Annotated in this window: 53 protein-coding genes, 1 tRNA gene and 1 pseudogene (2 of these 55 only partly in view); 29 read left to right on the forward strand and 26 right to left on the reverse strand. The window is 64.0% G+C overall.

All coding sequences use genetic code 11. From position 1 onward, the window contains the following. Positions 1–312: the final stretch of a nuclear transport factor 2 family protein gene (locus ACWPMZ_RS11140; RefSeq protein WP_455704077.1), read on the forward strand. 396 nt of this gene lie to the left of the window's left edge; only the last 312 of its 708 coding nucleotides appear in the window; its start codon lies off the left edge, out of view; the stop codon is at positions 310–312. Positions 313–461: 149 nt separating this feature from the next. On the opposite strand, the gene ACWPMZ_RS11145 is transcribed toward ACWPMZ_RS11140, so the two are convergent. From ACWPMZ_RS11145 to ACWPMZ_RS11160, 4 genes are all read right to left on the reverse strand, one after another. Then, complete coding sequence (locus tag ACWPMZ_RS11145; RefSeq protein WP_455704078.1) at positions 462–896, reverse strand: MucR family transcriptional regulator; 435 nt, start codon at positions 894–896, stop codon at positions 462–464. 125 nt (positions 897–1,021) lie between these two features. Further along, positions 1,022–1,375: a hypothetical protein gene (locus tag ACWPMZ_RS11150; protein WP_455704079.1), complete on the reverse strand. Its 354-nt coding sequence runs from the start codon at positions 1,373–1,375 to the stop codon at positions 1,022–1,024. Between the two features lie 1,116 nt (positions 1,376–2,491). Continuing rightward, positions 2,492–3,523 carry an IS110 family RNA-guided transposase gene (locus ACWPMZ_RS11155; RefSeq protein ID WP_455704080.1) on the reverse strand — a complete coding sequence of 344 codons (1,032 nt, stop codon included), beginning with the start codon at positions 3,521–3,523 and terminating at the stop codon, positions 2,492–2,494. 1,161 nt (positions 3,524–4,684) lie between these two features. Further along, positions 4,685–5,071, reverse strand: a complete 387-nt coding sequence (locus ACWPMZ_RS11160) for a hypothetical protein (RefSeq protein ID WP_455704081.1) — start codon at positions 5,069–5,071, stop codon at positions 4,685–4,687. Positions 5,072–5,153: 82 nt separating this feature from the next. Between ACWPMZ_RS11160 and ACWPMZ_RS11165 the strand changes: the two genes are divergently transcribed. Genes ACWPMZ_RS11165 through ACWPMZ_RS11180 form a run of 4 tightly spaced genes read left to right on the forward strand, consistent with a single transcriptional unit; the run spans position 5,154 to position 9,670 of the window. Beyond that, on the forward strand, positions 5,154–6,050 hold the full coding sequence (locus tag ACWPMZ_RS11165; protein WP_455704082.1) for a tyrosine-type recombinase/integrase: 897 nt from the start codon (positions 5,154–5,156) through the stop codon (positions 6,048–6,050). After that, positions 6,040–8,610 carry a DEAD/DEAH box helicase gene (locus tag ACWPMZ_RS11170; RefSeq protein WP_455704083.1) on the forward strand — a complete coding sequence of 857 codons (2,571 nt, stop codon included), beginning with the start codon at positions 6,040–6,042 and terminating at the stop codon, positions 8,608–8,610. Before ACWPMZ_RS11165 ends, ACWPMZ_RS11170 begins: the two co-directional genes overlap by 11 nt. Continuing rightward, positions 8,607–9,179, forward strand: coding sequence for a hypothetical protein (locus ACWPMZ_RS11175; RefSeq protein WP_455704084.1), 573 nt, complete (start codon positions 8,607–8,609; stop codon positions 9,177–9,179). Before ACWPMZ_RS11170 ends, ACWPMZ_RS11175 begins: the two co-directional genes overlap by 4 nt. Then, complete coding sequence (locus tag ACWPMZ_RS11180; RefSeq protein WP_455704085.1) at positions 9,176–9,670, forward strand: hypothetical protein; 495 nt, start codon at positions 9,176–9,178, stop codon at positions 9,668–9,670. Before ACWPMZ_RS11175 ends, ACWPMZ_RS11180 begins: the two co-directional genes overlap by 4 nt. A 13-nt stretch (positions 9,671–9,683) precedes the next feature. On the opposite strand, the gene ACWPMZ_RS11185 is transcribed toward ACWPMZ_RS11180, so the two are convergent. Both ACWPMZ_RS11185 and ACWPMZ_RS11190 read right to left on the reverse strand, forming a co-directional pair. Continuing rightward, positions 9,684–9,869, reverse strand: a complete 186-nt coding sequence (locus ACWPMZ_RS11185) for a sunset domain-containing protein (RefSeq protein WP_455704197.1) — start codon at positions 9,867–9,869, stop codon at positions 9,684–9,686. Positions 9,870–9,996: 127 nt separating this feature from the next. Further along, a complete protein-coding gene (locus ACWPMZ_RS11190) occupies positions 9,997–10,329 on the reverse strand; it encodes a thermonuclease family protein (RefSeq protein WP_455704086.1) in 333 nt (110 codons plus the stop codon). A gap of 133 nt (positions 10,330–10,462) precedes the next feature. On the opposite strand from ACWPMZ_RS11190, the gene ACWPMZ_RS11195 reads away from it, so the two are divergent. From ACWPMZ_RS11195 to ACWPMZ_RS11205, 3 genes are all read left to right on the forward strand, one after another. After that, a complete protein-coding gene (locus ACWPMZ_RS11195) occupies positions 10,463–10,897 on the forward strand; it encodes a MucR family transcriptional regulator (RefSeq protein ID WP_455704087.1) in 435 nt (144 codons plus the stop codon). Positions 10,898–10,999: 102 nt separating this feature from the next. Then, the gene (locus ACWPMZ_RS11200) at positions 11,000–11,308 is read left to right on the forward strand and encodes an excalibur calcium-binding domain-containing protein (protein WP_455704088.1); all 309 of its coding nucleotides are present in this window, start codon (positions 11,000–11,002) and stop codon (positions 11,306–11,308) included. 146 nt (positions 11,309–11,454) lie between these two features. Further along, positions 11,455–17,025 carry a DUF3320 domain-containing protein gene (locus ACWPMZ_RS11205; protein ID WP_455704198.1) on the forward strand — a complete coding sequence of 1,857 codons (5,571 nt, stop codon included), beginning with the start codon at positions 11,455–11,457 and terminating at the stop codon, positions 17,023–17,025. 6 nt (positions 17,026–17,031) lie between these two features. On the opposite strand, the gene ACWPMZ_RS11210 is transcribed toward ACWPMZ_RS11205, so the two are convergent. After that, on the reverse strand, positions 17,032–17,859 hold the full coding sequence (locus tag ACWPMZ_RS11210; protein WP_455704089.1) for an abortive infection family protein: 828 nt from the start codon (positions 17,857–17,859) through the stop codon (positions 17,032–17,034). Positions 17,860–18,329: 470 nt separating this feature from the next. Here ACWPMZ_RS11210 and ACWPMZ_RS11215 point away from each other — a divergent pair, with 470 nt between their 5' ends. Genes ACWPMZ_RS11215 through ACWPMZ_RS11235 form a run of 5 tightly spaced genes read left to right on the forward strand, consistent with a single transcriptional unit; the run spans position 18,330 to position 21,410 of the window. Continuing rightward, positions 18,330–18,818, forward strand: coding sequence for a hypothetical protein (locus tag ACWPMZ_RS11215; RefSeq protein ID WP_455704090.1), 489 nt, complete (start codon positions 18,330–18,332; stop codon positions 18,816–18,818). 1 nt (position 18,819) lies between these two features. After that, positions 18,820–19,305: a DUF7665 family protein gene (locus tag ACWPMZ_RS11220; RefSeq protein ID WP_455704091.1), complete on the forward strand. Its 486-nt coding sequence runs from the start codon at positions 18,820–18,822 to the stop codon at positions 19,303–19,305. Next, entirely contained in the window at positions 19,259–19,789 is a 531-nt protein-coding gene (locus tag ACWPMZ_RS11225) for a Mov34/MPN/PAD-1 family protein (RefSeq protein WP_455704092.1), read from the forward strand. Before ACWPMZ_RS11220 ends, ACWPMZ_RS11225 begins: the two co-directional genes overlap by 47 nt. Beyond that, entirely contained in the window at positions 19,786–21,165 is a 1,380-nt protein-coding gene (locus tag ACWPMZ_RS11230) for a hypothetical protein (RefSeq protein WP_455704093.1), read from the forward strand. The genes ACWPMZ_RS11225 and ACWPMZ_RS11230 overlap by 4 nt, the downstream gene beginning before the upstream one ends. A 50-nt stretch (positions 21,166–21,215) precedes the next feature. Beyond that, the gene (locus ACWPMZ_RS11235; protein WP_455704094.1) at positions 21,216–21,410 is read left to right on the forward strand and encodes a hypothetical protein; all 195 of its coding nucleotides are present in this window, start codon (positions 21,216–21,218) and stop codon (positions 21,408–21,410) included. Between the two features lie 4 nt (positions 21,411–21,414). Here the strand turns inward: ACWPMZ_RS11235 and ACWPMZ_RS11240 are convergent, their stop codons facing one another. From ACWPMZ_RS11240 to ACWPMZ_RS11250, 3 genes are read right to left on the reverse strand one after another with little or no spacing between them, the layout of a single operon-like run. Next, positions 21,415–24,750 carry a UvrD-helicase domain-containing protein gene (locus tag ACWPMZ_RS11240; RefSeq protein WP_455704095.1) on the reverse strand — a complete coding sequence of 1,112 codons (3,336 nt, stop codon included), beginning with the start codon at positions 24,748–24,750 and terminating at the stop codon, positions 21,415–21,417. After that, positions 24,750–25,358: a hypothetical protein gene (locus ACWPMZ_RS11245; protein ID WP_455704096.1), complete on the reverse strand. Its 609-nt coding sequence runs from the start codon at positions 25,356–25,358 to the stop codon at positions 24,750–24,752. Before ACWPMZ_RS11245 ends, ACWPMZ_RS11240 begins: the two co-directional genes overlap by 1 nt. Next, positions 25,358–26,029 carry a hypothetical protein gene (locus ACWPMZ_RS11250; protein WP_455704097.1) on the reverse strand — a complete coding sequence of 224 codons (672 nt, stop codon included), beginning with the start codon at positions 26,027–26,029 and terminating at the stop codon, positions 25,358–25,360. Before ACWPMZ_RS11250 ends, ACWPMZ_RS11245 begins: the two co-directional genes overlap by 1 nt. Positions 26,030–26,543: 514 nt before the next feature. Here ACWPMZ_RS11250 and ACWPMZ_RS11255 point away from each other — a divergent pair. Both ACWPMZ_RS11255 and ACWPMZ_RS11260 read left to right on the forward strand, forming a co-directional pair. Then, positions 26,544–27,152, forward strand: coding sequence for a DUF6088 family protein (locus ACWPMZ_RS11255; RefSeq protein WP_455704098.1), 609 nt, complete (start codon positions 26,544–26,546; stop codon positions 27,150–27,152). Then, positions 27,145–28,212 (forward strand): nucleotidyl transferase AbiEii/AbiGii toxin family protein, encoded by a 1,068-nt coding sequence (locus ACWPMZ_RS11260; RefSeq protein ID WP_455704099.1) that lies wholly within the window; start codon positions 27,145–27,147, stop codon positions 28,210–28,212. The genes ACWPMZ_RS11255 and ACWPMZ_RS11260 overlap by 8 nt, the downstream gene beginning before the upstream one ends. Positions 28,213–28,730: 518 nt before the next feature. On the opposite strand, the gene ACWPMZ_RS11265 is transcribed toward ACWPMZ_RS11260, so the two are convergent. From ACWPMZ_RS11265 to ACWPMZ_RS11285, 5 genes are all read right to left on the reverse strand, one after another. Continuing rightward, positions 28,731–29,654: a ketopantoate reductase family protein gene (locus ACWPMZ_RS11265; RefSeq protein WP_455704100.1), complete on the reverse strand. Its 924-nt coding sequence runs from the start codon at positions 29,652–29,654 to the stop codon at positions 28,731–28,733. 74 nt (positions 29,655–29,728) lie between these two features. Continuing rightward, on the reverse strand, positions 29,729–30,232 hold the full coding sequence (locus ACWPMZ_RS11270; protein ID WP_455704101.1) for an aromatic-ring-hydroxylating dioxygenase subunit beta: 504 nt from the start codon (positions 30,230–30,232) through the stop codon (positions 29,729–29,731). Continuing rightward, positions 30,229–31,575, reverse strand: coding sequence for an aromatic ring-hydroxylating oxygenase subunit alpha (locus ACWPMZ_RS11275; RefSeq protein WP_455704102.1), 1,347 nt, complete (start codon positions 31,573–31,575; stop codon positions 30,229–30,231). The genes ACWPMZ_RS11270 and ACWPMZ_RS11275 overlap by 4 nt, the downstream gene beginning before the upstream one ends. Positions 31,576–31,629: 54 nt before the next feature. Further along, positions 31,630–32,541, reverse strand: a complete 912-nt coding sequence (locus ACWPMZ_RS11280) for an SDR family oxidoreductase (RefSeq protein WP_455704103.1) — start codon at positions 32,539–32,541, stop codon at positions 31,630–31,632. Next, positions 32,538–33,950: an aldehyde dehydrogenase gene (locus ACWPMZ_RS11285; RefSeq protein WP_455704104.1), complete on the reverse strand. Its 1,413-nt coding sequence runs from the start codon at positions 33,948–33,950 to the stop codon at positions 32,538–32,540. The genes ACWPMZ_RS11280 and ACWPMZ_RS11285 overlap by 4 nt, the downstream gene beginning before the upstream one ends. 346 nt (positions 33,951–34,296) lie before the next feature. On the opposite strand from ACWPMZ_RS11285, the gene ACWPMZ_RS11290 reads away from it, so the two are divergent. The 7 genes from ACWPMZ_RS11290 (at position 34,297) to ACWPMZ_RS11320 (ending at position 42,370) form a co-directional block, all read left to right on the forward strand. Beyond that, positions 34,297–35,208 (forward strand): LysR family transcriptional regulator, encoded by a 912-nt coding sequence (locus ACWPMZ_RS11290; protein ID WP_455704105.1) that lies wholly within the window; start codon positions 34,297–34,299, stop codon positions 35,206–35,208. Positions 35,209–35,355: 147 nt separating this feature from the next. Continuing rightward, positions 35,356–35,856 carry a 2,4'-dihydroxyacetophenone dioxygenase family protein gene (locus ACWPMZ_RS11295; protein ID WP_455704106.1) on the forward strand — a complete coding sequence of 167 codons (501 nt, stop codon included), beginning with the start codon at positions 35,356–35,358 and terminating at the stop codon, positions 35,854–35,856. A gap of 2 nt (positions 35,857–35,858) precedes the next feature. After that, the gene (locus tag ACWPMZ_RS11300) at positions 35,859–36,587 is read left to right on the forward strand and encodes a nuclear transport factor 2 family protein (RefSeq protein WP_455704199.1); all 729 of its coding nucleotides are present in this window, start codon (positions 35,859–35,861) and stop codon (positions 36,585–36,587) included. 39 nt (positions 36,588–36,626) lie between these two features. Beyond that, positions 36,627–38,300, forward strand: coding sequence for a GMC family oxidoreductase (locus ACWPMZ_RS11305; RefSeq protein WP_455704107.1), 1,674 nt, complete (start codon positions 36,627–36,629; stop codon positions 38,298–38,300). Between the two features lie 91 nt (positions 38,301–38,391). Beyond that, positions 38,392–40,863, forward strand: coding sequence for a TonB-dependent receptor (locus ACWPMZ_RS11310; protein WP_455704108.1), 2,472 nt, complete (start codon positions 38,392–38,394; stop codon positions 40,861–40,863). Positions 40,864–40,940: 77 nt separating this feature from the next. Then, positions 40,941–41,333: a nuclear transport factor 2 family protein gene (locus tag ACWPMZ_RS11315; RefSeq protein WP_455704109.1), complete on the forward strand. Its 393-nt coding sequence runs from the start codon at positions 40,941–40,943 to the stop codon at positions 41,331–41,333. Between the two features lie 95 nt (positions 41,334–41,428). Beyond that, a complete protein-coding gene (locus ACWPMZ_RS11320; RefSeq protein ID WP_455704110.1) occupies positions 41,429–42,370 on the forward strand; it encodes an alpha/beta hydrolase in 942 nt (313 codons plus the stop codon). A 72-nt stretch (positions 42,371–42,442) separates the two neighbouring features. On the opposite strand, the gene ACWPMZ_RS11325 is transcribed toward ACWPMZ_RS11320, so the two are convergent. Next, entirely contained in the window at positions 42,443–43,339 is an 897-nt protein-coding gene (locus ACWPMZ_RS11325) for a LysR family transcriptional regulator (protein ID WP_455704111.1), read from the reverse strand. A gap of 76 nt (positions 43,340–43,415) precedes the next feature. Between ACWPMZ_RS11325 and ACWPMZ_RS11330 the strand changes: the two genes are divergently transcribed. Genes ACWPMZ_RS11330 through ACWPMZ_RS11350 form a run of 5 tightly spaced genes read left to right on the forward strand, consistent with a single transcriptional unit; the run spans position 43,416 to position 46,771 of the window. Beyond that, positions 43,416–44,279 carry an aldo/keto reductase gene (locus ACWPMZ_RS11330; protein ID WP_455704112.1) on the forward strand — a complete coding sequence of 288 codons (864 nt, stop codon included), beginning with the start codon at positions 43,416–43,418 and terminating at the stop codon, positions 44,277–44,279. Between the two features lie 14 nt (positions 44,280–44,293). Continuing rightward, positions 44,294–45,448, forward strand: coding sequence for an aldo/keto reductase (locus ACWPMZ_RS11335; RefSeq protein WP_455704113.1), 1,155 nt, complete (start codon positions 44,294–44,296; stop codon positions 45,446–45,448). Beyond that, positions 45,445–46,038, forward strand: coding sequence for a flavodoxin (locus ACWPMZ_RS11340; protein WP_455704114.1), 594 nt, complete (start codon positions 45,445–45,447; stop codon positions 46,036–46,038). The genes ACWPMZ_RS11335 and ACWPMZ_RS11340 overlap by 4 nt, the downstream gene beginning before the upstream one ends. A gap of 50 nt (positions 46,039–46,088) precedes the next feature. Then, positions 46,089–46,535 carry a carboxymuconolactone decarboxylase family protein gene (locus ACWPMZ_RS11345; protein WP_455704115.1) on the forward strand — a complete coding sequence of 149 codons (447 nt, stop codon included), beginning with the start codon at positions 46,089–46,091 and terminating at the stop codon, positions 46,533–46,535. A 59-nt stretch (positions 46,536–46,594) separates the two neighbouring features. Next, complete coding sequence (locus ACWPMZ_RS11350; protein ID WP_455704116.1) at positions 46,595–46,771, forward strand: hypothetical protein; 177 nt, start codon at positions 46,595–46,597, stop codon at positions 46,769–46,771. Positions 46,772–46,871: 100 nt separating this feature from the next. On the opposite strand, the gene ACWPMZ_RS11355 is transcribed toward ACWPMZ_RS11350, so the two are convergent. The 3 genes from ACWPMZ_RS11355 to ACWPMZ_RS11365 form a co-directional block, all read right to left on the reverse strand. Next, positions 46,872–47,045 (reverse strand): helix-turn-helix domain-containing protein, encoded by a 174-nt coding sequence (locus ACWPMZ_RS11355; protein ID WP_455704200.1) that lies wholly within the window; start codon positions 47,043–47,045, stop codon positions 46,872–46,874. Positions 47,046–47,235: 190 nt separating this feature from the next. Next, complete coding sequence (locus ACWPMZ_RS11360; protein ID WP_455704117.1) at positions 47,236–48,375, reverse strand: tyrosine-type recombinase/integrase; 1,140 nt, start codon at positions 48,373–48,375, stop codon at positions 47,236–47,238. Between the two features lie 141 nt (positions 48,376–48,516). Next, positions 48,517–48,606 (reverse strand) — tRNA-Ser (locus ACWPMZ_RS11365). 167 nt (positions 48,607–48,773) lie between these two features. Between ACWPMZ_RS11365 and hspQ the strand changes: the two genes are divergently transcribed. After that, entirely contained in the window at positions 48,774–49,154 is a 381-nt protein-coding gene (hspQ, locus tag ACWPMZ_RS11370; RefSeq protein WP_455704118.1) for a heat shock protein HspQ, read from the forward strand. Between the two features lie 3 nt (positions 49,155–49,157). Here the strand turns inward: hspQ and ACWPMZ_RS11375 are convergent, their stop codons facing one another. Beyond that, on the reverse strand, positions 49,158–50,024 hold the full coding sequence (locus ACWPMZ_RS11375; protein WP_455704119.1) for an ABC transporter permease: 867 nt from the start codon (positions 50,022–50,024) through the stop codon (positions 49,158–49,160). Between the two features lie 83 nt (positions 50,025–50,107). On the opposite strand from ACWPMZ_RS11375, the gene ACWPMZ_RS11380 reads away from it, so the two are divergent. Continuing rightward, entirely contained in the window at positions 50,108–50,773 is a 666-nt protein-coding gene (locus tag ACWPMZ_RS11380; RefSeq protein ID WP_455704120.1) for a GcrA family cell cycle regulator, read from the forward strand. 260 nt (positions 50,774–51,033) lie between these two features. Here ACWPMZ_RS11380 and ACWPMZ_RS11385 read toward each other — a convergent pair whose 3' ends face one another. From ACWPMZ_RS11385 to leuC, 6 genes and pseudogenes are all read right to left on the reverse strand, one after another. Then, complete coding sequence (locus ACWPMZ_RS11385; RefSeq protein WP_455704121.1) at positions 51,034–51,753, reverse strand: LuxR C-terminal-related transcriptional regulator; 720 nt, start codon at positions 51,751–51,753, stop codon at positions 51,034–51,036. 194 nt (positions 51,754–51,947) lie between these two features. Beyond that, entirely contained in the window at positions 51,948–53,297 is a 1,350-nt protein-coding gene (locus tag ACWPMZ_RS11390) for an MFS transporter (RefSeq protein WP_455704122.1), read from the reverse strand. Between the two features lie 71 nt (positions 53,298–53,368). Beyond that, the gene (locus tag ACWPMZ_RS11395; protein WP_455704123.1) at positions 53,369–54,316 is read right to left on the reverse strand and encodes an SDR family oxidoreductase; all 948 of its coding nucleotides are present in this window, start codon (positions 54,314–54,316) and stop codon (positions 53,369–53,371) included. Between the two features lie 12 nt (positions 54,317–54,328). Then, complete coding sequence (locus ACWPMZ_RS11400; RefSeq protein WP_455704124.1) at positions 54,329–55,198, reverse strand: SDR family NAD(P)-dependent oxidoreductase; 870 nt, start codon at positions 55,196–55,198, stop codon at positions 54,329–54,331. Between the two features lie 246 nt (positions 55,199–55,444). Further along, positions 55,445–55,789: pseudogene (locus ACWPMZ_RS11405) on the reverse strand (hypothetical protein); the annotation flags it as partial. Between the two features lie 56 nt (positions 55,790–55,845). Then, positions 55,846–56,084, reverse strand: the 3' end of a protein-coding gene (gene leuC, locus ACWPMZ_RS11410; protein ID WP_455704125.1) for a 3-isopropylmalate dehydratase large subunit. It continues 1,192 nt past the right edge of the window; the window shows 239 of its 1,431 coding nt (coding positions 1,193–1,431); its start codon lies off the right edge, out of view — the gene reads right to left on this strand; its stop codon occupies positions 55,846–55,848.

The following is a 56,084-nucleotide window of genomic DNA, read 5'->3' on the forward strand; positions in this document are numbered from 1 at the left end:
TCGGAAGCGTTTTGGGAAGCTGGAGTTCATGAAAATGAATATGTCTTGGAAGATGGCGTGTGGAAGATCGCACTGTTCAATTATCGCCTGACTTTCCAAGCCCCCTACGAAGGTGGGTGGGCCAAGTCACCAAGCCATCCGATTATGATTACGCCATGGACGGGCACGTATCCGGAAGTGCCGAATGGCCCCGATGAATTGCGGCCCACCCCGCCGCAGTGGCCAAAGAATCCATTTATCCCATTTCATTATTCCCACCCAGTCACTGGCCGATCGATCGGTGAGGGACTTGGCGAGGACAGCGCCCCATAGGCATCCACCCGACTGTCGCGCCCACGCGCGACCCAAGTGGCTTGCCGACACGTATGGCGATCGAGGACTAATGCGGCCCTATGCAGGGCGCCGATTCCGGGGGCTTTCTTCCAAAAGCCAGGCGAACGCGATCATGTCTGGCGCTGAATTCATCCCACCTTTTTCGGACGGCCCCGGCGCTGCCCAGGCTTGCGGCCGAGGCCGTTCTGCTTGGCCAGCACGCGGCGTTTCTCGGCGTAGTCGGGGGCGACCATTGGATAGTCGGCCGCCAGGCTCCAGCGCGCCCGGTACTCCTGCGGGGTCATCCCGTGGTCGGTCATCAGGTGGCGCTTGAGCATCTTCATCTTCTTGCCGTCTTCGAGACAAACGATGTGGTCGTTCTTGACCGAGGAACGAACCGATACGGCCGGTTCGGGCTTAACCTCTGCGGCCGGCGCCGCGCCGAGGCCCGCCAGCGCGCCATAGACGTTCTGGATCAGCTGCGGCACGTCCTGCACCGATACGTCGCTGTTGCTGACATGTGCCGCGACAATGTCTGAAGTTAGCGTGATCAGCGTACCGGTTTGCTCGAAATCTCGCACCATTAGGTCTCATCTCTCCGCCTTGGGGAATAGGTGTTGCACTATCCCCACAAAAAAGGGCGTCAAGCTGTTCCAGCTGCGCGTTCATACGGGTTGGAACGGACTTGTGACTGGCCGAGCGCCCGCGCCTAATTCGCCTCGCCCAGCTTCTTGTAATCCGTCGGGTCATAGGTGCCGAACCATATTTCCCAAAATCCTGGCCAGAAGCGGATAAGCTTGAGCTGATCCTCGCGAAAATGAAGCGCCAACTGGAGGTCTCCGTCGGCATGGAGGCTAAGCAAGTCCCACGCCGGCCCGGGGGCATCCCCGGCGGTGGCTTTACGGGCGTTGCGAGTAATGGTCGCCTTCCATTCGCTGGTCACGTCGATGAGCCGCATGTCAGGCACTTGGAAGTTGGTTTCGTTGGGAAGCGTAATCCCTTTGGCGAGATCAAGCGAGACCACCTGCCGGAGGATGATCCGGGCGCGGCACATCTTATCCATAGAACTTTATCCGAAATACAAACTGCCACACGGGGTGAGCAGCAAAGGGAGGGGAAGGCCCGAGCGAGCAGTCGCAGCCTGACAGAAGCGGGCGCGCGACATTCGTTGGACAAAATACAGGCCAGCTTTGAACGTAAAGCCAACCTGTAATACGGGGAACCAAGCCAAGACCCTTGCGAGGTCTATTGGACTGATGCGCGCATGGTAGCGCATTGTCCGATAAAAGTCAAGTAAACTCTCAAACACTTGGCGTAGTACACTTGGTGTTCGCCGTTCGGTCATGCCAATACCGCGTGCCAGGCCCGTGCCTGGCAAGCCAGGCGCGCCGCCGACTTGCCTGGAGCCCTCGCCGCGCATTGTCCTGGGAGGGGGAGTTCGCGAGCAATGTCCCCATTCGTGTCGGGCACCGCCGCGACAGGCGGCCAATCACCCCCCACCGTCGATGGCCAGCCAACCCTTCGACCGTGCCCGGCCCTGTCTTCGGTGCCCCGCCGTGGATTTGATCAGGGGTTGCGGAGGTCCCACCGGAGGCAAGCCGGGAGGGCAATTCGACCTTGCCCGGACGCCCACTCCGAGGCGGAGGTCCCCCGGTTGGGCTTCGCGCGCGCGAGGGCATGGGTCCGGGCCAGGTCGCTTTTCGCCTTTTACACTCGCCCGCGCGGTTTCGCTTTTCGAGACATTAGTCGCGCGAAGTCTTGGAACCGCCCCTCTGAAGCCCGCAGAAATCCGCCATTCTTGGGGCTATGTCCGGAAACGCTCATTGGGTGAGCGACGTCGCCGGGGCGGGGCCGCAGGGAGGGCCAGCCGGCTTACCTAATAGGGCAGCCTTTGAGGTCGCAGTGATCGTTGGAAACTTAGTTTTGCATCGTACGTGACCGCTTTGTGCCCACCCCATGCCTGCACGATCCATCAAGGCTCTAAGCTTACCTTCGGAGTCAGGCTATCAGCCGCTCCACGTCGTTGGGTCATGTACTTTGCGCCGTCCTTGTCTCGATCTCGTGGCGTGCGCCACAGGCCGGCTTGCGGGATCGGCACTCCCACGTCCTTTGACGGATCAATGAGGTTTGGTGCAGCAGTTACTCCTATTGCATCGTCCGCTTGCCCAGTCGGAGCTGTTCAAACGGAAGCCTCCCACCGGAACGGCGTGTGGGTGATCCACATCTGGTGGAGGATGATCGCCAACCGCCGCGCGACTGCGATGACCGCTTTGCCTCTCCCCCGGCGCTGAGCAACGTCGCGCCCCCAGCGGCGAAGTTCGAAGTCACGCCCGACACGGTGGAGCAGGACCGTAGCGGCTTCATAGAGCGCTTCGCGGCAAGCATCCGGACCAACCTTGGCAATACCGAGCATGCGGTTGGTTTCACCAGACTGGTGCTGGCGAGCCGTAAGCCCCAGGTATGCGGCAACGTGCTTGGACGACGCGAACCGAGCCGGATCATCGATAGCGGTCATGTAGGTCAGAGCCACCACGGGTCCCACGCCAGGCGTGGTCATCAACAACCGGCAGACCGGATCATCGCGAACGACTTCAAGCACCGACGCGTGCAACGCATCGAATTCCGCGCCCAGGCTTCGCCAGACCGACAACAGCGGCCCGATCGCGCGCTGCAGAATTGGATCGTCGGCGATGAGGGCTTCCACCCGCGCCGCGAAACCGCGCCGGCCCACTTGCCCCACCTGAAATCCGAACACCTTGAGTTCGCCGCGGATCGCGTTCTGGGTGGCCAGCATCTTGCTGCGCGTCGTCTTGCGCGCGACCAACAGCGCTGCCCGGGCGCGCGCGTCGAGCGACTTTACATGTACGCGCTTGAACACGCCCATCGCCATCATCCGGGCGATCCCGCGAGCATCGTTGCGGTCGTTCTTGTTGATCTGCATCTTGTTGAACAGGTGCGCCAGGCGCGGGTCGATGCAGATCGCCGGGAGCCCTGCCTTGACCAGGCCGTCATGCAGCCAGGCGGAAGATGGCCCGGCTTCCAGGCCTACGCGGCCGTAATTCAACTGAAGGACCGAGAGCCATCTTGCAATGGCCTCCGGATCCGTGGCGACCTTGCTTTCATGAAGCACCTGCGCCTGCGAATTGCAGACCGCGATGCTGGTGCTGGCTTGCGACACGTCGAGGCCAACAAAATGCAATTCCTGGGACACGCCTGGCTCCTGCCAAAAGCGACCACGGCAGCGCGCAGTGGCGCCGCCATTGAGGTCAGGTTCTGGCCGGGCGCGCGCTCCGCTCCGAAAGACGTGCCCGCCCGGATGGAGCCGTCTGGTAGCTAACGCAGACGCCCTGCTGGGCCCGTGAAAACGATGAGTCAACAGGCAAATTAACCAATTGCGCGGAGCGTTATCACGACCGCGAAACAAGCGACTTTCTATCTTGACGAACGAATTAGGTTCTGATGCGCCCCCTGTTTTGCACGCAAATCGGAAATTCAGGGCACTATAGTCAGCCAGACTGTCGGTGAGCTATCCGTAAACCGCCGAGTCGCCGTCAAATGATAGATTGTTATGTCACGAAACCCGCATTTTCTATCATTTGCCCAAATCACATCAACTGGGCTGCGATCAGAATTGGCGTGCAACGTCAAGCCAGAGTGGCGCTCCGAGGGGAATTGGCGCGGGCTCAGCGCCAGTCTCGCTAATTCCCAGCAATTAGAGGGGTCGTGGATGAATTCCTCCACCTAACCCCACCGACTCGGCGATTCAGGACCACCAGGAAGGGAACTCCAGCGGCCTGACAAACCGTACCGGAATTTGCGGTGGAGGAACTGCCCACCGCGCTCCAACGATGTCATTGGCACTGCCGGCCTTTCACTTCGCAACTTGCAGCTTCGGTACAAACTCGGTCCCTGGGCCGTGTTCAGAAGGGCTTGCGGGATCTGCAAATTCAAGCGCGGGTGAAGCCCCTTGCCATGAACACGAACGGGCCAGGCGCGCAGGTGTGTCTCGCAGTTCACTGGCCGCGCGAGGCAGGTCGCGGATGCTAGGTCGATTGCAGTTCCACGTCTGATGGCGGTCAGAATGCGCACGCTCATGATCCACCTCTGAGTTGGTCAAGTGACCATCGCAGCGTTTGCTCATCGCTGGCCTCCCATCCCTTAGTTCGTCAGTTGCCAGGGGAGTACATCGCGGCAGTTTATCGCCGACCTCACCACCGCCAATTCCGCGAGGTGGATGATCCCGCATTCCACGAGCTGGCGATCAGCCCCGGCATCGTGGCGTGAACCGACTAGGCCGATCCTTCGCCTGGCTTCCGGAAGTTGGAGCGGCCATCCAGCGCTCACCTAGTGGGACAAGCGCCTACCAATCAGTTCATCCACGGTGCAATTCCACTGGCAGGAAACTCAGCGCTGCCCTCCCAGTCCCCCACTTGGTCAGCGGAGAGCCGAGTTCATCGCGGCAGTTTGTCGGCCACCTCGCCACCGCCAATTCCGCGGGTTGGCCGATCCCGCGTTTCATGAGCTGGCGATCAGCCACGGCATCGTCGGATGAACCCACCAGGGCAATTCCGGCCGCGAGGCCACCTAGTTGGAGCTCCATCCAGCGCTCAACCCGGTCAGACAACTGACTGCCAATCAGTTCGTCCACGACAGAATTCATCTCCAGGACAACTGCAACTCCACTAGTTGGCACACGCTTGAACTTGCTCCAGTTCAGTACATCCTCCACCATTACTTCATTAACCTTAACAGGATCCAAGTCAAATTCCTTGCGCCACTTCCAGATGATCGGTAGATGGCGTCGCGAATCGGAAAGGCGGTGCAACACAGGAGGAACGCATATGGATCTAGACTTCAGCATTATTCAGGGCGCAGATTGCAATTGGTTGAGTGGGCCCGAGGGGGCCAGCTCGGATTGGGGTTCCCTTCCCCATACCCTCTATGGTGCCACGCCCGCGGGCCCGGCCGTTCGCAAGGCCATCAAGAAGGTCTGCAAACGCGGAGCCGGCCCCAGCCGTCCACGCCGGTACGAGGCCGCCTCGCTTCGCGAGCTTCGCGCTTCCCTTGACTTGCGCTCGTTCGATCCCGGGCTCTGCCCAATACCCGTGCTGCGCCACGGTTCGCCGGCTGCGGCCAAGCGGCACGTGCGCCCTACCAAACGGGCCGAGGTACTCGAAAAGCACCAGCTCGAACGCGTCCTCGCCCACATCGACCAGAACAGCCGTTCACCGGAGGCCGGCCGCCTCAAGCTTCTACTGGCTCATCTGGCAGGCCTGCGAGCGGGTGAGATCGCCGAGCTTACCGTCAACGCGTGCCTCGATGTCGAGAGACGGCACCCCGCCAAGACCATCTTCATCGGCAAGGCTATCAGCAAGTCCCTCGTGGATCGCGAGGTGCCGATGCACCCGTGGATCGCCGAAGCCGTCGTGCGGTTTCGTAAGCGGCATCCCGATGCAACCCATGTTGCGCACAGCATCGGTCGGGCCGGAACGCTGCGGCGACAGAACGCGGCCGCCGTCACCAACTGGTTCTGTCGCCTCTATAAAGATGCGGGCTTCCCAGGCTGTTCCAGCCACACCGGGAGGCGGAGCTTCGCCACCCATTTTGCGCGCCGGATGCATAATACCCGCGCCTCGATCGCCAACCTGCAGCAGCTGATGGGGCACCGCCGGCTGTCCTCGACGGAATGCTATCTCGAACCCGCAGCCGATGTGACGGAGCTCGTTCATGGGCTCTGAGATCCTCAGCGCTCCGGCCGAGCTGTTCCTTCGGGCCGTCGAGCCAAAGGTCATCGAGCGGGTGGAGATTCCTCCCCGGCCCGCGCGCTATGCTCGCCCCCCAGCCGAGTTTACTTCTGGCGCAACGGGTGATTGGCTAGCCGCCAGCGTCGGCAGCAGCGACAAGGTCTTCGCCAACCAGGCGGCGGGGCTTGAGAAGGTCGTCGCTGGCGCCAACCTGGTGATCTCCACCCCCACCGCCTCGGGCAAGAGCCTCGTCTTCATGGCTGCGGCCATTGACGAGCTGCTCAACCGGGGTGGCCGGGTGCTGGTTTTCTATCCGCAAAAGGCCCTCGGCAGCGACCAGTTCACGCGCTGGCAGAAGGAGCTCGAACTTGCGGGCCTCGACCCCAACCTGGTCGGGGAGATTACCGGCGCTATCCCGATGGGCGATCGTGAGCAGATCCTCGACCGATCTCGGGTCATCCTGGCGACTCCGGATGCGCTCCATTGCTGGATGATGCGCATGCTGCCCTTGCCGGCGGTCCAGTCGTTCCTGGGCGCGCTACGGTACATTGTCATCGACGAAGCCCACGCTTTGGAAGGCGTGTTCGGCACCCAATTTGCCTACTTCTTCCGTCGCCTCCGCGATGCGCGGTGCCGTGCCGCGCCTAACTCGCCGGAACCGCAAGTGATCGCCGCCACCGCCACCTTGCGCGACCCTGCTGACCATCTGCAGAACCTCACCGGCCTCCCGTTCGAGGTAGTGGGCGAGGAAGAGAACGGCGCGCCCTCGCACGGCGTGACGCTGCTGCACATCAACGGACCGGACTGCGGTGCACCAGCCGAGCGTGCCGGCGCCGAGATCATGGACACCTTGCTTGACGCCATGCCCAGCGATGCAGGAGCCATCGCGTTTGCGGACTCCCGCCAAGGGACCGAGCGCATGGCCAAGCGGGTCGGTCGTGAGGACGTGTTCGCCTACCGGGGCGGCTACAATCCCAACGACCGCCGCCGGCTTGAGCGGGGCCTTCGCAACGGCTCGATCAAGGCTATCTTCTCTACATCAGCTTCGGAGCTGGGGATCGATATTCCCCAGTTCACCTTTGGCCTGAACATCGGCGTTCCCCAGACCCGCAAGTCGCTGCGCCAGCGGGGAGGCCGCGTAGGTCGGACTCGTCCGGGTTTGTTTGCCGTCATGGCGCCGACTGCCGCGTTCGCGAAGCTCGGCAGCTCGCTGCGGGAAAGTCTGTCCGGTCCGGTCGAGCACAGCCCGCTGTACCTCGAGAACCGCTACATCCAGTTCCAACAGGCGCGTTGCTACCTGCGTGAGCTCGGCTGCGAGGACGAGGTTCCGGCGCTCGATCCTGCCATCGGCTGGCCAGATGGATTCCGCGAGGCGCTCGAAACGGCGATGCCGGGCGCCGAGCGTCCGCGCATGTTGGACGAAATCGCGAGTGCCGGGTGGGACACGCCTCATCTTGCGTACCTCTTGCGGTCGATGCCGACGATCTCGTTTGCGCTCAAGAACGCGCGCAGCGGCGATGTTATTGGCACGATCGATCACGAAAAAGCGCTCCGCGAGGCTTACCCCGGCGCGACCTACATCCACCTCGGGGTGCACTATCGGGTGCTTGAGTGGCACAACTGGAGCTACGAACAGTCGATCCGGCTTCTGCCGGTCAAATCGGCTGAACCCACCCAGCCGCTCTCTCGCTTCCAGGTCGGCGCTTCGCTGGCTCCGGCCGAGCTGATCGACGATCACCTGCTCGCGTCCGACGATGGATGCCTCGCCGAGGCGCAGTTGCGCGTGGTCGAGTCGGTCGAGGGCTACCGCCTCGGCACGACCGCCCTGCTCTACCGCGACCTGCGGGAGAAGGATCGGCGGCTCCAACGCAAGCAGCGCGAGTTCACCACCACCGGAGTGATCCTTCGCATCGAGGCACCCTGGTTCGCCGGCTCGTCCGAGAGCCAGGTGGCGACGCGCCGCGAGGTGGCGCGGGCGCTCGAAGAGATCGTCACCCGCGAGTACGGCCTCTCTCCGAGTGACATTCGGGCGGTTCACACCGGCATTGCTCTCCACACCCAAGCGGGTGCTCGCAAGATCGATGATGCCATTGCGCTGTTCGACACGATCTCGGGCGGCTTGCGCCTGGCTGCCCCGTTGTTCGGCGATTTTGCTGCTATCCTGGCGCGCCTTGAGCGTGGCGCACAGCTCGCCGGCGAAGAGGCCCTGCTTAGCCCCACCACGATTGCACGGCTGAGCGCTTGGCACGCGGGGCTGATCCCGTCGGCCCCGCCTGCGCCGACCCCTGTCGAGCATGACGGCAAGCACGTGGTGTTTGCGCCGTCGTCGCGGGTCTCGATCCGCGTCCGCGGTCAGGTCCTCGAGCGCGTCCTCATCGAGCCGCAACTGCTCTCGATCGGCGACAGCGAGCAGCTGATGTACCGCTACGAAGATGCCCCCGGCGTGACCGCCTGGGTGGCACACAACCAGGTCGAGCCACTCGGCAACGACTGGCGGCGAGCCCTGTGGGATCCCGCCACCAACCTCATCCAACCATGGGAGACAAACGCATGAAGAAACGCACTTACCATTACCCCAACCCGACCGGGATCTGCCGGCCTTTCCGGGTGACCGCCGTCGTGACCTCGGGCGATTACTTTTGCCTGGTGACCGTCAACTGGACCGGACGCTCGATCCAGCTCGTGCCCACGGCCTGCATGATGCTTGAGTTGCCCGAGGAGGTGAACTGGTCGATCTTCGAGCATCTGACGGACATCTTCTGCATCGAGCTGAAGATCCCCAACATCATCATCCGGCGTGGACCCTATAAGGGCCCGCATACCGCGTCTCCTCGGGCGGTCCAGGTCGAGGCGATCCTGGAATCTATCCCTGAGCTCGGCACCGAGCGGGTGACGTCTGCCGAAGTGACCGGATGGCTGAACCGCAAGCCCTGGCTTCTTCCGCTCCCCCAGAGCGATCTCAACGCTCGCGCCCGCAAGGTGCAGCAGCGTTGTATTGAAACCGCGGCCTACGCGGCCGCGCGGGTCCTGCAGCGGCGCGCGGCCCTGTTCGCCGAAGAGAAGGGACACTTTCCTTATGCCGGCCAGCCCTGTGATGGCTCGCAGCCGGGGCTGCCGGCATGAGCTACGAAATTATTCACCTCTCTGATCCGCCGCCCGTCGACGTCTCGCGGTTGAGCGCCGCCGCCCTGTGGGGAGGACTGCTGGCGATCGTGACCGTCAGGTCCGTTCGTTCGAAGCTTCGGTTTGATCCGAAGGCTTCGACCTTTCTGAAACTGGATGATCGAGATCGAGCGGGCAGCGCCCCTTTGGCGAAGCAACTCGTAGCGTTCCTTGAGAAGAATTCGATCGAGCTGCTCTATCTGCGCAAGGGTCCGGAGAGTGGCCCGAAGGCCAATAGTCCGGTGCGCACGAAAATCGAATTCCTTGTCAAGCACAAGGCGGAAATCGACGTAAAATTCCTGCCGAGCCATGTCGTTCGTCGATGGGTCAATCAGCGCGATCTTGTGTTGCCCGAAGCTGCGAGCCCGCTCTCCGGTGAGCAGCGCGCCGCCCAGCGGGAAGCGCTGGAGGCCGCGATCTACATCTCTGCCAAGAACGGTGGGCCGATTTAGCCCCTGCTGCTGGCTAACGAGCCCTGGAGCGGCGATAGCCGGCCGCTTGCGCATCGGCTTCGCTGCAAAACATCTGTTCGGCCCGGGTCTCGGTGTAGCCAGGCATACCAGGTAAATGGTAGATTCCACTCGCCCCGGCGGCTCTGGTTGCCTTTGATCGAGCAGGCTGAGTTCGCGCTTGCGACGGGGCGGCTCGGATGGCCCACGCTCGACCGCAGTACTAGGGTTCGTGCTTGATCCTGCGCCCGGCGGTAGTCTTCGGGCGCGACAAAGCTAGATGCCCACAGTCCCAGCTTGCCCGCACGGGCCCGGATCTCGTCGTTGACCTATGCATCGCTGTAGCGGCGAAACCCCGTCGCCCAGCCCTGCGCCACCATGACTTTGTTGATGTCGACCCCATCGATCGAGCACACGGCCAGCAGCCGCCCGTACTGGTCGACTTCAGCGCCGCTGCAAGTGACAACCGCGCCACCAATGAGCATGGTCAGCTGCTCCGACGAAGCTTTGCCGCACGCCCAGCTCTGGCCTGCCCGGTCGCACTTCTGTGAGGCTTCCGGCGCATCGATGCCGACCAGCCGCACGCGCTTGCCGTTCACTTCCAGCGTGTCGCCATCAATGACTACGGCTGGTCCGGACAAAGTGGCTGCGGCGGCGGGCACTGCGGCTAGAGCCAAGTAGAGCGACGATTGGTTTCTGCTTCACTAGCGCCTCTTAAAGCGGTTGTTGCACGCTAAGCAACAAGCAGTAAGGGACGGCAGGTTACCTTTAGGTGTCGCAGACGGGAGAACAAAAATGGCTGCGGATAACGACCAGCGTGAGACACTCATTACCCTTACGTCCGACATTGTTGCGGCTCACGTCAGCAACAACTACGTGGCCGTTCAAGATGTGACGGCGCTGATCCAGAATGTGTACGGAGCGCTTGCTGGCCTGGGCCAGGTGACAGAGCCAGCACAGGTCCTGCAGCCCGCCGTTTCAGTACGCGCGTCGGTCAAGAACGACCATCTGGTTTGCTTGGAAGACGGCAAGAAAATGAAAATGCTCAAGCGGCACCTAATGACTGATCATGGGATGACGCCAGCTGAATACCGTGCGCGCTGGGGCTTGCCGGCCGATTACCCCATGGTAGCGCCGGAGTACGCTGAAAAGCGGCGCACTCTGGCTAAGGAGATCGGGTTGGGCCGCAAACCCGGGCAGCGCCGAGGTAGGCCCAAAAAGAGCTCCTGAGGCGACGAACGGATCTGCCGTAGGTACGACAAGTCGCTGTTCGGGTTAGGCCTTTCGGAAAAGTTGACCGATACTGCCTCATCGACTCGGGGGGAGGTCGCGATGCGCCACATCATACTAGCAGTAGCTTTTTCGTCGCTTTTTGTCGGCACGCCCGCAGCCCATGCGCATCCGGGAGGCTTAGCCGCCGACGGGTGTCACATGGAGCGCAAGACTGGGCAGCGTCATTGCCACGGCGCTTCAGCCAGCGCGCTGCGTTCCTCGTCCGCCGCCCGCCTGCTGGAAACCGGTTCCGCATCCTTTCCAAACTGTGCGGCCGCCAGGGCCGCAGGCGCTGCGCCAGTCAGGCGCGGACAGTCAGGATATGGCGGTCAATTGGATCGGGACGGTGACGGCATCGGATGTGAATGATGGTGCAGCCCGGTTGAAGCGGCCAAATTGCCTTGATGTGAAGGTGAAACGCTCGCCAGACCTTCTGGGTATGTAACACACTGGACAACCCGCCCAAGCGGGCATCAATATCGCCGGGATCGGCTGGGGGAAAAACATTGACGAGTGTGACTGTCGATGAGGTCGGCGAAGACGCGTCCGTTTTCCAGAGTGATCTTCCATTAGAAGCTAAGCTTGAGCGTGCACGCACGGAGTTGCTCGACCTTTCCGCGCGCAATCGGCTTCTTAACATGCCTCGATCTTCGAAGACGAAGGCGGTTGAAATCGTCGATGAGAAAAGCGCCGACGTCTTTCGTCTTCTCGTCACCGAGGGGCGGGTGTTTACGTTCCTAGCAGGCAAGCTGGCGCCTGGCGAAGAAACTGATCAGAAGGTTGACGAGACAGCTGAGATCTCCTCGCTGGCGCAGCCAGATGAAGAGGCCGACGAGAGCGGAAGGTTTGCCCGCCACGTCGACACCCGGCTGCAAACAAGATTAACCTCAAAGGGCTTACAGAAGCGCCTGCTTGAGCTTTACTACGATTCTAGGACGCTTGAGGAAGAACAGGGCGTCAACATTCTTTATCTGGCGCTCGGCGCGCTCAAGTGGGTAGACCCTCTAAACGCCACGAACATTCGATACGCGCCCCTCCTGCTCATCCCGGTAGCGCTGGAACGGGGAAACGCTGGCGAGAAGTTCAAGCTCCGCGCACGCCCGGAAGAGTTCGCATCCAATCTCTCCTTGGAAGCTTATTTAGACCGAGTGCACGGGCTGCGGCTTCCTGCCTTCGAGCCCTCAGAGCAGTTCGACTACTTCGCCTATTCCAGCGACGTTGCTGAGGCGGTTGCGTCAAAAACAGGATGGGAGGTGCTTCCGAACGACATCGCGCTCGGCTTTTTTTCGTTCGCCAAGTTTCTCATGTATCGAGACCTCGACCCCGCCAACTGGCCGGCTGGCGGCAGGATCAGCGAACGCCCGCTAATCCGCGGGCTCCTCTCTGAAGGGTTCGAAGCCGATGGCAGCATGATCCCCGAGGATGCGCCGATCGACCCGCATATCCCACCGGCCGAGATGCTCCACATTGTAGACAGCGACAGCAGCCAGGCGCTCGTCGTCCACGAGGTTCGGCGGGGCCGCGACATGGTCGTTCAGGGGCCGCCGGGAACCGGCAAGAGCCAGACGATCGCGAACATCATTTCTGCCGCCGTAGCCGACGGTAAGACAGTGTTGTTCGTCGCAGAAAAGATGGCGGCGCTCGAGGTCGTCAAACGCAGGCTCGATGCAAACGGGGTGGGCGACGCCTGTCTCGAGCTGCACAGCAACAAGGCGAACAAGCGCGCGGTCTTAGAGGAGCTGCGACGCACCTGGGAGCTGGGAGCGCCGCGTGGGCAGGAGCCCGGAACTCTCAACGCTCGACTGACCGAAGCCCGGGACCGGCTCAACGGCCATGCCCAACGCATGCACGCGCGGCACGGAACATCAGCCCTGACGCCGTTCGATGTGATCGGGCAACTGGTCCGATTACGTTTGGACGGCCAACGGCCGAACGACATCAAACTGGATGTGCCAGCAACGTGGTCGAAGGACGGCTTCCTCGAACGAAGAGAAACGCTCGCCGAACTCGTGGAGCGCATCGAGGCGATTGGTACTCCAGCCGAGCACCCGTGGCGCGGCGTCGGACTCTCGTCCATTCTACCGACCGACGTCGAACGGCTGGTGGCCCGAGTGTCTACGCTGGCCGAGCGACTGGCATCCTTGCGGGACGACGATTCTGCTCTCGCAGCACTCCTCGAAAGCGAGCCCGCCGCGTACTTGGGGGACATCGACGCCACCATAGCGCGCGCGAACCGTCTGCAGGGCGCGCCTAAAGTAGGTGCGGATGCGCTAGCTTCCGACGTCTGGGTGTCCTCGCATGACGACATCGCAGCGCTCGTCGCTCATGGCAGTCAGTACGCGGCCATTCGCGGCGAAGTTTCAGGCCTCTTTGCTGAAGGCGCCTGGTCCTCCGATCTGGAGGAGGAAATCAGTGCGCTTGAGGCGCTACCATCGGAGTTCGACGCGAACGACTTCGACGTAGCCCACCAGTTGGTCCACCTGCTGCCTCGCCTTATGGCCGACGCAGCATCTTTGGCACGAAGTCTAGGGCAAGGAACGCCGGACAGCCTCGCGGGTGCGGAACGCCTCGTGCTTGTCGGGGAACGCGTTGCGCACGCCCCGGTCGCAAGTCCCGAAGTCTTCGCCGCGGACCTCTGGGAATCGGGAGTGGAGCGCGCGGGCGACCTGGCGACGACAGTCGCGCGACTGGAGGCAGCCCAGGCCCGAACGGAAGGGATACTTTCAGAAGCAGCTTGGGAGGTCGATCTCACGGCCGCCCGAGCCACAATAGCTTCACACGGCACCGGAATTCTTCGCTTCCTAAGCGGCGAATGGCGCCGGGCTAATCGGGTGGTGCGGTCCTTCTTAGTTCGCCCTGACCAGCCGCTCGAGGAGACATTGGCTCTCTTGGACGCCTTGGCGGACGGTCAGTCGGCCCGGCGTGAGATTGAGCGCGAGGAATCGCTTGGCCGCACGGCCTTCGGCGATCATTGGCGCGGTACCCGGAGCGCCTCCGAGCCCTTGGGGTCCATCGTCGAGTGGATGCGCTCGCTAAAAGGCCTCGGTGCCGAGCCACGCATCATCGCCTCGCGTCAACCGGACCAGGTTCTGGTCGGAGAGCAGACCGCTGCGCTGCGCGACGTCGCGGCTTCGGTCGGCGATGCAGCCCGCCGCCTGTACGCCGGGCTCCGGGACCGGCGCGAGGGTGCCTTTGGGAATGCTCTTACGGCCGAGCGCGCCGATGTGACGGCGCTTCTCGAGAACTGCGTGCGGATCGACCACGCTAATCGCGTCACCCGCGCGTTGATGCGCGACACGCCAGATGCGCTTCCCGAGCGTCTGGCTCTGCTGGCCCGATTGGCCGACGGACAAGGGGCCGCGAAGAGCGTCGAACAAGGGATGCAGTTGGGGTCGGCCGCCTTCGGAGCGGCTTGGAGTGGGATTTCGTCTGATTGGAGCGTGCTTGCTGGTGCGGCTGAGTGGGTGCGTGAAAACGCCGATGTCCGGCTTCTAGCCAGCCGGCTAACCTATCGCGCGGACCTCGCTTCAGCGGCTGCCTCGCTCGAGGAGCGACGTGACGCCCTGGCAGCCGATATCAGTGAGCTGGGAACCGAGCTAGCGCTCGAAACCGAAGAGGCGTTCGGCACGCCCGCCCTGATCGACGCGCCGCTCACGACGCTGCTACACCGGCTGGAGAAATGGACTGCTAACGGCGAGCAGCTTTCCCGATGGGTTGCCTACCGTGACCGTGCCGCCCGCGCTCGGGAGCTCGGCTGCGGACAGGTCGTCGATCGCCTGCGCGACGGCCGCCTTGGCGCCGACGACGTGTTGCCGGCGTTCGAAATGACCTTTTACGAGGCAATCTACGCCGACATGACGAGCCGCGATCCCGAACTCGCGAGTTTTGACGGGACACTACATGGCCGCCTCGCCCGCGAATTCGCGGAGATGGACCGGCAGCGCATCGCGGTGTCTGCCTTCGAGGTAGTAAGCGCCCACTTCCGCCGGATGCCGGCGAGAGACGGAGGGGCAGTCGGGCCGCTCGGCACGCTCCGCGCCGAGATGCAGAAACGACGTGGTCACATGCCGATCCGCCGCCTGATGGAAAAGGCGGGACCCGCGGTCCAGGCGCTGAAGCCCGTCCTCATGATGAGCCCTCTCTCGGTCGCCCAGTTCTTGGCGCCCGGGGTGTTCGAGTTCGACCTGCTGGTGATGGATGAAGCCAGCCAGATCCAGCCTGTCGACGCGCTCGGAGCGGTGGCGCGCGCAAAACAGGTCGTCGTAGTGGGCGATCCCAAGCAGCTTCCGCCGACCTCCTTTTTCGCCAAGATGACCGGCGGCGGTTCGGACGACGAGGACGACGACGGAGGTCGTGTCGCGGATATCGAAAGCGTCCTCGGCCTATTCACTGCCCGCGGGCTTCCGACCCGCATGTTGCGTTGGCATTACCGGAGCAAGCACCAGTCACTGATCGCGGTGAGTAACCGACAATTCTACGAGAACAAGCTCTTCATCGTTCCCAGCCCGTACACCTCTGAGGCAGGCATGGGCCTTCGATTCCACCGTATCGCTCAAGGCCTCTTCGACGCGGGTGGCACGCGCACGAACCAGGCCGAAGCGAAGATCGTGGCGGAAGCGATCGTCACACATGCACGCGAATGGCCGAACCTCTCTCTAGGCGTGGCGGCTTTCTCGGCCGCGCAGCGGCGGGCAATCCTCGATCAGCTCGAATTGCTGCGTCGCACGCTTCCGCCGGAAGTCGAATCTTTCTTCCAGTCGCATCACTCTGAGCCGTTCTTCGTGAAGAACTTGGAGAACGTGCAGGGCGATGAGCGTGACGTCATCTTCATATCGGTCGGATACGGACCGACAGTGCCTGGCGGAAGGGTGCCAATGCGCTTCGGGCCGCTCGGCGCCGAAGGTGGCGAGCGCCGCCTGAACGTGCTGATCAGCCGCGCTAAGCAGCGATGCGAGGTCTTCGCGTCCATGACCGACGAGGACATCGATCCCGACTTTGCGGCGAGCCGCAAAGGCGTTTTCGCGTTCCGGATGTTCCTCAACTACGCCCGGACCGGGCGGCTCACCATCGCTGAGAGCACCGGGCGTGATCATGATAGCGTCTTCGAGGAGCAGGTCGCCCGCGCGCTCCAGGCACGGGGCTACCAAGTGCATCGTCAGGTCGGCCTTGCCGGCTTCTACATCGATCTAGCCGTTGCAGACGAAGAGCGACCAGGGCGCTACCTTCTCGGCATTGAGTGCGATGGAACCGCCTATCACGATGCGCGCTCGGCCCGAGACCGTGACAGGCTTAGGCAGTCCGTACTCGAGAGCCACGGCTGGACCATTCATCGCATCTGGAGCACCGACTGGTTCCACCGCCCAAGCGAGCAGTTAGAGTTGATCATCGCTAGGATCGAAGCGGCAAAGGCGGAGCACGACGCCACAGAAGCTAGCCGTCCCGCTCGCGCGGTGCCGGTGGAGCTTGTAGCCATCGAACGGGAGGACGGCACCGAGGTCGGCTTTGCTCGTCTTGGTGAGTCGGACGCAGCTCCTTCCCACCTCTATGTCGAGGCTGTCGTCACCCGCCCCCCCAACCGTTTGGAAGAGCTGCATGATACGCCGACAGGAGTACTGTCGATGCTCGCCGATGAGGTCGTTGCGACGGAAGGCCCCGTCCACCTCGACGAGGTGATCGCGCGCATTCGGGAGGGCTGGGGCCTGAGGCGCGCTGGCGGCAGGATCCAAGCTGCGATCGCTCGAGCCGTGGACGTTTCAGTTCGATCAGGGCGACTTGCCCGCTCAGGGGACTTTCTTTCAATACCGGGCGCCGAGGCAATGGTGCGCGATCGTAGTTTGGTGCGTTCGACCACGCTCAAGAAAGCGGAGATGCTGCCTCCAGCCGAAATCCGCGTAGCTGCGTTAGCGACAGTCCGTGACCATTTTGGCGCAACGCCTGACCAGATCGTTCAGGCGGTCTCACGGGCCCTGGGCATCAAGTCCACGAGTGCGCAGGTTCGCTCTGCAGTGCTTAAGGTCGTGGATGCGTCAGTGAAAAAAGGCGAGCTCGTACCCCAAGGCGAGATGCTCACTGTTCCAGCGATCTAAAGCGGATCAGCCGGCCCCGCCTATGCCCGCTGAAGCGCTCTCCGCCTGGGCAGTAGCTGGAGGTAACTCGACTGAAACGCGTTCGACGAATCTCAGCACCGAAAGTACGCTATCAACGATCAGCCGAGCTTCGTCCGGGCCGACGATTTCATTATCATGTGCAAACGAAGCATTGTTGCGGACGTCGTTAAACGCTTGAAGCACACCAGTCGAGTTCTTGAGGATCTGCACGGTGATCGGACGCAGGTTGCGGCTGGCGTTTAGATGCTTGGCGTACTTGCCGACTCTGCTGTGGAGCGGCTCCTCGCGCTCGCAGTCGAGCCCTACTCCCCGAAGCAGGTGCGCGAAGCGCTTGCACGAGTATGTGTGCAGGCGATCGACCGCCGCAGCATGCGCTCCGATGGCCACGTCCCGGTTGATCGCTGCAATCAGCTCCTCCAGCGTCGCACTTTCGTCGAAACGCGACAGCGCAGCGGTATCGGACGCCCCGATCTGACGCTCCAACCGCTCAACCACGGCCATGAAGCGCCCCCGCACGACGCTAGGCCTCGGCTCGACGACATCGCCAGGCGTCCACCCGCGGTGCTCGCGGTGATCCCATAGGGCACGCAGCAGGCGAGCAGCATCGGCAGGCTCAATGGCCTCGATCAGACAGCGAAGCCTTTTCGCTTTTGAGGTGCCTCGAACAGCGTATGCCCAGTCCTCAATCTCGGCGCCGAGCTCTTCGCGCACGAGGTCGGCCAGCTCGCGATTGGACAAGTCCATTACATAACCGCCGCTCATCCCGAGCAGCTCGTCAATGCACAGGCGGTCCGGACGAGAAAGCGTCGTCAAGTTAGCGCTCATGCACCTCGGACAACGCCGACAATAGCTCTAGGGATGGGCTTAATGTCACCGATTTGCATCCAATTCGTCTAAACATGCTTTAAGGCCCTGTTGTCATGAGTTGACCAATCTACGAGGTCCGCCTGATGCAGCTTTTCGCACACGCGAAGTACCGCGACAACGGCTCAGGTCCGAGTATGGTCTAACGGCACACGATGGCAGGTAGCGGACTGGCAGCATTAGATGGACTTCCGTCGCAACCAGACGTTCGCCAGCCGTTAAACTAACTCACCCTTCGCAGCGGCTCTTAGGTTGAAGCCTAGCTGCTCCTGTGAAAATCGCGGCGATGGAAGCCAATCACCACGCACGCTCGCGGCGAGATTCCGTCATCGTCGAAAAGTTCTACCGATTTTTCCGCCCAGCATTCGCTTGGCGTCCTGAGGGCGGTCAGTTCGCCGCCTGATCAGGAGCCCAGCCCAATGCCCCACATCGTCTTCATCGCCGTCCAGGGTCACGACAACCTCGTCGAGGTCGATCTGCCCGATAACGCTTCGATCGAGATCGTTCACGCCGCCGTCAAGGAGGCCGGGATCGAGATCGACGAGGAGTTCATCCTCTTCCACGACGAGGATGACGACCCGATCGAGTGGCACGGCCACGAGCGCCCGCACAACATCAAGCACGGCGCGAAGCTGCACCTCTCCCGGTGCCGCAAGGTCGACGTCACCATCCACTTCCTCGAGCAGACGAAGAAGCACAGCTTCGCCCCGGGCATCCGTGTGCGCCGCGTCAAGAAGTGGGCACTCGACCACTTCAAGTTGGCCGAGCGCGACGCCGCCGAGCACGTCCTGCAGATCTGCGGTACTACCGACCGGCCGCCGACCGACACCCCGCTGCACAAGCTCGTCAAGCACGGTCACTGCGAGCTGTCCTTCGACCTCGTCCCCGACATCCGCGTCGAGGGCTGAGGTGAACGCGCCCGTCAGTCCGGACCAGATGTTGCTCGAGCGCGACCTGGCCGCACCGGAGTTCCGGTGCGGCCAGTTCGAAGGCCGCTGGCGGCTGGTCTCGAAGGCATGGCCGCACGTTGTCATTGCCGTGTCGGCCGCGCCGCGCAAGGGTTCGCCGGACGAGTTCGGCCTGCGCTTCGAATGCACCGGCTATCCCCAGCTGGCGGTCACCGCCCAGCCGTGGAACATTGCCACCAACGCGCCGCTCGCCGCGCACATGTGGCCGCGCGGCAAGTCGATCCTGCCCTCAGTGTTCCGCCCCGACTGGCAAGGAGGAACGTGCCTCTACCTACCGTGCGACCGCATCTCGATGAACGGCCACGAGGTCTGGGTGAACCAGCATCCCAACCGCCTCTGGCACCCTGCGCGCGGCATCATCTGCTACCTGGAGCAAGTCCATGACCTTCTCAATCAGGCCGATTACACGGGCGCTGCTGCGGCGTAGCCGCGGCATCCGCGTCGGGCCCGATCGCTGGCGCGACCTGCTGGCCGAACTCGACCGCCGCGGCGCGCGTCGGCATGAGGCGGGCGCTTTCCTGCTCGGCACGCGCGTGGGCGACCTTCGCGAGGTCCATGACATCGTGTTCTACGACGACCTGGACCCCGACGCCTACGGCTCCGGCGTCTGCATCCTCCACGCGCCGGCGTTCGCCGCCCTGTGGTCGATGTGCCGCGAACGCGGCCTCACCGTCGTCGGCGACGTACACACCCATCCGGGCGGCGCGTTCCAGAGCGAGGCGGACCGCACCAACCCGATGGTAGCGCGCGAGGGTCACATCGCGATCATCGTGCCGAACTATGCCACCGGTCGCCCGGCGACCGCGAGGCTCGGCATCTTCGAATACCGCGGCGATCATGCGTGGACCGACCAATCCGGCGCCCGCGCGTGTCGCTTCCTTCACATCGACTTCTGGAGCAAGTTCCTATGACGACAGATCCGGACCGCCTGCATCGCACGGCGAAGTACTTCATGGACAACGGCCGCGCGGCCACTGCCGAGGACGCGGTCGACATGCTCAAACGCTTCGGCCTGACGATCGTCGTGGACGCACTGAGCGCCGCCAGCGCCAACGGTCAGATCGCGTTGCTGACGCTGGTGAACACCGCGCGCCGCACCATGCTCGGCGGCGTCGAGGTCGAGGGTGTCAGTGACCAAGCAGTCATCACGCCGCTCGCGCGGGAGGGCTCGCTTCGCGAGGCGATCGAGGCGCTGGGCGGCACCTGCGCCGAGCGGGCCCGCGAGGACTGGCCACGCGCGATCATTGGTGAAGCGGCGGCGCCCGCGGCCGCCGCGCCCGCCTGGCGGCTACGCTGGTCGGGCTGGCGTGGGGGCGTCATCCCGGCGAGCTGGCCGTACGATCCTCCCGTCGACTCGATGCCGCTGGCCCCCGTCCTGGCGGCGGCGACGTGCGTCGGCGAGGTGTTCGCGTGGCATGCGGGTGACCACGACATGGCGGGGCGTCGCGCGTCCGGCCTTTCGATCTGGAATCCAAGCGCGCCATGGCTCGATCACGATTCGACCGAGCCGACGCTCCGCTACCTGCCGTCCAGGCTGTGGCTTATCGGGCTCGGCAACCTCGGCCAGGCGTTCGCGTGGGCATTGGCCTCGCTACCCTATCCCGAAGGGGCGGACACGATGCTGATGCTGCAGGATTTCGACAAGATGGCGGAGTCAAACGACAGCACGTCGCTGCTGGCGGTGCCAGACCAGCCCGCGGTCATGAAGACACGCTGGGTCGGCGAATGGCTCGAGCGTCGCGGGTTTGAGGTCCGCCTGGAGGAGCGTCGTTTCGGAGCATGGACGCGGCGTCACCAACTCGAGCCCGGGGTGGCGCTCTGCGGCGTCGACAACGCGCTCGCGCGCGCGGCGCTGGAGGACGGTGGTTTCGACCTAGTGGTCGAGGCCGGACTCGGCGCCGGCACGCAGGGGTTCCGCAACTTCTCGCTGCACTGCTTCCCCGGCCCGAAGCGCGCCAGCGCGATCTGGGCCGCCGCGGCCGCGGCGGCCATCGGGCCTGACGTCTCGTCGATGCCCGCCTACGAGGCGATGAAGAAGAAGGGTGTCGACCGCTGCGGACTGACGCAGCTGGCGTCCCGCACCATCGGCGTTCCTTTCGTCGGCCTCACGGCGGCGACGATGGCCGTCGGCGAGCTGCTGCGGCGGCTGCACGGGGGGGGCGCGATGGAGCTGACGTCGGGCTCGCTAATGGCTCTCGACGACATCGACAATTTCAATGGCGCTCCCGAACCGTATGGCTCTGGTCACCTCGACGTCGCGTCGGGCGTCCAGGCGCAGGCAGCGTAGCCGACGGCGATAGGACTTCCTGTCGCCGATCGTTCGGCTATAGTCGCACGATGTCCGTGCTAGGCGACGTGCGCGCACCGATCGACCGCCTGGTGCCGGAACCGATCTGCGGCGAATGCATCGCCAAGCGACTCGGGCTGTCGGTGCGGCAGCACGCCAACCACAAGACGCGCGAGCTGGCGGGCGTCGTCGCTTCGAGCAGCGCAAAGACCTTTGCTTGCTCTGTTACGGCGAGAAGCTGGTAATCGGTCAGACGCCGCAGATGAAGTAGCACTGGCAGTTGGGGCAGTAGCGGCGCTCCTTGGCGAGCGTGCCCAGCGCGCCGGCCTCGATGGAGGCGATCGCCTCGCCAAACGCCTTCAACGACTTCGGGTCGGCGGCAGGTCCGATCTCGCGCACCTCGCCATCGCTCGGGTAGAAGGCCTGCACGATGATCGCCTTGCCCGGGAAGCGTCGCGCGGCGGCCGCGCGGAGGACCGCATAGATCGGACGTTCGGCCTCCGACTTAGCCTGGCGCCCGGTCCGAATCTGCTGGACCCTGACGGTCGCCCCCTCGACGATCAAACGGTCGGGCTCGACGGTGACGGTGCGATCGGCAATCTCGGTTTCGAGCGCGCCCTCGACATACTCTCCCGTCTCTGAGCCGATGAAGTCGGCAGCGTTAGCGACCATGCGGTCGGCGGCCTCCCGGTAGTAGGTCTCAAAGCCATGCCCGATGGGGCCGCGCGCGTCCCACAGGACGGCGAGCCGTGCCAGCGCCTCCTGCCTGTTGGCCGGGCTTCCAGCCGCGCGCCGAGCCTGGATCCACGAGATCGTCCGGCGGACGCAGCGATGGAATGAGAGGAAGGCGGACGCGTCAGTCCCGCCCCGCAGTCCCATGACCTCCTCGTAGCGATACCGCGACGGGCAGCGGATGAAGGTCTCTAGCTCGGACGCGGAGTAGGTCGTGCGCTGTGCCACCTCGAACACCTTTGCGGCTCCCGACCCAGGAATCGTCGAGGGTAGCATCCGGTTCATGGTCGACACGCTGGGAAGCGATTGAAGAAACTTCGAGGCCGACGCCGCCATACCGGCGGTATATCGCTCCGCCCGGGTCAGCGAGAGATAGTCCCGGGCACGGGAAAGCCCGACGAAGAAAAGGCATTCCTCCTCCGCCTCGTGATCCTCCTTGCCCATGGTCAGCTGAGGGAAGGCCGACAGTGGTGGCGTCCGGGACCCCTGCCTGCTCGCAGGCATGTACCGGGTCGCAAGCGCGGGAAGGTGCACCGCCGAGAACTCCAACCCCTTGCTGCCATGGATGGTCATCACCCGAACGGCGTCGACGTCCGTCGCTTCCGCCGAGATCGCCCTGTAGACGCTATCCTGGTTGAGAAGCTCGATCCTACGGATGCGGGCGAGCAGGCGCCGCCGGCTGCGGTCGCCCGACGCATCGTGTTCCCCGCAGACCTTGAGCAGATGGTAGATCGCTATCAGCTTTTGCCGCGAGGCGGGGTCCGTCGACGTGACCAGCGGGGTTAGATACTGGCTCCTCTCGAAGAGCCAGGTCGTGAGCAGGGACCACGGCGTCGTGAGAGGCCCGATGTCGGAAAGCTGATGGCCGAGCCTCGCGAGGCCGATCGCACCTTCCGGTGACACGCCCTCGATCGCATTGGCGCGCCGCAACGCATCCACGATGGTCTCGCCTTCTACGACGTTGGCGACCACCGCAAGCGCGTCCTCGGCCGTGGCGCCATATTCGGGCAGCTGGGCGACGCGCACCAGGCCGATGCCGCCGAACTCGGCGTCGATCGCGACCAATGATAGCAGGTCGCGGATTTCGTCGCGCTCGAACAGGTCGCCGAGATACAGGAGTGGGACGTCGAGCCGCTCGAGCAGGGAGGTGAGCCTTCCGAGCGTGAGGTGGCTGCGCGCCAATATGGCCTGGTCACGGTAAGGCACCCCGGCCGCGCGCAGGGTCTCGATGCGGTCCCGGATCGCACAGGCCTCAGCGTCGACAGTAGGACATACCTCTAGGGTGACCTCCCCGAGGTCGCCGCGGTTCGCATCCCAGGACGAGGCGGCGCCACCCTGCATGCCGCCCGTGAACGCCGCGAACGTCCGCACGACCGGCGTGCCCGAGCGGTAGTTGACGCCCAGGCTCAACGTCTGTCCCCCGAACTCCGTCGGGAAGCGCGCCACGTTGGAGGGCTCGGCACCCCGGAACCGGTAGATGGATTGGCGGTGATCGGCCACGACCCACACGTCCTCGCATTCACGGGCGAGCGACCGCAACAGCATCGAGCTCGCGAAGTTCACGTCCTGATACTCGTCGACCAGAATGTGCTTGAACCGGCCGAGGACATCCGTGCGAACCTCAGGATCCTCGAGCAGCGCGATCGCGTGGAGGATCAGGTCGCCGAAGTCGACCGCGTCCGCCTCCTCCAGGAGCTCTTCGTAGATGCCGTAGACGAGTCCGACCTCGACCGCCTTCTCGGCCGCCTCGGCCGCGACTTCGTCGTCGCCAGCCGCCGCCAGGTCGGCCCGCGCTGCTGCTAGATACTCCGCGGGGCCGATCAACTCATCCTTCGCGCGCGAGATCGCGCTCAGAACGAACGTCAACTCGAAAGCCGGCTCGAATAGGTTTTGGTAGTGACGCAGGGGCAGCCTTTTGAGGTTCGCCTCGAGCAGCGCGAGCGCGGCGGTCGGGTCGAGTATCGACACGTCCGCCGTCCGTCCGACCCTGCCGGCGAAGCGCGTGACCAGCTCGAGGCCGAACGCGTGGAACGTGCCAACCCACATTTCTATCGCCGCCGTCATGTCGGCGAGCGACAACCGTTCACGCATCTCCTCGGCCGCCTTGTTTGAGAACGTCAAGGCGAGGACGGATTCGGGCTCCGCGTCGACGAGGATGTGGCGGATGCGCTCGATCAGCGTCCTGGTCTTGCCGGTGCCGGGACCGGCATGGACGAGAAGCGGCCCACCGTTCCAGGACGCGGCGGCCTTCTGGTCGTCGTCTAAGTCGTAAACCGCACCTCCGGTCGGGGCCGGTGGAGGTGCCTGCAGCGGCGGGAGGAGCAGTGCCCGGATCGCTTGCTGAAGGACCAGGCCGCAGGGCAGCCCCAGCTCCTTCGCTACTGCCGACGGTCTCGCGCCGCCGATCAGCCGGCCATGCAGCCAGTCCGACGGGCACAGGAACTCGCCCGCGAAGACGTCAGCCTGGACCTCCTTGCGCTCGCGCGAGGAATAGCCGTCCACGCGCGCCGCACCGGCTTCGACTGTCTCGCCGGACAGCAGCATGTTTATTTCGGTGACGTTAGTCTCAGGGTCGCTGTGCAGCATGAAGTGCCCGAGCTCGTGCGCAATGACCACGGCACGCTCGTCATCCGGCTGACCTTTCGCGACGTGGACGATCTTGGCGCCGCGCTCGAACCAGCCGAGCACGTTGGTCGCGACGCTCGTGCCGGGGACGAACTCGTCGAGCTCGAGGTCATGGACGTGGACCATTCCCTCGATGACGGATTTCGCGTCCTGCGCGCCGGAGGCTGCCGCCACCGCGTCGGCGCGACATTGCCGTGCCACTAGACGGATGTCGCTCCAGGCGTCCATCAGTCCTGTTCCAGCCAGTAGCGCACCTGCTCGTCCGCCATGCCGGCGGACCGTATGATGTCCCCATACTCCTGCTGGTTGGCGCCGGGCGGGCCATGCGCCTTGGCGTGGCCCGCGAGCCGGGGGCTGCCGATGGCGTTTCGGTACGCGGCGTCGAATTGGTCCGATGTCATGCACATCGCGTCGGCCACGGCCTCCCTGAAGCGTCTCATCGGGTTCAACATCCGGCCCGCGAACAGGGCGGCGACCACCACGCGCTTCAGCCCTAGCTTCCTCGCGACCTCCGACTGCGACAGGGAGGCCCGCGACGCGAAGCCGTCGAACGTCTCCTGTCCGCCGGTGGCCGCGGTCGCCTCGCGACGCGCGTTATAAAGCGCGTCGTGGATGCGGCTCCGGCCGCGAGCATGCATCACGTCGTCCACTACGGCGCTCTTCTCGTCCGCCTCTGCGAACATGGCGACGCGGATGGCCGCGTGCTCGCGGATGTCCTCGGCGAAGCGCGGGTGGCGCTGCGACCAGCGTTCCACGTCGGCGCGCGTCGGGAGCTCGCACTCCTCGTGAAACGCGATCAGCACCGCGTCCCGATCCATTTCCTTGTTGTCCATCATCACGGTTTCCTGACCAATTTGCTGAGCTGCACCTGCACGTCCGCAACCCAGTCGCGGGCGGTGTCGCGGCTGATGCCGAGAATGCTTGCTATCGAATGCCCCCTGTCGCTGCCGTACGGGACGCCCTCCATGTGGAGCTCGAAGGCCGCGCGCTTGCCCTTGTCCTTGACGCGCGAGAGGATCAGCTGGACGTGGACCTTCTGCTCCTCGATCGAGAAGACGTCGTCCATGGTGTCGGGGTCGACCACCGTCCCGATGTCATCTGGCGCCTCGCCGCCGCGCTTCATCGCCTTGTAGGCCGCGCGCACCTTGTCGGTGGCGCGGAACCGGAGCGTACCGGCGAACGACGAGCGGAGCGCCTGGCCGTCGGCGGACCTCGGCGACAGCATGGCCTTCACCATCTCGCCGTGCGTCGCCTCGACGACTGCGCGGCCCTCGTCGTCGAACGGCTTCTTGGCGACCGCACCGCGGATCACCTCCTCCATGCGGTCGGAGATGTATTCGGCCATCTTGCCGATGATGCGCTGGTCGACGCCGGCCTTGCCGAAACCATCCTGGATCGCGGCGACGATCAGCCCCTCGCGAAAGCGGTGCAACTGATCCGTCTGCACGATCCGGCACCAGGCCTGGTGGTCGGCCGGCGGCGGAGGCTCATCGTCCGCGTCACTCATCAGCTTTTCCTTCAAGTCTGACCCTCAGAGTGGCAAGCGAAGAACGAAGGAGAAAATCGGGAGAAAAAATTCTCCCGCGGGCGGTGCACGCGGTGCCTTCGCGACCAATTAGTTCGTCGCCGATCACCCACCCCCCAGACGACGAGCCGACATGCGGCGGCGGGATTCTCCCGACGTCGTGGGCCCGTCAGGGACGGAGGTTGCCGAGAACGCGCAATTTCTTCAACCCATTGCGAGACTTGGCAGCACCATTCCGCTTCAGAATGGATGCGTCGCTCGGTTCATTCGCCGATGCACGGCCCGCACGGACAAACGTCGGCCATCGGGAGAGTGCTTGAGACGGTTGAATGTCCGAAACGGGCGCTCAGCGGATTGGCAGTAACTGGCCGTAAGCGATCCGGGTTGTTTTTGTCCGCGTTAGCGCGAGAGTGGACGTCGTTCCCTGCGCCGGACCAGGCGATGGTATCTTGTTAGATAATTCCGTGCCATTATCTAACAAGAAAGGAGCAGTGTCGTGTCCGCCATTGCAGACAGAATTATGAAGCGCGTGCGCCGCAAGGGGCGCGGGTGGGTGTTTACGCCCAAGCACTTTCTCGACCTCGGTTCACGGGGCTCGGTCGACATGGCGCTGTCGCGACTGACCAAGTCCTTTGCGATCCGCCGGCTCGATCGCGGGCTCTACGATTATCCTCGCGTGCATCATGCGCTCGGCACGTTGAGCCCTGACCCAGCGGCGCTCGCCGCCGCGCACGCCACTAAGAGCGGTGACAGGCTTGCAATTTCCGGCGCAGCGGCCGCCAATAGTCTCGGCCTCTCGACGCAAGTGCCGGCCAAAGCGAGTTACGCGACCACCGGCCCCACGCAGGTCAAGCGTACCGCGGGCCGCAGCCTGACCCTGCGCCACAGCCGCGCGCCTGTCCTGCAAACCGCTTCGGGCTCAGCGAACGCGGTATTACAGGCTTTGGCCCTGCTCGGCCGGGCCAAGGTCGATGCCGACACGATCCAGCGGCTCGCGTCTCGGTTGGACAGCGACGACATGCGGCAGCTGCTGCGCGCGCGCGCGTCCATGCCCGGCTGGATGGGCGATGTGATCCTCAAGATCGACGCAGCGCAGCATGGATAGGTTCGTCCGCGCTAGCATCGACGATCGCCGCGCCTTCATCGAAGAGGCAGCCAGCAGGCGCGATCTCACGCCGCTGATCATTGAAAAGGATTTCTGGGTCTGCTGGACTCTGAGGCGGCTCACCCGAACGCCTGACCTCAAAGGGCACTTGACCTTCAAGGGCGGCACGTCGCTTTCCAAGGCCTATGCGATCATACAGCGCTTTTCCGAAGATATCGACCTCACCATCCGCCGGACCGCCCCGCTGTTGGACAAGGTCAGCTCGCCGATGGAACCCGGGATCAGTGGCAACGAGCGCCAACGCCGCACCAAGGCGCTGAAGGCGGCGGCACAAGCCTATGTCGAGACCAAAGCGCTTCCGGCGCTAAGTAGGGCGATCGAATCCGAACTAGGCACTACCGAAGGCTGGAGCGTCGAAGTCGATCCGGACGACAAGGATCGGCAGACCTTGCTCTTCAACTATCCGCGCGCTTCAGGATACGGCCTCGGCGATTCCGGCCGCGGAGCCTTCGGTGGCGATGACGGCACCGGCTATGTGAAACCCCGAATCAAGCTTGAATTCGGTGCGCGCGGCGATCCCGATCCGTTCGAGGCTCGAGATATCAAACCGTATCTCGCTGAAGAATTTCCCGACGGCTTGCCCGACGCGGTTACTTCGGTCGAGACTCTCAGTATCGTCCGCACCTTCTGGGAAAAGGCGACGATCCTCCATGCGTTGCACCACAACGGCAAACTGCGCGACGGACTTTCCCGCCATTATTACGACCTGTTCATGCTCGATCTTGCCAAGATTACCGGAGCGGCACTGGCGGAGCCAGAACTGCTCGCGCAGGTCGTGTGCAACAAGTCGGTGATGTTCGCGGACGCATCCGCCTCCTACGATACCGCCGACCTGGCTGGACTGCGTATATCCCCTTCGCCGGAGATACGGGACGCACTCGCCGCCGACTACGCTGCGATGGCGGAGATGTTCATGATCAATCCGCCCAGCTTCCCCGAATTGCTCACGGGCCTGGCCGACCTTGAGAAGCGCATCAACACGGCTGGTCCTGCCTCCTGAACCTGTCGTCTCCATCCGCGGCGCCCGGAGTCACGCAATTTCCGGTTAGTCTCGCCACATGGGCCATGTTCCCCGTTCGCACCCTCACTCCCAATCTTCCGGACGCCCACGCCGATCCCTCAATGCATGTATTCACCTGCCCACTTGGACTCTGCGCCTACAAGTTTGATGAACGTTAGAAATTAGGGGCTGAATTTCTAACAGGAGCTTACGCGCATCCCTGGCGTCGAGTCGGTCTCGAGCTACTGCTCGAATGGCATCGTCAGGCTGTGAGGACATGACCGGCTCTGGCCGATTGCTGACCGTCCGCTCTGAAGCTTCCTCGGGCGAGAAGCGGACGGTCTCCATTGGACCCCAAAGCGGACATTGGCTGGGCCTTGTACGATCCAGCGAGAATGGCCGAAAGCGGACCAGCCGTTTTGAAGGTTCCGGTGAAAGAAGCCGACATATTGCCGAGCGCCATTCGTCCGATCATCCAATCTATTAAACGGAGCTACGTCATCCCGGAATTAACGAGATCATCTCGATAGAGTGTCCGGAGTGAGAAGCCGCATCAAGTCCGCTAACGTCGCTGTGACGGGGGCCGCAACTCCGCTCGATTCGGCCGCGCGTACGATGGCACCGTTGATCGCTTCGATCTCGCTGTGTCTTCCGGCCAAGCGGTCCTGCAGCATCGACGCACGATGATCGCGATGGTGGGTCAAAGCATGCTCTACTTCATGGCGGATGCGCTTTTCGTCTAGGAACAAACCTCGCGACGCCGCGGTGGCAACCGTTTCTGCCACAATCGCGTTTGCGATACGGCGGCCTTCAGGTGTGTCGAGCCCACCATTGGCAAGACCAGTGACGGCGCCGAGCGGGTTGAGCGCCGCGTTAAAGGCCAACTTCTCCCACACTGCCACTTCGATGTGCATATCGAGCCTGCAATCGAACCCACCGTCGTTCAGTAGACCCTCGGCGGCCACTGCGCCTGCCATGCCTTGGGGCGTGAGCGGGCCCAGGCGGATGTGACCCGTCCCGTGCGAGGAAATCTGGGTGGGGCCATCAAGGTTCGATGGCAAGGCCGCCGTCCCGAGCAACACGCGCTCAGGCATGAAACTCTTGGCGACTTCTTCCGCGTTGCCGATGCCGTTCTGCAAGGTGAGCGCATAGGTGTTCGGGCCCGCAAGATGGGTAATCGAGCGCACGGCCGCATCGGTGTGAAGCGCCTTGGTGAACAGGACCACGAGATCCGGAGCGGCAGTTAGTTCCGCCGCGGTGGCAACGTTCACCGGGACGGTGCGCACACCGTGATCGTCGTCGAGGGTTATTCCGTCGAGCGCGATCGCCGCAAGCCTCACCTTGTCGATATCGACGAGCGTCACATGGGCGCCGGTCTCCGCCAATCGCGCGGCGAGTAGGCAGCCCATTGCGCCCGCGCCGACTATGACGACTTGCTTCATAAACTATTCTTCGACCGCGCCAGCAAGCCGGCGTGAGCGCGCAGAGGCGCGAGGTGCCGGCACCCTTAGGGCGGTCATATGCTGTAGAAGTCGACGACCGTGGGGATGACGTCGTTCAAGAGGAGAATCTTCTTGCGCGCAATCCGCCACTCGCCGCCGGTCCGCCGCAGGCCGTAGTCGTAGTGGCCGAAGAAGACATGGCTGCGCTGCGCTCGCGCGTCAAACAGGTGTACGGTAAAGCTGGCCGCCGCAACGCCATCGTCCGGCCTCGCGACATCGACCCTCACGTTGCTGACAGCGTGCACCACCCGCGGGAGGGGGCTAGATGCGACCGACGTGCCCGAGCGCAGCCGCCAGACACGGTCCTCGAGATTGCGCCGGCCACGATAGTAGATCAGCGAAAGCTCGGTGTCCGGATTGGAAATTGGAGTGGTTTCGTCGCGCCACGCCGGCATCCAGAACTCGCAATCGCTCTCGTAAAGCGCCAGCCATTCGTCCCACTCGCGGCGATCGAGATGGGCGGCTTCGCGGAACAGCAAGTCCTCCGCCTCTGCCCGCGTCAGCGCGGGGCCGGTCATGCTCCGGCTCCGGCCATGCGGCGCACCCATTCGCGATAGTAGCCGTGAAACAGGGATTCGTCACCGAGCTGGCCGCCGGCGATCACATTGCGCTGGGGCTCCATGGCAATGGCTTCGGAGAAGACGTTGCCTCCGGCCTGGGTGGCAGTCATGCCGCGCGCGCAGCCCTGAAGCCAGGGCTCGACCCGGCTGGCGAAGCCACGCTGGCAGTTCTCGTAGGTGACCGTGTCATCGGGAGTGGCGAGGCCGCTCGGATTAAAGAAATCCTCGTATTGGCGGATGCGCTGTCGGCGAGCGGCGGCGCTCTCGCCCTTGGGCGCGATGCACCAGGTGCGCATCTCGGTCTTTCCGGCCGTTAGCGGGCGGATCACCCGGAGCTGGCTGGAAGCATTCTCGGCTATCTGCACATTGGGAAAGATGGTCAGGTTGCGCATGTTGAACATCCAGTCGCGCTTCGCCTCTCCGTAAGCGGCCGCGAGCCGTTCCGCGCTTTCGAATAGGGGGGTAGCTTCGGACACGCCCATCAGCCCCCAGTTGAGCACATGGCCGTGATCGAAGGTGAAGGTGCCGCCGCTGACATTCTCGGCCTCGTTACCCTGCCAGAAGCTGCTGCTGGCCAGGCTCGAGCGGACCACTGACGCGTCTTCCTGCGTCTGTCGCTTTTCCAGCACGCGGATGTAGGAGGGGTGGGTCGAGGTGAAGTGGTACTGGTCCGAGCAGTTCTCTAGCTGGAGCTTCCAATTGCCCTCGTAAGTGAACGTCACCCCGCCGGGCACCAGCTCCAGTCCTTCGTCACTCTGATCGGCTACCAGGTCGAGCAGCTTCGCCGCCTCGCCGAGATGTTCAGCTAGAGGCGGCACCTCCGGAACCAGGCTGCCAAACAGAAAGCCGCGATATTCCTCAAATGCCGGGAGCCGAGCGAGATCGTGGTTTTCATTGTCGAAGGCTTCGGAGTAACACCCCGATCTCTTCCACTTGATGTTCTTGTTGCGGCCGGCGCTATCGAAGGTCCAGCTGTGATAGGCGCAGACGTGAAGCCGGGCGTTTCCCGCACCGGTCTGCGCGATCATTGCACCGCGATGGGGGCACGAGTTGACGAACCCGCCAAGCGTGCCCTCTCCATTGCGGCTCACCAGTACCGGGACGCGCCCGACGGTGGTGGTGAAGAAGTCATGCGGGTTCGGCGCTTGGCTGGCAATGCCAAGAAAAACCCATCCGCCTTCGAATATCCGGCGCAATTCCAGGTCGAAGACATCGCGATCGTCATAGATCGCGCGGTTCACGCGAAAGACGCCATCAGCCGGGCGATCGTCGATCAGTTCTGCAAGTCGCCCGCCGATCACTTCGTTTCTCCCTGCTCTCGACGACCCTTCGAGCCGCGATCTCACCTCGCTGGATCAGGCTGCGGCGAGCTCGTCGCGGCGTTCCTTGACCATGTCGCGCAGCGAACGCGGCTTGCGTCCGGTGAGGCGCTCGACGTCATCAGTGCACACCGCCAGGTAGCCTTCGCGCACCGCCGCCTCGACCGAGACCATGTCGTCGGATGACCACGGGATGGAGTTCACCACCTGGTCCGGCACTGCCTCGCGGGGAATCCCGAGGCTGTCGAAGAAGTCATACATGCCCTCGTCGTCGACCACGACGTATTCGATCGGGTGCCCGGTCGCCTGGGAGATTATGGCCGCGATTTCGCGGAACGACAGCAGCTCCGGCCCAGTGATGTTGTACAGCTTGTCCTCGTGGCCGTCTTCGGCAAGCACCGCCACGGCCGCGGCGACGCAATCGGTCCGCGCGACCTGGGCCAACTTGCCGTCGGCGGCCGAGGCGATCCATCGGCCAGCCCGCACGGCATGGGGTGCCTGCGCCTCAATGACTGCGTCGATGTACTGGCTGTTTCTCAAAATGGTCCAGCGCACGCCGGACTCTTTGAGCAGCTTCTCGGTCCCGCGATGGTCGGAAACCGCGAGCGAGGGATTGGGCCCGTCGGTGCCGACGTAGCTGGTGTAGACAATGTGCTTCACGCCCGCGGCGACCGCCGCTTCGATGGCGTGCTTGTGCTGGGGGATGCGACTGCCGACCTTGCTGGCGCTCATCAGCAGCATCTTCGTGCCACCTTGAAACGCCGTCGCGAGCGATTCCGGATCGTCATAGTCGCCGCGGCGGACTTCGCACCCGCGCGCCGCGAAATCGGCAAGTTTGCGCGGGTCGCGCGTTACCAGGATCAACTGATCCGCAGCGACGCGCTCAAGAAGGCCCTCCACGGCCGCGCGCCCGAACTGGCCTGAGGCCCCGGTGATGATCAGTTTCATGCTGCTGCTCCGGCGCGTTCCAGGAGGATGGATTTCAGTTCTGTGTAGGACATGACCCCCTCAATGCCGCCCTCTCGTCCGACGCCCGACTGCTTGAAGCCGCCGAAGGGGAGGTATGGATCAAAGCGGAAGGCATTGTGGCAGACGGTGCCGGTGCGCATGCGCCGCGCGATGCGGTAGGCAGTGTCGGTGTCCTTAGTGAACACCGCGCCAAACAATCCGAAATCGCTGTCGTTGGCCAGGCGGATCGCCTCCTCTTCGTCCTCGAACTTCAGGACGGAGAGCACGGGCCCGAAGATTTCCTCTTGGGCGATGCGCATGGAGCAGCCGACATTGGTGAACAGCGTCGGCTCAATATACCACCCGTTCGGCAGGTGGCTCGGTCGGCCACCGCCGAACGCGAGGGTCGCGCCCTCGGCCTGGCCGATAGTGATATACTCCTCCACCCGCGCACGCTGCCGCTCCATGGCGAGCGGGCCGAGATCGACCCCAGGCGTGAACGGGTCGCCGATGCGCACCTTTTCCATCTCAGCGCGGATCAGCTCGACCAGCTTGTCGTGCACTTCGCTCGCCACGATCACGCGGCTGAGCGTGGCGCAAACCTGGCCGGCGGACATAATTATGGTCTGCGTGAGGATCTGGGCTGCGGATTCGAGATCGGCATCCGCCATCACCACCGCGGGCGATTTGCCACCGAGCTCGAGCGTGTAGCGGGCCAGTCGCTCGCCGCAGACTTGCGCCACCCGCTTGCCTGCCACAGTCGACCCGGTCAGGCTGACCTTGTCGACGCCAGGGTTCTGGACGAGATGGTCGGAGGCTTCGCGTCCTGCCGGCACCAGGTTGATAACGCCCGGGGGAATGCCGGCATCCTCGGCGGCTTCGGCGATGATGTAGGCTTCGAGTGGCGTTTCCGGCGACGGCTTCATGATCACGGTGCAGCCGGCGAGCAAGGCGCCAGCAACCTTGCTGATCATGATGCCGAACGGGTTGTTCCACGGCGCGATGGCGACCGCCACGCCGACAGGCTCGCGTACAACCAGGGCTTCGCCTACGCCGTCGGCGGGAACCTGCCGGGTAATGAACGGAAATTCGTCGGCGAGATCGGCATAATACTTCAGCGTAAACATCCCGCCGCCGATCACGAAGGGAGCGACGCTCGACAGCGCTCCGATCGTGTCGACCCAGGCGCTGACGATCTCAGGCACGCGGCGCTCGAGAGCAGCATGAAGACGGGCCAATGCCTCGCTCCGGGCCTGGGGCGAGAGGGTCGGCCACTCGCCGCCGTCGAAAGCGGCTCGCGCCGCAGCCACCGCTGCATCCATGTCGCGAGCGGTCGCCTCGGCCACAGTGGCGATCACGGCCTCGCTGTGGGCAGATACCACGTCGATCGTGCCCCCGCGCGCGGGCATCACCCATTCCCCGCCGATGTACAGGCGGTCGGGATGCCGGAGCTTCACGCCGCATTGGGGCGTGCCCGGATCGGCTATCGCGTCCATCCGAGACCCCCTTGCCGAAGGGTGCAACTAGGAGTGCGGATTGTGCCCGACACGTCGCGCGGGCAGGTAGTGCCTGTCTGGTCCATCGTCTCTCCTGGCCTGCCGCCGCGTTTTCCGGCGATTATCGGCCTTGCGGTATGGGCTGCCGAGCGCTCGTCGCGCGCCCGGTCGCGTCGCTCCTGATTGGCCTACGGTGATGTTGCCGGGAAGGTCACCAACGACTAACGGGTTATAGGTTTTCCCCAATCACCAGAGCCCGATGATCACTCTCAGGCAGCTTCAGGTCCTAGTCGAGGTTGCGCAGAGTGGCAGCTTCCGCCGATGTGGGGAGAAGCTCGGCCTGTCGCAGGTCTCGGTCAGCGAGCATGTCCGCTCGCTGGAGGCGCGCCTCGGCGTAGCGCTGTTCGAGCGTCGTCCGGGCGCAGCTCCTGTTCTCACTGAGAAGGGCCGGATTGCGCTGCTGCGGGCGGAACAGGCCCTGGCGATTGTCTCAGACCTGGTTGCGGAAACCAGCCCGACGGCTACGGGCCGCACCCTCCGATTGGCCATCCATTCGTTTCTCATGGGGGACCTTCCTCCGGTGCTCGACCGATTCCGGGAACGGCATCCGAAGATTTGCCTCGACATCGACACCGACGTCCATTCGCCTGAGGCGGCCAAGGATCTCGTGGAGCAGAAGAAGGCGGATATCGCCTGCTTCTTTGCCCGCTCTACCTCGCTCCCCGGTACGCAACATATCAGGGATGAGAAGCTTTCCGTCTTCGTTGGCGAAAAGCACCCCTTTGCATCGCGCACGGAAGTCTCCCCTCAGGAGCTGTCAGCCGAGCCGGCGTTGAGGCTTACGGAACGCAATCCGCTCGGGTTGCTGGTTTCCGAAGCGCTTGCGTCAGTCGGAATCGAACAAAGCCGGGTTGCCCTCCAGACCGATGAGTTCGGCCTCCTCCTCCACGCAGTGCGGTCCGGCCTCGGGTACGCCTGCATGTTCGAGGCGAGCCGCGACGAGCTGCGTGACATGGGGCTGCGTCCGGTAAATGTTTCCCTGGCTCTGCCGAGCCTCAACGTGCTCCTCATTGTGCGGCCAGCAGTGGCCGCTGATCGCGTGGCTGCCGAGCTCATCCGCGACCTGACCGAAGCGTGGCGCCCTGCTGCCGAACCAATGGGCAACCGTTAGTCTCAGCCTAACACCCGTTCGGTTCTAACCGGCTTCCGCAGTCCTCACGCGGCCCTAATCCTCCGGCTCGAATGACCTACCGGGCGTGGACCCGGTGGCTTTCGGCGGGTGCGCGAGCGTTCTCGTGATGACCTTTGAGAGGGTGCCATGATTGTTCCGGAATCTTTCCATTCTGCTTCGGATGCGTTGCCGTGGGCCGATAATTGGGCCGGCGACCCGGGGATCAAGCTGAAGCTCCTGATGGCCGACATCGAAGGCGGTCGTTATGCCGTCCGCATGCTGTTCGCGCCGGGCCTGAAGGTCGCGCCGCACAAGCACAGCGGCGAGATCCACGCGTTCACCTTCGCCGGCGAGTGGGCCTATCTCGAGTATCCGGGCAGCCCTTCAAATCGCGCGGGCTCGTACCTGTTCGAACCGCCGGGCAGCACCCACACGCTCAAAGTCGCGGATGACGTCGAGGGTCTCACCGACGTCCTGTTCATCATGTACGGCGCCATGCTGCATCTGGGAGATGGCGGAGAGATACTGGGCGTCACGGACGCCGAGAGCGTGCTCCGCGAATATCCCGAGCTGCTCCGTCAACAGGGAAAGAAGCTGCCAGAGGTCCTGCCGGTCGGCGGCTCAATGACCTATCGGCGGTTCGCGTGACTATGGACCTCGAGGCCGAGCTGGGCGCCCTTCGCGCTATCGTGCAGCGTCAGAGCGAGGCGCTTGCGCAAGCCTCGCAGCGGATCGCCCTGCTCGAGGATAAGAACGAGATCGAACGGCTGCAGTACGCCTACGGGTACTTCATCGACAATCGCATGTTCCGCGAAATGGTCGACCTGTTCGCGGACGAAAATCCCTGGATCGAGATCGGCGAGCGCGGGCGCTACTTTGGGAAGGAGCGCATTCACGAGTTCCTCCTGCTGGTGCTCGGCGGGGGTCGCTGGGGACTTGCCCAAAACGAGGTCATCAACCACGTCCAGCAGCAGCTGCTGATCACGGTCGATGATGAAGGCATGCACGCTCGCGCCAGGGCGCGGGCCGAGGTTCAGGGCAATTCCCCGCCCGATACGCCCAATTTCCTGTTCGCCGACGGCATCTACGAGAACGACTACGTGAAGGAGGGCGGCCGTTGGAAGATCCAGGGCATCCGCGTAACCATGACCTTCTACGCCGCGCTGGAGCGGGCGAAGATCTGGTTTCCGACGGCACCGCCTAGCGAGAACCTCCCGCCCGACCAGGCCAGCGTTCCGCGCATCGAAGCGCTGGGCCGACAGTTCAACGAGTTCCGCTGGCCCCATCCCATCACCGGGCTGCCGCTACCCATTCCGGTGTCCGATCCCGCGAAGGGGAATGCGGGCGGCGGCGGGATCGCTCAGGTCACCTCGCAATAATGGCCCTCCCACATCGGAATGGTCGGGCCGGCTAGACCCATGACCTTTGCAGGCGAGGCATTTCCCGGCGTGTCCGAGGAGTCCGACGTGATCGTCGTCGGCGGCGGCTCTGCTGGCTGCGCGATGGCGTCCCGGCTCGCGGACGCGGGCTTTTCGGTGCTGCTTGTGGAAGCCGGCAAGTCGGATCGCGACTTGCGTCTGATGGTGCCAGCACTGACGATCGCAGCCGTTCATAATCCCGAATTCGACTGGGGGTTTCCGGCCGAACCCGATCCGTCGATCGGCGGCCGGGCAGACAAATGGCCCGCCGGCAAGCGGCTCGGCGGCGGCAGCGCCATCAACGGCATGATCTATGTCCGTGGCCATCGTTGGGATTACGATCGGTGGGCAGAACTGGGCGCGACGGGATGGAGCGCCGACGACGTGCTTCCCTACTTCGCCCAGATGGAGACGAGCGATCGAAGCGGCCGAGGCCGTGGGAACTGCGGCCCGATCTCGGTTGTCGCCAACCGGGTTCACTACCCGATCGTCGATGCCTTCATCGATGGGGCGGTAAGCTACGGAGTCCCTCGCAATCCCGATCACAACGGGGCGCTTTCGGGGGAAGGCACCGACTATTCGCAGACCACCCAGCGCGGCGGCATGCGGTGCAGCTCGGCGCGGGGATATCTTCGCTCGGGCCCGCAACGGTCCAACCTCGCGGTCATGACCGAGGCGCTAGTGCGTCGCATCGTGATCCATGACGGGCGCGCAACGGGAATTGAGGTTGATCACGGAGGCACGACACGCACCCTGAAGGCTCGCAATGGCGTGGTCCTCTGTGCGGGGTCCATGAACTCTCCGCGCCTTCTCATGCTCTCCGGCATCGGGCCGGCGGACCATCTGCGTGAGCACGGCCTACCAGTTGTGGCCGACCTGCCCGGCGTCGGGGCCAATTTGCAGGAACATGTGGGCACGCACATTGTCGCCCGCGTCCGGGGGGCGACGGTCAACAGCGATTCGCGCGGACTGGCGGCGCTTCGCGAGGGGCTGAAATACGTCCTTCAACGGAGCGGCGCGGTCAGTAGCTCAATGTGCCACGCCCAGGCCTTCGTGCATTCGGGCCCGGGTCTGCCGGTGCCGGATCTCCAGATTTCCTTCACCGCCTTCGCGTTCGACATCAACGACGTCGGGCGCGCGGTTCTGCGCAAAGAGCCCTCCATCAGCTTGACGATCTGCCTCGCGCGCCCCGGCAGCCGCGGGCGCATTTCGCTACGCTCAGCCGATCCGTCGGAGCCTCCAGTCATCCAGCACCAGCTGCTCGGCGATCCTGCTGACATCGAAAAGCTTTCCCGCGGGGTGGAGATCGGTCGCGAAATCCTCAACCAGCCGGCGATCGCGCCCTACATTATCGAGGAACTACGCCCCGGCCCCGCGGTGCAGGCGGCCGATTTGCCCGAATACCTGCGTGCCGCGTCGATCCCTCTCTACCACCCCGCCGGGACCTGCCGGATGGGGCAAGACAGCGACGCGGTCGTCGACCCCGACCTGAAAGTGCATGGAGTGGACGGGCTGTGGGTCGCCGACGCCTCGGTGATGCCGACCCTTCCGATCGGGAACACCAACGCCACCGCCATCATGATCGGGGACAAGGGTGCGGATCACGTCCTGAAGTCGCTGCGGCGCAATGCCGCTGCGCGGGGCCAGGTAATCGCAGCGGGAGCGAACTCGTGACCACCCCGGCCGTGGCGCTGCGCGCCGGCATTACCGCAGGCCCGCGGATTAAGAAGTCATGGTCTTACAACAACATTTGGGAGGTTATTCGATGCGTACTGGGTTGATCGTCGGTTATCGGCCGGGATTGCTCGCTCTTGCCGTAGCGCTCGCCTCCGCGAGTTCTACCGCGCATGCCCAAGCGGAGGAGCAAGCGTCGCCACCGCAAGGCAGCGCTGCCCAGGATGGAGCGGCCGCTAGCAACGCCAATACCGCCGCAGGAACCTCCGACGCGGCTCCGGAATTGACCGGCGGGGACATCGTCGTCACCGCCCAGTTCCGCAATCAGCGGCTGCAGGACACGCCCATCGCCATCACGGCGGTGTCGAGCGACATGCTCGAGGCGCGCAGCCAGACAAGCATCGTCGATATCGGCCAGTTCGCACCCAGCGTGAACCTGTCCGAAGGGGCCGGCATCCAGGCAAACTCCATCTCCGCCTTTATCCGCGGGATCGGCCAGGAACAGGGCGGCTTTGCCTTCGAGCCCGGCGTCGGCATCTACATCGATGACGTCTACTACGGCACAACCTTCGGCGCGGTGCTCGATTTGACCGATCTCGACCGGGTTGAGGTCCTGCGCGGCCCGCAAGGGACCCTGGCGGGAAAGAACTCGCTCGGCGGCGCGATCAAGCTGTTCTCGAAGAAGCCCGATGAGGCCGGCGGTGGCTTTGTCGAGGCGACATACGGATCATATGATCGGATCGACCTGCGCGCGAGTGCCGGCTTCACCATCGCCGAGGGCCTCTATGCCCGTGTGTCTGGGGTCGAAAACCATCGCCGCGGATTCTTCAAAGAACTCGACTACGGTTGCGTCAATCCGACCGGCGGAATCCCGGCGGGCACGTCAGCCGATGATTGCGTGACTGGGCTTGAAGGCGGCCGCGACCTGGTCGCCTTGCGTGGTGCGCTCCGGTACGCACCGGCCGGGTCGCCGCTCGAGATCAATGTGATCGCCGACGTGTCGCGAAGCGTTCCCGGCCCGGTGCCGACCAAGCTCACCTTTGCCAACAGCCCGCTGGTTCGCAGCTATGTCGCGGGCAATCCGATGGCGGGCATTCCGCTCGACAGCCGCTTCTTGGCCGGCGCGGAGAGCTACACGAACTACGCCAATTTCTCAGAGGCGGGAAATTACACCACGGTGTTCGGCTTCCCTTATCAGGTCGCGCCGGGGGTATTTACCGACGACGTCGAGAACAGCGCCAACGCGTGGGGCATTTCCGGCACGATCGATTACGAGCTGTCGGGCGATCTCAGCCTGAAGTCGATCACCGCGTATCGCGAGGCGTCGGGCACGACGGTCAACGATCCGGACGCGTCGCCAGTCAATCTCCTTAAGCAGAACCTCACGAACGTGCACGAGCAGTTCACCCAGGAGCTGCGTCTGACGGGCAAGGTGGGCGATTTCGCGGATTTCACGGTCGGCGGCTTCTATTACACGGCGGACGATCTGGCGGACTACCGGGTCCAGATTCCAATCTTCCTGTACGACTTCCAAACCAATGATCCGGTCAGCAACCGGAGCGTGGCGGGGTTCGTCCATCTCGAACTTCACCCCACCGAAAGCCTGAACATCATCGGCGGGCTGCGCTATACCGACGACGAGAAGACCTATACCTTCCACCGCACGAACCCGGACGGCTCGCCAGTCGGAACGCAGTTCGCCGGCGGCAGTCCGCTGCCGCTCAACTTCCTGCTTGTCGGACTCGATGGACTCTCCTCGACCTACAGCGGCGATCGCATCGACTACCGGATCGGAGCGAACTATCGCTTCAGCGATGCGCTGATGGCCTATGCGCAGGTCTCGACCGGCTACAAGGGCGGCGGCATCAATCCGGCACCGTTCGTGCCCGATCAGGTTCAACCCTTCGGCCCGGAAGAACTCATCACCTATGAGGCGGGCTTCAAGGCTGACTTCTTCGGCCGGGTGCTGCGGCTCAACGGGGCAGCCTTCGTCAGCGATTACAGCAACATTCAGCGGATCGTCTATTTCTGCCCGGGAAGTGCCAGCCCTCAGTGCGGCCAGACGACCAACATCGCCGACGCGCGATACAAGGGCCTCGAGCTGGAGACAGTGTTTCGTCCGATCGATGGCCTGACGATCGATGGCTCACTCGCCTATCTGGACGCCGAATACACCCAGATCATCAATCCCAACGCCTTGGTGACCCTGGACATGGTGCCTCCGTTCGCAAGCGAATGGCAGGCTTCGGCCGGAATCGAATACGCTATTGAGCTCAATGGCGCGGGACGGATCATCCCGCGTGCTGACTGGTCCTACCTGTCCGAGTTCTACTACCAAGCGGTGAACCACCCCTTCAACCTGATCCCCAGCCGAAGCCTTATCAACGCACGCGTCTCCTACGAGAGTGAGGATGGAGACTGGACGGTGAGCGCGTCAGTCACCAACCTGGCCGACGAATTCTATTATGTCGGCGCGGCCGAAAGTATCGCGGCGCTGGGGAACGCTACCGGTATCGTCGGTCGTCCGCGCGAGTGGGCCCTCACGGTGCGCAGAAAGTTCTGATCGGCAAATGACATGGCGGCGCGGCGATCCGATCGCTGTGCCGCCCTTCCTCCTGAAGCGAAGATGGCGGGATTGCGATGAACCGGGAAGATTATGATCGGTATGCGGCGAGCTTCAATGCGCGCGACTATGACGCGGTCTTCGACTTCTACGATACCAACCCGCAAATCTCGTTCTTCGGCGTGGAGATCAGAACGCGTGAAGAGCTCAAGCGCTTCTATGGCTTCCTCCACCAGTACGTCCGCGAATCCGTGACGGTTGAGCGCTTTGCAGCCAGCGATGAACTTGCCGCCGTCGAAGGGATTGTCCGCGTCGAGGGGATCCAGGATCTCAATCCGGAGACGCTGGAAGCGCACGGCTATGGCCAACTGTTTCCGATCAAGGCGGGCGAGGTGCAGGAAATGCGGCAGTACATTCATTACCATCTGAAGGACGGCAAAATCACCGGCGTCGGCTGCGCGTTGGTCTGATGCCCCGATTGTCTTCCGTCGCCTAGCTTGAGGATCCGAATGTGACAGAAGCTTGTTCACTGGCTCCGCTGCTGGTCCCGGAAAGAAAAATTCCTGTGCCCACGTCGCTGAGTCCCGAAGCACAGGCCGTGCTTGCGATGGCGGCAACGCGGCCAATCGATTGGCCCGCATATCCGGGTCTTTCGGACCGCGCAGCGTGGCTGGCGTATGCCGAGGCGTGCGATACCAACATGCGGGCGATGGTTGACACCATCCCGCAGGATGAGGCGGTCACCACCAGCACCGTCCCTCTTGGCCACTCGAACTGCTTCTTGGCGAGCGCCGGCACGGACGACGCCGACCGGGTGGTCTTGGACATCCATGGCGGCGCCTTGATCGGAGGCGGCGGGGTTTTGTGCGAGCGGATGGCGGGCCGCCTTGCGGCATCGCTACAGGCCACAGTCTATGCGCCCGACTACCGGATGCCGCCGCTCCATCCGTTTCCCACGCCGCTGGACGACTGCATGGAGGCTTACCGCTATGTACTGGCTTTCCACTCGCCCGACCAGGTGATCGTGCACGGCAGCTCGGCCGGTGGAAACCTTGCTGCCGCGATGATGCTCCGCTCGGTGCAGGAAAGCTTGCCGCTGCCGGCCGCCATCATCCTGGAAACTCCGGAGCTCGATCTAACCGAGTCGGGCGACACGTTCGAGACGAACATGTACATCGACACCGTGCTTGGACGAGGGCTCGGGCCCGTCAATGCGCTCTACGCGGCTGGGCACGATCCGGCCGACCCACTGCTCTCTCCGCTCTTTGGCGACTTTGCCCGCGGGTTTCCGCCGACCCTGCTGACCGCCGGGACCCGCGACCTGTTTCTGTCGAATGCCGTGCGCATGCTCCACCGGCTCAGGGAGGCCTCCGTCCCGGTGGAATTGCTCGTCTACGAAGCGATGCCGCATGGCGGCTTTTTCGGCACGCCCGAGGACCGGGCGGTCGAGAAGGACCTCAAGCTCTTTGCCGACGCGACTTGGTCCCGCACCTCGGGCAAGTCGTGACGTACGTGCGCAACTGCTAACATGTCGGCGCCCGGGACGCCGACTTCCCTTTCGACAACCCCGTCCCCGCGATTATCCTGGGCGGTACCGAAGCGCTTCGACCAGCAGAGCAAACGCCGAAGAGGCGTGGCGCCGGCTGGGATAGTAAAGATGATAGCCGGAAAACGGTTCGCACCAGTCCTCGAGCACGCGAACCAGGCGGCCCTCTGCGACATGCTTCAGCGCCAGGTCTTCCGGCATGTAGGCGACGCCAAGGCCATCCACCACGCTTGCCAGACGCATCGCCGCGTTGTTGAAGACCAGTTGGCCTTCGACCCGAACTCGCAACTCGCGGCCGTTCTTTTCGAAATCCCAGATCGACAATCCGCCATAGGTGGGCAGGCGGATGTTGATGCAGTTGTGAGCGGTGAGATCCTGCGGTGTGACCGGGCGCGGGTGCTTCTCGAAATATGCCGGAGCAGCCACCACTGCCATGCGCATGTCCGGTCCGATCGGCACCGCGATCATGTCCTTGGCAACCTGTTCGCCCAGTCGGACACCTGCATCGTAACCCTCGGCAACGATGTCGGTCAGCCCATAATCGATGACGATTTCCACCTGGATATCCTGGTGGTCCGGAAGGAGACGCTTCAATACCGGCTGCAGCACCGTGAGTGCGGGATGTTCACCGGCAGTGATCCGAATTGTACCAGCCGGCTTGTCCCGCAGCTCGCCCAGCGCGGACAATTCCTGCTCGATCTCCTGAAACCTGGGTGCGAGCGTCTGCAGCAGCCGCTCCCCGGCCGGAGTTGTCGATACGCTGCGGGTGTTGCGGGTGAGAAGCCGCATGCCGAGGTGGGCCTCCAATCCTTTGATCGTCTGACTGAGAGCGGATTGCGAGACCCCAAGCTTCGCCGCCGCGCGCGTGAAGCTGCGCTCCTGCGCTACGGCGACGAAGGCGGCCAGATTGTTGAAATTTTCGGCCATCATCCATTAGCCTACCTAATCGGGCTTTCCCGATTATGGCTCCTAATCACAAAGCGATATTGGGTCTACATAGTGGTTCATGACCAGCACCATTCCCCTCGTCACCCTAAACAACGGCGTTGAGATGCCCCTCCTTGGATTCGGCGTGTTCCAGGTGCCCGACCCTGCCGAATGCGAACGCAGCGTGCACGACGCGATCGAGGTTGGCTATCGCCTGCTCGATACCGCGGCGTCCTACGGCAACGAGGAAGCGGTTGGCGCAGCGATCGCCAATAGCGGCCTCGATCGCTCCGAGCTGTTCGTCACGACCAAGCTGTGGGTCGAGGACGCCAGCTACAATGGGGCCAAGGCAGCATTCGAACGCTCGCTTAACAAGCTCCAGCTCGACTACCTGGACCTCTACCTGATCCACCAGCCGTACGGCGACGTTTACGGTGCATGGCGGGCGATGGAGGACCTGCATCGCGCCGGGAAGGTCCGCGCGATCGGCGTGAGCAACTTCTATCCCGACCGCCTGGTGGACTTCGTGCTGCACAACGAGACCGCTCCGGCGGTCAACCAGATCGAAATCCACCCGTTCCACCAGCAGGCAGAGGCTCAGGCGATCCTCGAGGAAAACAACGTCCAGACCCAGGCTTGGGGGCCCTTCGCCGAGGGCAAGAACGGGCTGTTCCAAAACGAGCTGCTCGCTTCAATCGGGAAGAAGCACGGCAAGAGCATCGCCCAGGTGGTGCTGCGCTGGCTGACCCAGCGCGGCATCGTCGCGATCCCCAAGTCGGTTCGGAAGGAACGAATGGCGGAGAACTTCGCGATTTTGGACTTCGAGCTCGACACGGACGATCTAGCGAGGATCGCCACACTCGACCAGAAGACTAGCAGCTTCTTCGACCATCGCGACCCAGCGATGGTGAAGTGGCTGGGCACCCGCAAACTCGACGCATGACGAGAGGCCCCTCCATGACGCATGAACCCACAGTAGAGCTCGGCCGTCGTGGCTTCCTCGGCCTTGCCGGTGCGCTCGCCGCAGCACCCTTGCTCGCCGCAGCACCCTTGCATTCAGCTGCCGCGCAAGCGGCCGGAGAAGAGCGCAATACTTTGGTAAAGGGACGCCGGAGACTGGGTACTCTCGAGGTCTCGAGCATCGGACTCGGGGTCCAGAACAACTTCCGCAAGTACACGACCGAGACTCCCTATCGGCCGGAACAGGTCGCCCTGATCCGCACCGCGTACGATCATGGCGTAACCTTCTTCGATTGCGCCGAGGCCTACGGACCGCACCATTGCGAGCGTATTCTCGGCGAGGCGATCCAGCCCTTCCGCGACAATGTGGTCATCACCTCGAAGTTCGGCTGGAACATCGACCAGGAAACCGGCGAGCGGCGGCCAGGCCTCAACAGCCAGCCGGACCACATCAAACGCGTGGTCGACGGAATGCTGCAGCGCCTGCGGACAGATCGTATCGACCTCCTCTACCAGCACCGTGTCGACCCGGCAGTTCCGATCGAGGACGTCGCGGGTGCGGTGCAGGACCTCATGCGCCAGGGCAAAGTCCGTCATTGGGGCCTGTCAGAAATGGGCCTCCAGACGCTGCGCCGCGCCCACTCAGCGCTGCCGGTAACCGCGGTCCAGAGCGAGTACTCGATGCTCTGGCGCGGCCCCGAGCAGGAAGTGCTTCCGCTGTGCGAGGAGCTCGGCATCGGCTTCGTGCCGTGGAGTCCTCTGGGGGTGCAGTTCCTCACCGGCTGGATCGACGCCCAGACCCGCTTTGCGCCAGGCGACATCAGGGGCGCGGAGACCCGGTTCTCACCGGAGAACCTGCCGCACAACCTGCAACTGGTTGAGGTGCTGAAGCAATGGGCGGAGCGCAAGCAGGCCGCGCCCGCCCAGATCGCGCTCGCCTGGCGGATGGCACAAAAGCCTTGGATCGTGCCGATCCCGGGCAGCACCGTCGCCGCGCACGTCCTGCAGAATAATGGCGCGACCGACGTCACCTTCACTGCCGGAGAGCTGGCCGAACTCGACGCGGCGGTTCGCGCGATCGAGGTCCGAGGGCAGCGTCTGCCCGACCAGGTCCTGGTGTTCTCGGGCGTGGACGCGCCGCCGCGTCGATGACCACTCCGAGCGATCTATCGCGAAGAACGCTGCTGGCGATGCCTGCAATCCTGACCATGACCGCGGGCGCTGCTGCCTGCGCGCAACCGGCTAGCATCGCCGCCGGGGGCAGCTCGCGGTTGCTCGTCGCGTTCTTCACGCGCTCGGGAAATACGCGGGTGATCGCGGGCACCATCCAGAGGGCGCTGAACGCCAATCTGTTCGAGATACAACCGGCGAGGCCCTATCCTGCCGATTACGAGGAAACGGTCGCGCAGGCCGAGGGTGAGCGTGACAGAGGGTACGAGCCGCCTCTGGCAGCCGCAGTGCCCAACCTGCGGAGCTACGAAAGCATCTTTCTCGGCTTTCCCATCTGGGGAGAGACAGCGCCGCCCATCATCCGATCGTTCTTGCGCGCCCATGACCTCTCGGGACGTACCTTGCGCCCGTTCATCACGCACGGCGGCTACGGTCTCGGCAACAGCCTCGCCGTCCTCGCCGAACATGCGCCGGGCGTGCGGATCGAGGCGCCATTCGTGATGGAAGCAGACCAGGAGCGGCGCACGCTCACTCAGGTTCGCGGCTGGCTCGATCAGGTCGACCTGCTGTGACCTTGGTGAGCCCACGTGCAAGAGGGGGTGCGATCGTGGGAGAGGGGCGGATGAAAGGCTTATTCGCGTTCGTGGCTGCCGCCGTTGTAGCTCTTCCTGTTGGCCTGCTCGCAACCCAGACCCATGCGCAATCGGCCGAAAATAGCCCCGATTCCGCCGGACAGCCCCGGCCCTCGGGTCCGCAGCAACAGCGCCTAGCGCCGGGATTGGCCCAACTGACCGACGAAGTCTTGTTCGGGCAGGTCTGGCCGAGCGCTGAGCTGTCGCAGCGCGATCGCAGCCTCGTCGTCATGTCGACCCTCATCGCAACGGGCAAGACGGCGCAGCTAAGCGGTCATCTGGGCCGGGCGCTTACGAACGGGGTGACGCCGGTCGAAGCCTCGGGTGTCCTTGCCCACCTCGCGATGTACTCGGGGTGGCCGAATGCCGTGTCGGCGCTCAGCGTCTATGAGCAGGTCTACACGGGGCGCGGCATCGATACGCCCCGGTCGAGATAGTGCTGGACTCGCCTGTCACCCGGCCCGACGGCATGCGAGCGGCCAATGGGAAACTGTTTGTGGCCGAGAACGGCGGCGGCAGAGTGATTTATCTGACCCTCACCGGCGACACCGCGAAAGTCACCGTGGTGAAAGAAGGTCTGCAGCAGCCGACAGGAGTCGAGCCGAAGGGCGACAGCCTTTGGTTCAACGAACTTCGCACCGGGAAAGTGTGGTCGGTCGCGCTGCCCGGCTGATATCAATGCGCGGTTCGCAATGTCCGCTTTCGCGTGGCGGATCAGCAACCGCTTAGGTCGAAGATGGGCGCGAAGCAGACGTACTGAGCTTGGTAAAGCCTTAGCCTCTCGCACCGTCATTGGCGCGCATGTTTTGCATCCAAACTTCGGCGTCAATCCTGGCGATCCTCGTTGAACGCCCGAACTTCACCAAACGAAGACGTCCTGCATTCACTTCCCGGTAAAAGCTCGTGCGGCTGATGCGGTACATTTCCAAGAAGTCAGGGACCGTCATTAACTCAGGAACTGCCAACCCACACTCTCCCTAAAACCTCGCTGCCGAATCGGGGAACGAGGCGAGGAGAATGCCTGCCATCATCAGAGAAAGCTCGTCAAGACACAAGCATTTAATTTGTGCTAGAGAGTCAGTTTGGTTCATTATCTTCCACTTGATAGTACGGACTACTTTCCATCATGGCTACACCTCACCCGCAGTAGTTCGACCATTCATCCATGAGTTGCGTCCGCTGCTTCCGACGATCAGAACGAAGGTAGGCCGCCTCGGTCTTGTCCGAGTTCACATGAGCCAATGCGACTTCTGCCAACTCCCGGGGGTAGGATGTCTGTTCCGCGACCCAGTCGCGAAACGATGATCGGAAACCATGCACCGTCTCCGTTCGGCCCATGTTCCGCAGGACTTTAGTTAGCGTCATATCGCTGAGCGGCTTTCCACGGCCGGCTCCGGGGAAGACGAACGAGCCCTCGCCACGTGCGTAGGGTTTCATCCGTTCGAACACAGCGAGGGCCGACTTGGACAACGGCACGATGTGCTCGCGACCCCCTTTCATACGCTCTGCTGGTATGGTCCAAATCTGCCGATCCAGATCCACCTCGTCCCAGGTGCATTTGCGGACCTCGCCGGAGCGGGCAGCTGTCAAGATGACTGCCTCAAGAGCGAGCCGTCCCACGCCCTCCCGTTCTCGCAGTTGGATCATGAGATCCGGCAGCTGCGCGTAAGGCACCGCGGCGTGGTGCTTTACCCGGTCCCTTTGCTTCGGAAGTGACTTGTCGATCACGGGGAGTGCGAGGCCGGTGTCGCGGAAGCCCTTGGCGACAGCCCAGTCGATTATCGTATTGATCCGTTGGCGCAATCGCCGAGCAGTCTCGGGCTTCTCGAGCCAGATCGCAATGAGCGCATCGCGGACCGCAGGCGCCTCCACCTCCGACACGGAAACGTCGCCGAGCGCCGGAAACGCGTAAGCTTGCAGCGTGGCGAGCCACTGGGCCTGGTGCTTCCCGTTCTTCCACCCCTTCTTGTGCTCGGTATGGACTTGGACGGCAGCCTCGCGGAAAGTAGGTATGCCGCCCCGCTTCCGCCGCTCCAGAACCGGGTCGATCCCAGCCTCGACTTGGGAACGCACGAGTGCCGCACGCTCTCGCGCTAGCTTGAGCGGAACCTTCGCGGCGCTCCCCAGCCCCACATCGCGGCGGCGACCATCCTTCTGAATCCGAACGATCCAGCTCTTTGCGCCGCCTTGACCAACAACAAGGTACAGGCCGTCACCGTCGCCATAGCGACCTGGTCTCTCGGCAGCCTTCACTGCCAAAGCGCTGAGCCGCTTCATGTGCTGCTTACCCACATTCTTACCCACACCATAGCGCGGCTGTGGGGGAACATCAAGGCATCTCCTGGCACGTTATGCCGGAAGATTTGTCCTATTCGCAAACACTTAGGGTCTGGAGGGGGTCACCCTGAAACAGGCATCTGGCGGAGAGGGTGGGATTCGAACCCACGTTACGGTTGCCCGTAAACCGCATTTCGAGTGCGGCGCATTCGACCTCTCTGCCACCTCTCCGCGAGGGCGCTGCTGCGCCCGAAGGCGCCTGGCGGGCCGGAAAGCCGGGCGGTTAGCGGATGGTCGATGGGTTGCCAAGCCCTTGCATCTCCGCCCGCGTCATTATTCGGGGATCGTCTCCGGACGCGCGCTTGTTTCGCCCGGCATGGATTTCTATATCGGGCCAGATGGACCGTTCGACGTTCTATTCCCCGCAGGCGGGTCGCCGGATTGAAATGCCGCGCAACGCGATCGCACGCTTCGCGATCGGGGACGTGGTCAAGCATCGGCTGTTCGACTTTCGCGGCGTCGTGTTCGATGTCGATCCGGTCTTCGCCAACAGCGAGGAGTGGTACGAGGCCATTCCGCAGGATATGCGCCCCCGGCGCGAACAGCCCTTCTACCATCTCCTGGCCGAGAACGAGGAAAGCTCCTACGTCGCTTACGTCAGCCAGCAGAACCTGCTGAGCGACAGCGCCGGCGGTCCGGTCGACCATCCGAGCGTGGAAGAGCTGTTCGAAAGCTTTGCCGACGGCCGTTATCGCCTGCGCCGCAAGCTGCGGCACTGAGGCTCAGCTCTTCAGCTTCCAGCCGCTCTTGAGCAGGCGATAGGTCGCATAACCGAACACCAGATTGAGCAGGCCGACGCCGACCGCCGCGCCGATCACCGCCTGGTTGGTGTTGCCGATGTCGCTTTCGCCCAGGAAGCCGAAGCGGAACCCGCTGATCATATAGAAGAACGGGTTGGCGCGGCTGATGGCTTGGAACAGCGGCGAGAGATTGCTGATGACGTAGAACGTGCCCGACAGCAGCGAGAGCGGCGCGACTACGAAATTGGTCACTGCGGCCGCATGGTCAAACTTCTCGGCCCACAGGCTGGTCACCAGGCCCAGCAGGGCGAGGAAGCCGGCTCCGTTGAGCGCAAACCAGACGACAGCCCACGGGTGCGCCATGCCGACGTCGACCCCAGGCCACAGCGCCATGGCCAGCCACAGGGCCAGCCCCACCAGCACCGCCCGCGTCACCGCGGCGGCGACGATGCCGATCATCAGTTCGGCGTTCGTCAGCGGCGGCATCAACAGATCGATGATCGTCCCCTGGATCTTGCCGGCCAGCAGGCTGAAGCTGGAATTGGCGAAGGCATTCTGCATCATGCCCATCATGATCAGCCCGGGGGCGACGAAGGATGCGAAGGAAACACCCAGGATCTGGCGGTCCCCACGCCCCATCGCCACGGTGAAGATGACGAGAAACAGCAAGGTCGTTACGGCCGGTGCCCAGATCGTCTGGGTGTGGACCTTGAGAAACCGCCGCACCTCCTTCATATAAAGGGACCACAGCCCGATCCGGTTGAAACCGTGTATCTGCGGCTGCCCCTTGGGCGGAAACGTGCGCCGCGGCATCTCGTTTGTCGGGAAGGGTTGGGCTTGATCGGCCATTGGGCGCCGGTTATCGGCCCGTCTTCCCGCTGGCAAGCCCGGCGCGGCGCTTCCGCGCGCGATTGAAGGTATTACGAACGCACATGAGCTGGACCGACGAACGTATCGCCACTCTGACGAAGATGTGGGAAGGCGGCGCCACCGCGAGCCAGATCGCCGACGAGCTGGGCGGAGTGTCGCGCAACGCCGTGATCGGCAAGGCGCACCGGCTGGGGCTCAAGTCCCGCCCCTCGCCGGTCAAGCCGAACGACGACAAGGAAGAAGCGAAGACCGCCGAACCCGCGAAGCAGGCGGTAAAGGCGAAGCCCAAGCCTGTCGTTCCGCGCGCGCCGCAGGCGCCTGCCCCGCGCGCTCCTGTTGCAGCAAGCGCTGCTGTACCCAGCCAACCCCTGCCCAATCCGTCGCCGGATCGGCCGAAGATCGTTTCGGTCGGACCCGGGGGCTTCCTGCGCCAGGGTCCGGGCGATCAGCAGGCGCCGATCCCGCCCGCCCCGCCGCGCCGGCTGGTGCCCGCCAAGCCCAACCCCGAGATCGCCGACAAGACCAGCCTGCTCGATCTCAACGATCGCGTCTGCCGCTGGCCGATGGGCCATCCGGGCGAAGCCGACTTCCACTTCTGCGGGGTGAAGGTGAACCCGGGGTTCCCCTATTGCGTCGAGCATTGCGGACGGGCCTATCAGGCACAGCTGCCGCGCGGCGCGCGCCGGCCCCCTCCGCCCTTGCCGTTCGGCGGGCCGCGGGTTCGCTGACCCCGCGGGCCGGGCCACCTGCAATCGTCGAGGAAAAGAGGCCGCGCGTCCGACGGACCCGTTAGGGTGGGCCGTTCGGGACACGCGGCCTTGCAATAGTATGGCGCCCCCGGGCTCGGGTCCGGGGGCGCCGGGAATCTTCGCGTGCTTCACGGTGCGACCCGAAGGGCCGCGATGTCATCCCGTATATTCCCCTAGCCAAATATTCGCGGCAGTCCATGTCCCGTAACTGCCCTACATCGGATCGATCCTCGCTCGCGCTAGGCCCGCTTGGCTGCATCATCGATCAGCGCCTGATGATCTGCCGCAACGACCAGCCCGAGTGAAAACGCCTTTACCGAAGCCGTCGTCCGGTCGCTGACGCCGAGCTTGGCAAAAATGCGGCGCACGTAGACGTCGACCGACGACGGGGAAATCTCGAGCAGATCGGCGATGACGGTGTTGCTCTTGCCGAAGGCGATCCATTGCAAGACCTCGAGCTCGCGGTTGGACAGGGGCTGGATCTCGTCCTCCGGCCGGATCAGGGCGCAGTAGCGCTGGAACGAGAGCTGGCCGATCATGTTGAATCGGACCAGGAAAATATCGTCGACGATCCCGTCGGCCGGGCGCTCGGCGCCGAGAAACCCGCACCGCCCGTAAGGCCCGAAGCACGCAGTGCCGACTCCGCTGGCCAGGCCGAAGCGTTCGGCCATGCGCAGATACCGCAGTTGCCGCGGGTCCAGATCTTCTCCCGCGAACGCGTCCGGCCAGGCGAACGAGCCTGTCCGCCGTAGCGAGAGGTCGGGCAAGGGGTCGATCAGGTGGAGACAGGAGCGGTACTTCCGTTCCCACACCGGCGAGAACCCGATGTTGAAGAGGATCCGGCCGACCCGCGGATCGCCCGTCAGCGGGGCGATGAACCAGGCGCGAGTTATGCCCAGATATTGCAGTGACCGCATACAGGCCGAGCGCAAGTCCACCACGCTCGGCGAATCGGACATGGCCCTTACCAACCGGCCAAACTCTTCTGTATCGAAGCTCATGGTTCGCTTGTCCGAGCAGGCACGTCGCAACCGTCGAACAGAATGCCACCGCCGAGCCGCGGAAGCAAAGCAATCCCGCAGCCTGCATTCTGGCTGAAATCAGAACCTGGGAACCGGCCTCTAAGTCCCTTCGAGCCGGCTACGCGAACGGATCAGTGCGTGCGGCTGGCAGGCGGCACGTGGCGCGAGCGTTCGATGAGCAGCGGCGCGGCGGTAAACAGGACCGCGGCCACCGTCAGCACGGCGAAGAAAGGCACCAGGCTTCCATCGCCCATGTCGATCAGCCAGCCGCCCAGCCCGCTTGCCGCAACCGCACCGATGCGGCCGATGAAGATGCCGAAGCCGATCCCCGCCGAGCGGCAGGACGGCGGGTAGGCGTGCGTCATCAGCGCATAGAGGCTGGCGATCGCACCGCTGAAGATCATCCCGGCGATCCCGTAGACCGCCGTCACCTGGAACACGTCGTCGGGACCCGGCGCTGCAGGCAAACCTTCGAGCATGGCACCGAAGGCGACGAGCGTGACCGCCAGCGCGCCCGCGAGGCCAAGCATCACCGCGCGCGAACCCAGCCACTGCACCAACAGCCCGACGGCCATCGACCCGCCAACGGAGGTGATCCCGCCGACGAACACCGCATAGGCAGCGTCGTCGGGGCTGAAGCCCTTCGCCTCGAGGAAGCTGGTCGCCCAGTTCAGCATGCCATAGGCGACGAGCGCCGCCGCGACGAACGAGAGGCCGACACCCAGGTTGAGCCGTGCATTGCCCGGCGCGAACACGCCCCCGCTGCTCGCCGTGCCCGAAGCGCTCCCCTCTTCCACCAGGTCCTGCGGGCCATCCAGCACCCGCGCGGCGGTGGTGTGCGCCTTGTCACGCTGGCCCCGGGCAAGCAGGAACGAGGGGCTGTCGCGCAAGACGGCGACGATAAGCACCACGATGGCGAGCGTGAACGCCCCGGTCAGGACGAAGATACCGCGCCAGGTGTAGATGTCGTTCAGCGTCGGCAGCAGCCCGGCGATGACGAAGCCGCCCGCCGGCGTGCCGACGGAGAGCGTGGTGACCCCGATCGAGCGCCAGCGGTCTGGCAGCCATTCGCCCGCGAGCGCGATGGCGTTGGCATAGGCCGAGCCGAACCCGAGACCGCTGACCAGCCGCCACATGGCCATGTGCCACACGTCCGCGGCGGTGCTGGCGCCGATCGTCGCAAGCGAGAAGACCACGGTCGCAAGTGCCAGCGACCAGCGCCGGCCGATGGTGTCACCCAGCCAGCCGCCGCCCCACGAGCCGATCCCGAAGCCCACCAGCGCGGCGCTCATCGCCCAGCCGAACGAGCCGCGATCTGTACCGAACTCCTCGATCACGCGCGGCGCGACCAGGCCGAGCAACTGGGCGTCCATCCCGTCTGCGACCAGAACGAGCATGCAGACGGCGAACGTGGCAATCGAGAATGCGCGGATCGGCTGGCGCGACAGCGCCTCGCTGAACGTGGTCGAAGTGGCTGTCATTATGGGTCCCTCTCTCGCCGATCACCTTGACCGCGAACGCGCCTTCTTGCCAGTGGCAAATGATCTTGCGGCTACTGCCCCCCGGCCGGACTGGCGGAGCCCAGATCGAGCGCCATGTCCTCCTTCGCTTCGCGCGGAACCGACCGGTTGCCCGGGGCCATCAGATTGCGGGTCATTTCGCGGCGGACCGTCTCGAACTTCACCCGGCCCGGGGGCGCGGGCTCCTGCGGGAAGGCGTCCTCGATCTCGCGGTGGCGCTCCTTCACCTCGTCGAGGAACTCGTTGTTGGTGAAGATGTAGAACCGGTTCTCCTTGATCGCCTGCACCACGGCGCGGCCGGTCTCGTAGGGATCGATCGCGCAGCGCATCGCGTCCCACAGGTCCTTGAGGAACTGCGGCGCGTTCGCCTCGTCGATCGACGGGTCATCCTCGGGCAGCGGCACCAGCGCGGTGCGGGTCGCGCCGGGGAACAGGCACGAAACCCCGATGCCCTTTTCGGCAAGCTGGATGCGCAGGCTCTCGGAGAATCCGCGCACCGCGTACTTGGCTGTCGAATAGGCGGCGAGGCCCGGCAGAGGCACGACGCCGGCCATGCTGCTGGTATTGACGATGTGCCCGCCCTCGCCCTGTTCGCGGATGATCGGGGCGACGATCTTGGTGCCGTTGACCACGCCGCCCAGATTGACCGCCAGCGCCGCGTCCCACCCGTCGAAATCGGGCGAGGCGGCTGTTCCGCCGCCGTTGACGCCGGCGTTGTTGCACAAGACGTGGATCTTGCCGAACGCCGCAAGCGTCTCGTCCACCGCGGCGCGCAAGCTTTCGCGGTCGGCCACGTTCGCCTTCACGAAATGGACGGCGTTGTTGCCCGCCAAGGCCTCTCTTGCCTGCGCGATGTGCTTGTCGCTCCAGTCGGCGAGGCTGACCTTCATCCCTTCCTCAAGGAATGCCCGCGCCATGCCCAGGCCGATGCCGCTGGCGCCGCCCGTGATGAAGGCGACCTTGCCGGTCAGATTGTCCATGAAACGTCCTCTCTATTCGTCGCGGAACTGCCCGAAATCGGGTGCTTCTTCCTTGTCGTCGGGCGTGGCCCCCAGCACCGCGTCGGCGCGGGCGCGCATGGCGTCCTTGTAGAAGCCGTGGGTGACGATGTAGGTCTTGTTGGCGAGGATGCCGTTCGCCACGAGGTGGCCGGCATCTTCCGGCTCCATCCAGTTGTCGCCCACGATGCGGCGGCTCAGCCGCTCCTCGCTGGCCTTGTAGCCGCTCCCTTCGCGCAGGTGCTCGGGCCGGTTCTGGTTGGCTTCGTGGATCCGGCTCTTCACCGGGCCGGGGAGCAGGATCGACACGCCGATATCGTGGTGCGCCAGTTCGCCCTTCACCGCCTCGCAGTAATGGCACACGGCCGCCTTGCTCGCGGCGTAGATCGCCAGGTGCGGCGGCATGACGACCTCGGCGGCGAGGCTGGCCGTCGACACGATGTGCCCGCCGCGCCCGTGCTCGACCATCTGCGGCATGAACTCGACGAAGCCGTTGATCACCCCGCCCACGTTGACCCCGAAGCCGAAGTCGTAATCGGCGTAGGTGGCTTCCAGCACCGGGCCTTCCAGCCCGACTCCGGCGTTGTTGACCAGGATGTCGATCCCGCCGAAGTCCGCCCGCATCCGCTCGGCCGCCTCGCGATAGGCCGCGCGGTTGGTGACATCGAGTTGCAGGGCGCTGACTTGATTGGACCGCCCGCCGCCGGCAAACTCCGCCACCGCCGCCTCGATGTGATCGGGCCTCAGGTCGGCCATGACGACCCGCGCGCCGCGCTCGGCCAGCACCTTGCAGATGCCCAGGCCGATCCCGCTCGCACCCCCGGTGACGAAGGCGGTTTTTCCCTCGAACGACGTTATCGGCATCGGTTCTCCTCTCTCGGCTTCAGCGTGGCAGAGGCCGGCGGCGAGGTAAACCGTTCGCAGGCCCGGCGGTCACGCCAGATTGCCGCATCCGGCACCGCCCTGGGCAAAAGTGTGCGCCTCCAAAGTATACACTAAGGTGACACCAGGAGAGCAGCCGACCCGGCAAGGGAATCACGCATGACGATCATCGCCAGCTTCGAGCAGATTTTCCCGCTGTAGGAAAATCGAACCTGCCGCGCCTCGCGCTCAGAAGGCCGTGCCGTCGCCCACATGGCCCGATCCGGTGCGGATGAATTCGTCATCGTCGGTTTCGACATGGCGCGCGTCGTAAAAGCGGGCTTCGATCCCTTCGAGGTCGGCCTGCGCGAAGAGCCGCGAATTGACCGCTTCCTTGGTCACTTCGTGCGGCGGCAGGATGGTATAGTGGATGGCCGTTCCGCAAGTCGGACAATGGTGCCCGGCCAGCCAGACATCGGCGATGTCCTCGCGCGAATAGGCCCGGGTCTCGCCCGTCACGGTGATGCTGCCGGGCGGGAAATAGACCCACGCGGCGCCGAGCTTGCGGCAGAAATCGCAGTTGCAGAAGGTGACGTGGCTGGGCCGCCCGGGAATCTCCACCGTCACCCGGCGGCACAGGCACTGGCCCTTCACGCAAGCTCCCGAACGTCGGTCAGCTTGCCGGTGACGGCCGCCGCGGCGGCCATGGCCGGGCTGACGAGGTGGGTGCGCGCGCCGGGGCCCTGGCGGCCGACGAAATTGCGGTTGCTGGTGCTGGCGCAGCGCTCGCCCGGCGGGACCTTGTCGGGATTCATGCCCAGGCAGGCCGAGCAGCCAGGCTCGCGCCATTCGAGGCCCGCGTCGATGAAGACCTTGTCCAGCCCCTCGG

It is taken from the genome of Tsuneonella sp. HG222 (genome assembly GCF_053819185.1).

What these genes read in the sequence shown, in the direction of transcription:
- ACWPMZ_RS11145 (WP_455704078.1), bottom strand. Translation starts at nt 896, where the DNA reads ATGGTGCGAGATTTCGAGCAAACCGGTACGCTGATCACGCTAACTTCA.
- ACWPMZ_RS11150 (WP_455704079.1), bottom strand. Translation starts at nt 1,375, where the DNA reads ATGGATAAGATGTGCCGCGCCCGGATCATCCTCCGGCAGGTGGTCTCG.
- ACWPMZ_RS11165 (WP_455704082.1), top strand. Translation starts at nt 5,154, where the DNA reads ATGGATCTAGACTTCAGCATTATTCAGGGCGCAGATTGCAATTGGTTG.
- ACWPMZ_RS11170 (WP_455704083.1), top strand. Translation starts at nt 6,040, where the DNA reads ATGGGCTCTGAGATCCTCAGCGCTCCGGCCGAGCTGTTCCTTCGGGCC.
- ACWPMZ_RS11175 (WP_455704084.1), top strand. Translation starts at nt 8,607, where the DNA reads ATGAAGAAACGCACTTACCATTACCCCAACCCGACCGGGATCTGCCGG.
- ACWPMZ_RS11180 (WP_455704085.1), top strand. Translation starts at nt 9,176, where the DNA reads ATGAGCTACGAAATTATTCACCTCTCTGATCCGCCGCCCGTCGACGTC.
- ACWPMZ_RS11195 (WP_455704087.1), top strand. Translation starts at nt 10,463, where the DNA reads ATGGCTGCGGATAACGACCAGCGTGAGACACTCATTACCCTTACGTCC.
- ACWPMZ_RS11200 (WP_455704088.1), top strand. Translation starts at nt 11,000, where the DNA reads ATGCGCCACATCATACTAGCAGTAGCTTTTTCGTCGCTTTTTGTCGGC.
- ACWPMZ_RS11215 (WP_455704090.1), top strand. Translation starts at nt 18,330, where the DNA reads ATGCCCCACATCGTCTTCATCGCCGTCCAGGGTCACGACAACCTCGTC.
- ACWPMZ_RS11225 (WP_455704092.1), top strand. Translation starts at nt 19,259, where the DNA reads ATGACCTTCTCAATCAGGCCGATTACACGGGCGCTGCTGCGGCGTAGC.
- ACWPMZ_RS11230 (WP_455704093.1), top strand. Translation starts at nt 19,786, where the DNA reads ATGACGACAGATCCGGACCGCCTGCATCGCACGGCGAAGTACTTCATG.
- ACWPMZ_RS11235 (WP_455704094.1), top strand. Translation starts at nt 21,216, where the DNA reads ATGTCCGTGCTAGGCGACGTGCGCGCACCGATCGACCGCCTGGTGCCG.
- ACWPMZ_RS11240 (WP_455704095.1), bottom strand. Translation starts at nt 24,750, where the DNA reads ATGGACGCCTGGAGCGACATCCGTCTAGTGGCACGGCAATGTCGCGCC.
- ACWPMZ_RS11245 (WP_455704096.1), bottom strand. Translation starts at nt 25,358, where the DNA reads ATGATGGACAACAAGGAAATGGATCGGGACGCGGTGCTGATCGCGTTT.
- ACWPMZ_RS11250 (WP_455704097.1), bottom strand. Translation starts at nt 26,029, where the DNA reads ATGAGTGACGCGGACGATGAGCCTCCGCCGCCGGCCGACCACCAGGCC.
- ACWPMZ_RS11260 (WP_455704099.1), top strand. Translation starts at nt 27,145, where the DNA reads ATGGATAGGTTCGTCCGCGCTAGCATCGACGATCGCCGCGCCTTCATC.
- ACWPMZ_RS11265 (WP_455704100.1), bottom strand. Translation starts at nt 29,654, where the DNA reads ATGAAGCAAGTCGTCATAGTCGGCGCGGGCGCAATGGGCTGCCTACTC.
- ACWPMZ_RS11270 (WP_455704101.1), bottom strand. Translation starts at nt 30,232, where the DNA reads ATGACCGGCCCCGCGCTGACGCGGGCAGAGGCGGAGGACTTGCTGTTC.
- ACWPMZ_RS11280 (WP_455704103.1), bottom strand. Translation starts at nt 32,541, where the DNA reads ATGAAACTGATCATCACCGGGGCCTCAGGCCAGTTCGGGCGCGCGGCC.
- ACWPMZ_RS11285 (WP_455704104.1), bottom strand. Translation starts at nt 33,950, where the DNA reads ATGCCCGCGCGCGGGGGCACGATCGACGTGGTATCTGCCCACAGCGAG.
- ACWPMZ_RS11290 (WP_455704105.1), top strand. Translation starts at nt 34,297, where the DNA reads ATGATCACTCTCAGGCAGCTTCAGGTCCTAGTCGAGGTTGCGCAGAGT.
- ACWPMZ_RS11295 (WP_455704106.1), top strand. Translation starts at nt 35,356, where the DNA reads ATGATTGTTCCGGAATCTTTCCATTCTGCTTCGGATGCGTTGCCGTGG.
- ACWPMZ_RS11300 (WP_455704199.1), top strand. Translation starts at nt 35,859, where the DNA reads ATGGACCTCGAGGCCGAGCTGGGCGCCCTTCGCGCTATCGTGCAGCGT.
- ACWPMZ_RS11305 (WP_455704107.1), top strand. Translation starts at nt 36,627, where the DNA reads ATGACCTTTGCAGGCGAGGCATTTCCCGGCGTGTCCGAGGAGTCCGAC.
- ACWPMZ_RS11310 (WP_455704108.1), top strand. Translation starts at nt 38,392, where the DNA reads ATGCGTACTGGGTTGATCGTCGGTTATCGGCCGGGATTGCTCGCTCTT.
- ACWPMZ_RS11315 (WP_455704109.1), top strand. Translation starts at nt 40,941, where the DNA reads ATGAACCGGGAAGATTATGATCGGTATGCGGCGAGCTTCAATGCGCGC.
- ACWPMZ_RS11325 (WP_455704111.1), bottom strand. Translation starts at nt 43,339, where the DNA reads ATGATGGCCGAAAATTTCAACAATCTGGCCGCCTTCGTCGCCGTAGCG.
- ACWPMZ_RS11330 (WP_455704112.1), top strand. Translation starts at nt 43,416, where the DNA reads ATGACCAGCACCATTCCCCTCGTCACCCTAAACAACGGCGTTGAGATG.
- ACWPMZ_RS11335 (WP_455704113.1), top strand. Translation starts at nt 44,294, where the DNA reads ATGACGCATGAACCCACAGTAGAGCTCGGCCGTCGTGGCTTCCTCGGC.
- ACWPMZ_RS11340 (WP_455704114.1), top strand. Translation starts at nt 45,445, where the DNA reads ATGACCACTCCGAGCGATCTATCGCGAAGAACGCTGCTGGCGATGCCT.
- ACWPMZ_RS11345 (WP_455704115.1), top strand. Translation starts at nt 46,089, where the DNA reads ATGAAAGGCTTATTCGCGTTCGTGGCTGCCGCCGTTGTAGCTCTTCCT.
- ACWPMZ_RS11355 (WP_455704200.1), bottom strand. Translation starts at nt 47,045, where the DNA reads ATGACGGTCCCTGACTTCTTGGAAATGTACCGCATCAGCCGCACGAGC.
- ACWPMZ_RS11360 (WP_455704117.1), bottom strand. Translation starts at nt 48,375, where the DNA reads ATGAAGCGGCTCAGCGCTTTGGCAGTGAAGGCTGCCGAGAGACCAGGT.
- hspQ (WP_455704118.1), top strand. Translation starts at nt 48,774, where the DNA reads ATGGACCGTTCGACGTTCTATTCCCCGCAGGCGGGTCGCCGGATTGAA.
- ACWPMZ_RS11375 (WP_455704119.1), bottom strand. Translation starts at nt 50,024, where the DNA reads ATGGCCGATCAAGCCCAACCCTTCCCGACAAACGAGATGCCGCGGCGC.
- ACWPMZ_RS11380 (WP_455704120.1), top strand. Translation starts at nt 50,108, where the DNA reads ATGAGCTGGACCGACGAACGTATCGCCACTCTGACGAAGATGTGGGAA.
- ACWPMZ_RS11385 (WP_455704121.1), bottom strand. Translation starts at nt 51,753, where the DNA reads ATGTCCGATTCGCCGAGCGTGGTGGACTTGCGCTCGGCCTGTATGCGG.
- ACWPMZ_RS11390 (WP_455704122.1), bottom strand. Translation starts at nt 53,297, where the DNA reads ATGACAGCCACTTCGACCACGTTCAGCGAGGCGCTGTCGCGCCAGCCG.
- ACWPMZ_RS11395 (WP_455704123.1), bottom strand. Translation starts at nt 54,316, where the DNA reads ATGGACAATCTGACCGGCAAGGTCGCCTTCATCACGGGCGGCGCCAGC.
- ACWPMZ_RS11400 (WP_455704124.1), bottom strand. Translation starts at nt 55,198, where the DNA reads ATGCCGATAACGTCGTTCGAGGGAAAAACCGCCTTCGTCACCGGGGGT.